The 57671-nt window shown below is 55.8% G+C and carries 51 protein-coding genes and 1 rRNA gene (1 of these 52 running past the window's edge); 26 read left to right on the top strand and 26 right to left on the bottom strand.

Features of this window, described 5'->3' with window-relative positions:
- From G536_RS29460 to trpS, 7 genes are all read left to right on the top strand, one after another.
- A protein-coding gene (locus G536_RS29460) for a glycosyltransferase (protein WP_022825951.1) crosses the window boundary here: on the top strand, positions 1-959 show its 3' portion. 880 nt of this gene lie to the left of the window's left edge; the window shows 959 of its 1839 coding nt (coding positions 881-1839); the start codon falls outside the window, past its left edge; the stop codon is at positions 957-959.
- A 120-nt stretch (positions 960-1079) separates the two neighbouring features.
- Positions 1080-1907 carry a DUF4198 domain-containing protein gene (locus G536_RS0122940; RefSeq protein WP_022825950.1) on the top strand — a complete coding sequence of 276 codons (828 nt, stop codon included), beginning with the start codon at positions 1080-1082 and terminating at the stop codon, positions 1905-1907.
- Between the two features lie 100 nt (positions 1908-2007).
- Positions 2008-2382, top strand: a complete 375-nt coding sequence (locus G536_RS0122935; RefSeq protein WP_022825949.1) for an STAS domain-containing protein — start codon at positions 2008-2010, stop codon at positions 2380-2382.
- A gap of 173 nt (positions 2383-2555) precedes the next feature.
- Positions 2556-3467 carry a ribonuclease Z gene (locus tag G536_RS0122925; protein WP_022825947.1) on the top strand — a complete coding sequence of 304 codons (912 nt, stop codon included), beginning with the start codon at positions 2556-2558 and terminating at the stop codon, positions 3465-3467.
- A gap of 61 nt (positions 3468-3528) precedes the next feature.
- Complete coding sequence (locus tag G536_RS0122920; RefSeq protein ID WP_022825946.1) at positions 3529-4272, top strand: queuosine precursor transporter; 744 nt, start codon at positions 3529-3531, stop codon at positions 4270-4272.
- 18 nt (positions 4273-4290) lie between these two features.
- On the top strand, positions 4291-5016 hold the full coding sequence (locus G536_RS0122915) for a hypothetical protein (RefSeq protein ID WP_022825945.1): 726 nt from the start codon (positions 4291-4293) through the stop codon (positions 5014-5016).
- Between the two features lie 6 nt (positions 5017-5022).
- On the top strand, positions 5023-6000 hold the full coding sequence (gene trpS / locus G536_RS0122910; RefSeq protein ID WP_022825944.1) for a tryptophan--tRNA ligase: 978 nt from the start codon (positions 5023-5025) through the stop codon (positions 5998-6000).
- 142 nt (positions 6001-6142) lie between these two features.
- On the opposite strand, the gene G536_RS0122905 is transcribed toward trpS, so the two are convergent.
- The 3 genes from G536_RS0122905 to G536_RS0122890 all read right to left on the bottom strand — a co-directional run bounded on the left by G536_RS0122905 (position 6143) and on the right by G536_RS0122890 (position 9192).
- The gene (locus G536_RS0122905) at positions 6143-6961 is read right to left on the bottom strand and encodes a hypothetical protein (protein WP_022825943.1); all 819 of its coding nucleotides are present in this window, start codon (positions 6959-6961) and stop codon (positions 6143-6145) included.
- A gap of 122 nt (positions 6962-7083) precedes the next feature.
- Positions 7084-8214 (bottom strand): CaiB/BaiF CoA transferase family protein, encoded by a 1131-nt coding sequence (locus tag G536_RS29455; RefSeq protein WP_022825942.1) that lies wholly within the window; start codon positions 8212-8214, stop codon positions 7084-7086.
- A 246-nt stretch (positions 8215-8460) separates the two neighbouring features.
- Positions 8461-9192, bottom strand: a complete 732-nt coding sequence (locus G536_RS0122890; protein ID WP_022825940.1) for a class I SAM-dependent methyltransferase — start codon at positions 9190-9192, stop codon at positions 8461-8463.
- A gap of 160 nt (positions 9193-9352) precedes the next feature.
- Between G536_RS0122890 and G536_RS0122885 the strand changes: the two genes are divergently transcribed.
- The 7 genes from G536_RS0122885 to G536_RS0122855 all read left to right on the top strand — a co-directional run bounded on the left by G536_RS0122885 (position 9353) and on the right by G536_RS0122855 (position 17268).
- Positions 9353-10366, top strand: a complete 1014-nt coding sequence (locus tag G536_RS0122885) for a Gfo/Idh/MocA family protein (protein WP_022825939.1) — start codon at positions 9353-9355, stop codon at positions 10364-10366.
- Between the two features lie 256 nt (positions 10367-10622).
- The gene (locus G536_RS0122880; RefSeq protein WP_084708840.1) at positions 10623-12236 is read left to right on the top strand and encodes a DEAD/DEAH box helicase; all 1614 of its coding nucleotides are present in this window, start codon (positions 10623-10625) and stop codon (positions 12234-12236) included.
- Between the two features lie 270 nt (positions 12237-12506).
- The gene (locus G536_RS0122875) at positions 12507-13121 is read left to right on the top strand and encodes an RNA polymerase sigma factor (RefSeq protein WP_022825937.1); all 615 of its coding nucleotides are present in this window, start codon (positions 12507-12509) and stop codon (positions 13119-13121) included.
- Positions 13118-13564, top strand: a complete 447-nt coding sequence (locus G536_RS0122870; protein ID WP_022825936.1) for a hypothetical protein — start codon at positions 13118-13120, stop codon at positions 13562-13564. The genes G536_RS0122875 and G536_RS0122870 overlap by 4 nt, the downstream gene beginning before the upstream one ends.
- A 60-nt stretch (positions 13565-13624) precedes the next feature.
- Positions 13625-14056 carry a hypothetical protein gene (locus tag G536_RS0122865; RefSeq protein WP_157530879.1) on the top strand — a complete coding sequence of 144 codons (432 nt, stop codon included), beginning with the start codon at positions 13625-13627 and terminating at the stop codon, positions 14054-14056.
- Between the two features lie 80 nt (positions 14057-14136).
- Positions 14137-14571, top strand: coding sequence for a hypothetical protein (locus G536_RS0122860; protein WP_157530877.1), 435 nt, complete (start codon positions 14137-14139; stop codon positions 14569-14571).
- Between the two features lie 300 nt (positions 14572-14871).
- Positions 14872-17268: a TonB-dependent receptor gene (locus G536_RS0122855; protein WP_022825933.1), complete on the top strand. Its 2397-nt coding sequence runs from the start codon at positions 14872-14874 to the stop codon at positions 17266-17268.
- Between the two features lie 125 nt (positions 17269-17393).
- Here the strand turns inward: G536_RS0122855 and G536_RS0122850 are convergent, their stop codons facing one another.
- From G536_RS0122850 to G536_RS0122820, 7 genes are all read right to left on the bottom strand, one after another.
- Positions 17394-18317 carry an NAD(P)/FAD-dependent oxidoreductase gene (locus G536_RS0122850; RefSeq protein WP_022825932.1) on the bottom strand — a complete coding sequence of 308 codons (924 nt, stop codon included), beginning with the start codon at positions 18315-18317 and terminating at the stop codon, positions 17394-17396.
- A gap of 233 nt (positions 18318-18550) precedes the next feature.
- On the bottom strand, positions 18551-19273 hold the full coding sequence (locus tag G536_RS0122845) for a DUF4349 domain-containing protein (protein ID WP_022825931.1): 723 nt from the start codon (positions 19271-19273) through the stop codon (positions 18551-18553).
- A 44-nt stretch (positions 19274-19317) separates the two neighbouring features.
- Positions 19318-19878, bottom strand: a complete 561-nt coding sequence (locus tag G536_RS0122840) for an RNA 2'-phosphotransferase (protein ID WP_022825930.1) — start codon at positions 19876-19878, stop codon at positions 19318-19320.
- A 40-nt stretch (positions 19879-19918) separates the two neighbouring features.
- Entirely contained in the window at positions 19919-21790 is a 1872-nt protein-coding gene (locus G536_RS0122835; protein WP_245575880.1) for a DUF2075 domain-containing protein, read from the bottom strand.
- A 133-nt stretch (positions 21791-21923) separates the two neighbouring features.
- The gene (locus G536_RS0122830) at positions 21924-22850 is read right to left on the bottom strand and encodes a 1,4-dihydroxy-2-naphthoate polyprenyltransferase (protein WP_022825928.1); all 927 of its coding nucleotides are present in this window, start codon (positions 22848-22850) and stop codon (positions 21924-21926) included.
- Between the two features lie 83 nt (positions 22851-22933).
- Positions 22934-23428, bottom strand: a complete 495-nt coding sequence (locus tag G536_RS0122825; RefSeq protein ID WP_245575879.1) for a glutathione peroxidase — start codon at positions 23426-23428, stop codon at positions 22934-22936.
- 252 nt (positions 23429-23680) lie between these two features.
- Entirely contained in the window at positions 23681-24262 is a 582-nt protein-coding gene (locus G536_RS0122820) for an LOG family protein (RefSeq protein ID WP_026880506.1), read from the bottom strand.
- Positions 24263-24561: 299 nt separating this feature from the next.
- On the opposite strand from G536_RS0122820, the gene G536_RS0122815 reads away from it, so the two are divergent.
- The 4 genes from G536_RS0122815 to G536_RS0122800 all read left to right on the top strand — a co-directional run bounded on the left by G536_RS0122815 (position 24562) and on the right by G536_RS0122800 (position 31519).
- Positions 24562-25158 carry an RNA polymerase sigma-70 factor gene (locus tag G536_RS0122815; protein ID WP_157530875.1) on the top strand — a complete coding sequence of 199 codons (597 nt, stop codon included), beginning with the start codon at positions 24562-24564 and terminating at the stop codon, positions 25156-25158.
- A gap of 143 nt (positions 25159-25301) precedes the next feature.
- On the top strand, positions 25302-26348 hold the full coding sequence (locus G536_RS31120) for a FecR family protein (RefSeq protein ID WP_022825924.1): 1047 nt from the start codon (positions 25302-25304) through the stop codon (positions 26346-26348).
- A 79-nt stretch (positions 26349-26427) separates the two neighbouring features.
- Positions 26428-29880 carry a TonB-dependent receptor gene (locus G536_RS29445; RefSeq protein ID WP_022825923.1) on the top strand — a complete coding sequence of 1151 codons (3453 nt, stop codon included), beginning with the start codon at positions 26428-26430 and terminating at the stop codon, positions 29878-29880.
- A gap of 25 nt (positions 29881-29905) precedes the next feature.
- Positions 29906-31519, top strand: coding sequence for a RagB/SusD family nutrient uptake outer membrane protein (locus tag G536_RS0122800; protein WP_022825922.1), 1614 nt, complete (start codon positions 29906-29908; stop codon positions 31517-31519).
- 149 nt (positions 31520-31668) lie between these two features.
- On the opposite strand, the gene argS is transcribed toward G536_RS0122800, so the two are convergent.
- From argS to G536_RS0122785, 3 genes are all read right to left on the bottom strand, one after another.
- Positions 31669-33462, bottom strand: a complete 1794-nt coding sequence (argS, locus tag G536_RS0122795) for an arginine--tRNA ligase (RefSeq protein ID WP_022825921.1) — start codon at positions 33460-33462, stop codon at positions 31669-31671.
- 271 nt (positions 33463-33733) lie between these two features.
- On the bottom strand, positions 33734-34189 hold the full coding sequence (locus G536_RS29440; RefSeq protein WP_022825920.1) for a YbaY family lipoprotein: 456 nt from the start codon (positions 34187-34189) through the stop codon (positions 33734-33736).
- A 225-nt stretch (positions 34190-34414) separates the two neighbouring features.
- Positions 34415-35389 (bottom strand): arginase, encoded by a 975-nt coding sequence (locus G536_RS0122785; RefSeq protein ID WP_022825919.1) that lies wholly within the window; start codon positions 35387-35389, stop codon positions 34415-34417.
- A gap of 365 nt (positions 35390-35754) precedes the next feature.
- Between G536_RS0122785 and G536_RS0122780 the strand changes: the two genes are divergently transcribed.
- Together G536_RS0122780 and G536_RS32350 are read left to right on the top strand one after the other, a co-directional pair.
- Complete coding sequence (locus G536_RS0122780; RefSeq protein ID WP_022825918.1) at positions 35755-37149, top strand: type III PLP-dependent enzyme domain-containing protein; 1395 nt, start codon at positions 35755-35757, stop codon at positions 37147-37149.
- A 465-nt stretch (positions 37150-37614) separates the two neighbouring features.
- Complete coding sequence (locus G536_RS32350) at positions 37615-37767, top strand: hypothetical protein (RefSeq protein ID WP_157530873.1); 153 nt, start codon at positions 37615-37617, stop codon at positions 37765-37767.
- Positions 37768-37822: 55 nt separating this feature from the next.
- On the opposite strand, the gene G536_RS29435 is transcribed toward G536_RS32350, so the two are convergent.
- Positions 37823-38392, bottom strand: coding sequence for a D-glycero-alpha-D-manno-heptose-1,7-bisphosphate 7-phosphatase (locus tag G536_RS29435; protein ID WP_022825917.1), 570 nt, complete (start codon positions 38390-38392; stop codon positions 37823-37825).
- A gap of 167 nt (positions 38393-38559) precedes the next feature.
- On the opposite strand from G536_RS29435, the gene hemG reads away from it, so the two are divergent.
- Positions 38560-39891: a protoporphyrinogen oxidase gene (hemG, locus tag G536_RS0122770; RefSeq protein WP_022825916.1), complete on the top strand. Its 1332-nt coding sequence runs from the start codon at positions 38560-38562 to the stop codon at positions 39889-39891.
- Positions 39892-39897: 6 nt separating this feature from the next.
- On the opposite strand, the gene G536_RS0122765 is transcribed toward hemG, so the two are convergent.
- The 4 genes from G536_RS0122765 to G536_RS0122750 are packed head-to-tail and all read right to left on the bottom strand — an operon-like array spanning position 39898 to position 43013.
- Positions 39898-40755, bottom strand: coding sequence for a DUF4097 family beta strand repeat-containing protein (locus G536_RS0122765; protein WP_051167078.1), 858 nt, complete (start codon positions 40753-40755; stop codon positions 39898-39900).
- Positions 40752-41621, bottom strand: coding sequence for a DUF4097 family beta strand repeat-containing protein (locus G536_RS0122760; protein ID WP_022825914.1), 870 nt, complete (start codon positions 41619-41621; stop codon positions 40752-40754). Before G536_RS0122760 ends, G536_RS0122765 begins: the two co-directional genes overlap by 4 nt.
- The gene (locus G536_RS29430) at positions 41569-42483 is read right to left on the bottom strand and encodes a HEAT repeat domain-containing protein (protein WP_022825913.1); all 915 of its coding nucleotides are present in this window, start codon (positions 42481-42483) and stop codon (positions 41569-41571) included. Before G536_RS29430 ends, G536_RS0122760 begins: the two co-directional genes overlap by 53 nt.
- 5 nt (positions 42484-42488) lie before the next feature.
- Positions 42489-43013 carry an RNA polymerase sigma factor gene (locus tag G536_RS0122750; protein WP_033370728.1) on the bottom strand — a complete coding sequence of 175 codons (525 nt, stop codon included), beginning with the start codon at positions 43011-43013 and terminating at the stop codon, positions 42489-42491.
- Positions 43014-43441: 428 nt separating this feature from the next.
- On the opposite strand from G536_RS0122750, the gene G536_RS0122745 reads away from it, so the two are divergent.
- From G536_RS0122745 to G536_RS0122735, 3 genes are all read left to right on the top strand, one after another.
- Positions 43442-44230 (top strand): polyprenol monophosphomannose synthase, encoded by a 789-nt coding sequence (locus G536_RS0122745; RefSeq protein ID WP_022825911.1) that lies wholly within the window; start codon positions 43442-43444, stop codon positions 44228-44230.
- Between the two features lie 62 nt (positions 44231-44292).
- Positions 44293-45222 carry a TerC family protein gene (locus tag G536_RS0122740; RefSeq protein ID WP_022825910.1) on the top strand — a complete coding sequence of 310 codons (930 nt, stop codon included), beginning with the start codon at positions 44293-44295 and terminating at the stop codon, positions 45220-45222.
- Between the two features lie 136 nt (positions 45223-45358).
- Entirely contained in the window at positions 45359-46009 is a 651-nt protein-coding gene (locus tag G536_RS0122735; RefSeq protein ID WP_026880503.1) for an HAD family hydrolase, read from the top strand.
- A gap of 88 nt (positions 46010-46097) precedes the next feature.
- Here G536_RS0122735 and G536_RS29425 read toward each other — a convergent pair whose 3' ends face one another.
- Positions 46098-48254, bottom strand: a complete 2157-nt coding sequence (locus tag G536_RS29425) for a transglycosylase domain-containing protein (RefSeq protein ID WP_022825908.1) — start codon at positions 48252-48254, stop codon at positions 46098-46100.
- Between the two features lie 159 nt (positions 48255-48413).
- Here G536_RS29425 and purB point away from each other — a divergent pair, with 159 nt between their 5' ends.
- Together purB and G536_RS0122720 are read left to right on the top strand one after the other, a co-directional pair.
- Positions 48414-49778, top strand: coding sequence for an adenylosuccinate lyase (purB, locus tag G536_RS0122725; RefSeq protein WP_022825907.1), 1365 nt, complete (start codon positions 48414-48416; stop codon positions 49776-49778).
- A 525-nt stretch (positions 49779-50303) separates the two neighbouring features.
- Entirely contained in the window at positions 50304-51401 is a 1098-nt protein-coding gene (locus tag G536_RS0122720; protein WP_022825906.1) for a glycosyltransferase family 9 protein, read from the top strand.
- Positions 51402-51505: 104 nt separating this feature from the next.
- On the opposite strand, the gene G536_RS29420 is transcribed toward G536_RS0122720, so the two are convergent.
- From G536_RS29420 to rrf, 7 genes are all read right to left on the bottom strand, one after another.
- The gene (locus tag G536_RS29420) at positions 51506-51763 is read right to left on the bottom strand and encodes a DUF7079 family protein (RefSeq protein WP_022825905.1); all 258 of its coding nucleotides are present in this window, start codon (positions 51761-51763) and stop codon (positions 51506-51508) included.
- Positions 51764-51768: 5 nt separating this feature from the next.
- Positions 51769-52893, bottom strand: coding sequence for a glycosyltransferase (locus tag G536_RS0122710; protein ID WP_022825904.1), 1125 nt, complete (start codon positions 52891-52893; stop codon positions 51769-51771).
- Between the two features lie 69 nt (positions 52894-52962).
- A complete protein-coding gene (locus G536_RS0122705) occupies positions 52963-53943 on the bottom strand; it encodes a glycosyltransferase family 2 protein (protein WP_022825903.1) in 981 nt (326 codons plus the stop codon).
- Complete coding sequence (locus G536_RS0122700; protein ID WP_071837805.1) at positions 53936-54460, bottom strand: DUF4199 domain-containing protein; 525 nt, start codon at positions 54458-54460, stop codon at positions 53936-53938. The genes G536_RS0122705 and G536_RS0122700 overlap by 8 nt, the downstream gene beginning before the upstream one ends.
- A gap of 55 nt (positions 54461-54515) precedes the next feature.
- Positions 54516-55055, bottom strand: a complete 540-nt coding sequence (locus G536_RS0122695) for a DUF4199 domain-containing protein (protein WP_084708804.1) — start codon at positions 55053-55055, stop codon at positions 54516-54518.
- Positions 55056-55097: 42 nt separating this feature from the next.
- Positions 55098-57158 (bottom strand): BatA domain-containing protein, encoded by a 2061-nt coding sequence (locus G536_RS0122690; protein WP_022825900.1) that lies wholly within the window; start codon positions 57156-57158, stop codon positions 55098-55100.
- Between the two features lie 291 nt (positions 57159-57449).
- Positions 57450-57561, bottom strand: a 5S ribosomal RNA gene (rrf, locus tag G536_RS0122685).
- Between the last annotated feature and the right edge of the window lie 110 nt (positions 57562-57671).

Here is a 57671-nt window from a genome sequence, read left to right as displayed (position 1 = left end):
AGAGCAAGATCCACGAGTTTGTGATGGCGCACTTCTTCCAGAGCTACTCCTTTGACCTGGACAAGACGCTGTACCTATTCACGAGCGGCCGTTACGAGTACCACAACAAAGGCTTCGACCTGACCCTAGAAGCCTTGGCTCGGCTCAACTACCGCTTGCAGCAAAGCGGACTGGAAGGCAACGTGGTCATGTTCTTCATCACCAAGCGCCCATTCACCAGCATCAACCCGCTGATTCTGCAAAACCGCGCTATTCTGGATGAGGTGCAGGAAACCTGCGAGGCCATTGAGCGGCAAGTGGGTGAGAAGCTCTTCTACGCCGCTGCTGCCTCCACCGACCACCGCCTGCCCGACCTCAGTGCCATGGTAGACGATTACTGGAAGCTGCGCTACCGCCGTACGCTGCAAAGCTGGAAAACCAACAGCCTGCCCTCCGTCATCACCCACAACCTAGTCGACGACCAGAAAGATGACATCCTGAACTTTGTGCGCAAAGCCGGCCTCATCAACCACCAGCACGACCGGGTGAAAATCGTCTACCATCCTGATTTCGTGTCGCCAACTTCGCCCTTGTTTGGCATGGAGTACGGGCAGTTTGTGCGGGGCTGCCACCTGGGTGTGTTCCCAAGCTACTACGAGCCCTGGGGCTACACCCCACTGGAGTGCGTGGCCCGCGGCGTACCGGCTATCACCAGCGACCTTTCCGGCTTCGGCGACTACGTGATGCAAAACGTAGACGCCCACGAAGACAAAGGCATTTACGTGGTGCAGCGCCAGGAAAAGAGCTTCGACGAATCGGCCGAGGAGCTGACCGAAATGATGTGGAACTTCGTGCTACTCACGCGCCGCGAGCGAATCATGCAGCGCAACAACGTGGAAAGCAACGCCGAAATCTTCGACTGGAAAAACCTTCGCATCTACTACGACCGGGCTTACACGCTGGCTCTAGAGCGGCAGTAATCATCCTTCCACAGCCACTATCAAGTGGAGACGTGCCGTGTTGCGCCTCCGCTTGATAGTGGTTTCGTTTATAAAGCAACTCAAAGCGTTGCGTTTCTGAATTTATTACCACTGCTCGTTTTGCCCAAGAAGTACCTTCCTGCTTTGCTGCTTACGGCCGTTGCTTTTACCGTAACGGCGCACGAATTCTGGCTGTTGCCACCGCAGTTCTTTGTTACGCCCGGCACCACGGTTAACCTTCGGCTTTTCGTGGGTGAAAACTTCACGGGTGAGCGGTGGGCCGGTAAAAGCAACCGTATTACCCGTTTTGTGCACTATGCCCCGACGGGTGCTCACGACCTGCGCGCCACCGCTACCGCCGCCGACACACTGCACCCAACTGTAACGTTCAGCCAGCCGGGCACTCACATGGTAGCGTTGGCCACCAACAATGCGACTATCACACTAGAGGCCGAGAAATTCAACACCTACCTCAAGGAAGAAGGCCTCGATTACATTCTGCTGCAACGCCAGCAAAGCCAGGCCCTCGGTAAGCCAGGCCGCGAAGCGTACAGCCGCTGCGCCAAAACGCTGGTGCAGGTAGGCCCTTACACCTCCGCCGACACGTCTCGCGCTTGGAGCCGGCCCGTGGGCTTACCTCTAGACCTGGTACCCGAGCAAAATCCGTATGCGCTACGCCCCGGCAACTCCCTTACGGTGCGGGTGCTGGCTGATGGGCAGCCCAAAGCCGGGCAACTCGTACAGGTGTGGCAGCGTAGTCCTAATCAACCTGTAAAAATTACCAAGCTTTACAGCAACCAAAACGGCCGTGTGCTGTTTCGTTTAAATACCGCCGGGCAGTACATGCTCAGTACTGTGCGCATGGTGCCCGCCCGCCTGCCCGATGCAGATTGGCAAAGCACCTGGAGCACTCTTACGTTCGGTTTCAAGGGCAATTCCAGCCGTTGAAGCGGCCTTCTAAAGTCACTGATGTTGGGACCCAAACACAGGGCCAACGAACATTTTTTTGTTACCTTCGCAACTCCCTAAACCCCGAACCACCGACGGCATGAAGTACTCGATTGATAAAAAGGAAACCTACACCATAATCACGATTGACGAGAAGAAGCTCGATACCACCGTAGCGCCCGATCTGAAATCGGAATTTGTAAAGCTGAATGCCGAAGGAATCAATAATCTGATTCTGGACCTGACCAACGTAAAATACACCGATTCGTCGGGGCTTAGCTCTATCCTGATTGCCAACCGCTTGTGCAACTCTACGGGTGGTTTGTTGGTACTGACCGGTTTGCAGGACCACGTAATGAAGCTTATCACCATCAGCAAACTGGAGTCGGTGTTGCACATTCTGCCCACCGTGGAAGAAGGCATTGACCGGATTTTCCTGCACGCCATCGAGCGGGACCTGACCAGCAAAGAATAGCTTTCGTAGTAGCTGTTAGCTGTTGGCTGTTAGCTGTTAGTCTTCATGCTGACAGCTACCAGCCAGCAGCTTTTTCTTTTTGCGTTGTTTGAGGGCATGCTGGCTTCGGTGCCCTTTTTTATATCATCAACAAAAGGCCAGCAGCCAGCAGCTGTCAGCTAATAGCTTGTAGTTTGGAGTTCGAGCTGAAAATTCTGGGTAGCGCGTCGGCCACGCCATTTCTCGACCGGCACCACACGGCGCAAGTCCTGACTGTGGGCAACGCGCAGTACCTGATTGACTGCGGGGAAGGCACCCAGCGCCGCCTCATGGAACACAAGCTGCGGCACCAGCGCATCGGTACTATTTTCATCTCCCACCTGCACGGCGACCATTATTTCGGGCTGTTTGGGTTGCTGGGCACCATGCACCTCAACGGCCGTACCGAGCCGCTGAATATTTTCGGGCCAGCTGGCCTCGATGAGGTGCTGACTATGCAATTTCGGCATTCGTTTACGCAGCTGTGCTTCGAGCTGAACTTCACGGCCGTTGATACCACGCAGCACGTGCAGGTGTATGAAGATCGGCACGTAACGGTGCACACGCTGCCCATGCGCCACCGGATTCCGTGCTGCGGTTACCTGTTTCGGGAGCAACCCCGGCGCCGGCCGCTGGTAAAGGAAAAGCTGCCCGCCAACCTCACGCCTGCCCAGCTTACTGGCCTTACTCTCGGCGAAGACGTACTCGACGAACAAGGCAACATACTGGTCCGCAACCTCGACGTGACCACCGAGCCCCGCCCGCCACGCAGCTACGCTTACTGCTCCGACACACTCTACACTGAAAGCCTCGCCGACTTGGTGCGCGGCGTAGACTTGCTGTACCACGAAGCCACTTTCCTGGAGGAAATGCGCGACCGTGCCGCTACCACGCATCATTCCACGGCCCGCCAGGCGGGGCTGCTTGCCCGCCGTGCCCAGGTGCAGCGCCTGCTCATCGGCCATTTCTCCAGCCGCTACCGCGACTTACAGCCCCTGCTTACCGAAGCCCAAACCATGTTCGAGTGGACCGATTTGGCGGTGGAAGGCCTGACGGTGAGCGTGTGAAACAACCTTTTCTAACCGTCGGGCTGCGCCGCGCTCTGTGACGCTTATACTCATTTAATTGATGAGCATGTCTCATAAGAAACAGCAGCTTTACCTAGTACTCAGCGGCATTTTTATCGTGAATGCGCTGCTCGCGGAAATTATTGGCGTCAAGATATTCTCGGTGGATGCCTTGATGGGACTGCCTGGCAACCTGACGGCCGGGGTGCTGATATGGCCGGTGGTGTTTGTGACTACCGACATCATCAACGAATACTTTGGCAGAGCCGGCGTGTTGCGCATCAGCTACCTCACGGTGGTTCTGATTCTGTTTGCCTTCCTGGTAATTTACGCTACCACCAAGCTGCCGCCGGCGGCCTTTTGGCTGGACGTCAACAAGACTGATGCGCAGGGCCGGCCCTTTAATATCGACTTCGCCTACCAAAGCATCTTCCGGCAGGGGCTGGGCATTATTGCTGGTTCCATTACGGCGTTTGGTATTGGGCAGGTGCTGGATGCCACGGTGTTTCAGGCGCTCCGGCGCGCCACTAAGGGCCGCTACGTGTGGCTGCGCGCCACCGGCTCCACGCTGGTGTCACAACTCGTCGATTCGTTTGTAGTGCTGTACGTAGCGTTCTACCTGTTCGGCAACTGGACAATGGACCAAGTGCTAAGCGTAGCTAACACCAATTACTGGTATAAATTCGCTGCTGCTATTCTGCTGACGCCAGTTCTCTACCTAGCTCATTTCCTTATCGACCGATACTTAGGCGAGGAAATAACCACAGAGCTACAACAAGAAGCTAGTGCTGATGTGAGTGTATAACTAACCCTCCCCTATTTTATGCGTCTGGTTTATACTTTATTTATAACAGCAACCATTGGCTTACTTAGCCAGAAAAGCGCTTTTGCACAGTATATAAAAGGCAGCTGCCTGTTGCAAGACGGGCGGCAGCTGAATGGTATGTTTCAACTGCGCCTAGCTACTGCGCAGTCACCGACTATTCTAGTCTACCACACCATGAAGCAGGCAGATCAGGAGTTCGAGCCTAGCCAGGTGAAGCATTGCACCATTGGCCGTCGGTCGTATACCGTAGGAGGCAATTTTGTTGCCCCAGATGACAAAGGCGGTATTCCAATAGACAACGATTTTGTAGAAGTAGTTGATACCACTGGCCGGGTGCAGCTATTTCGGTATGAATATGAGGGCTACGTAGGTGGTAATCCAGGAGACTATATCATTCCGGTTGCTCTAGCTGCAGCCTCTATGGCAGCCGGCTCCCCCATGACGTTTGTAGGCGGAGGCAGACAGTACCAGCGCACCTACATACTACTTCTGCGAGCTGGAACTGGACAGCCTCTTGTTCCTTATACTCCCGGCCCCCGGCCCGGATTATTTACTTCAGAACAAGAAAAACTTATCATGCCATCCGTAGGAGCTACCACGGCCTTTTTCTCTGAAGATACTGAATTGCAGAGGCGCATTGAAACCGGCAAAATCACGCAGGTTACGCTTCCAGCCGTAGTGCGAGCTTATAATGCTGGCGCTAAACTTAAAACCAAGAACTAACTTTTCATGTCCCGCATCCTGACCGGCATTCAAAGCACTGGCCGTCCCCATTTGGGCAACCTGCTCGGCGCCATCTTACCTGCCATTGAGCTATCGAAAAGCAGCACCAACCAGTCGCTGCTTTTTATTGCCGATTTGCACTCTCTGACCACCGTGCGCGACGCCGAAGTGCTACGCCAGAACACCTACGCTGTGGCGGCCGCGTGGCTGGCTTGCGGCTTCGATACCGAGAAGAACCTGTTCTACCGGCAATCCGATGTGCCGCAGGTGACGGAGTTGGCCTGGTACCTCTCGTGCTTTGCGCCGTATCCGATGCTGGCCAATGCCCACTCGTTCAAGGATAAATCCGACAAGCTGTCGGACGTGAATGCCGGGCTATTCACGTATCCGGTGCTGATGGCAGCCGATATTCTGCTCTATGATGCTGATTTCGTGCCGGTGGGTAAAGACCAGATTCAGCATCTGGAAATCACCCGCGACATTGCCAGCACCTTCAACAATCGCTACGGCGAAACCTTCGTGCTGCCCCAAGTGAAGGTGGACGAGCAAATCCAGACCATTCCGGGTCTCGATGGGCAGAAGATGAGCAAGAGCTACGGCAACATAATCGACATCTTTCTGGACGACAAAGCGCTGCTCAAAAACATCAAGCTGATCGTATCAGACAGCACGCCGCTGGAGGAGCCAAAGAACCCCGATACTGACACCACCTTCAAGCTGTACTCGTTGCTGGCCACGCCCGCCGAAACCGCCGACATGCGCACCCGATACTTAGCTGGCGGCTACGGCTATGGCCACGCCAAGCAGGCTTTGTTCGAGCTAATCAAGCAGCGTTTCGCCACTGAGCGGGAGCAGTTTACCTTCTATATGAACAACCTACCCGAAGTGGACGCCCGCCTCGCCGAAGGTGCCCGCAGAGCCCAAGCATACGGCACGGAGGTACTAAACAAAGTGCGCGAGAAGGTCGGGTATTTGAGAAGGTAGTCTCTTACTATAACTCCAAACGTCATGCAGAGGCGCCGCCGAAGCATCTCGCGTGTTGAACTAGGATTACTAACCTAGCATCAGCAGGCGAGATGCTTCGACGGCGCCTCTGCATGACGTTCTTGTTGTTTTGGGTTATTAATCAGTGGACAACCTGCTCGTGAGAGAAGCTGAAGCCTACTTTGCTGGGGCGGCTGACTTGCTGGTTTTCCAGCTTCTGCTTCACCGATATTTTCTGGATATCGTCGAGCGGTGGGGCAATGAGGTCGTTGTTGACGGCGGCAATCATGGCGCTTTCTACGAACAGCTTCATGCCATCAGCCGTCACCTTGTTGTCCGACATGTCGTTGTCGGGTAGCTCCAACTGCTGCACGCCTTCTAGGAAGTAATGGTTGTCGATGTTGATGAGCAGGCGGCCTACTAGGTAGCCAGGGTCGTTGAAGCGCTGATACTTGATGCTATCGGCCATGAAGTTGTAGGCCATAATATGCCCGAAAAACCGCCGCCGGAAATCATCCTCCACGTATTTGGTGGGCATCGGGCCATAGTCGTCGGGGAAGGTGACGATGTTGGAGTGCATAACGAACACCAATAGGTCGCCGGAAAACCGGATGTGAAACTCCATGTCGTTGACGGGCCGGTATTCGATGATAACCGTGGAATCAACGGGCGTGATTTTGCGGCTCAGCTCCACTACTAGCTCCTGCGTCACCTTGCGCAACAAGTCGAACGTGGACATGGTGTTGCGGTAGATGGCCTGTTTGGCCGAGGACTTCTGCTTGAGGCCATCGAAAATCTGGTCGAGGCGGTCGGCAGGGGCATCGGCGGGCGCACCGGCAGCATTGGGCGCAGCATTATCAGTGTTGGTCGAGCCAGAAGTACCCGTGGGTTGCGGGGCCCCAGGCGTACCGTCGTCGGTTTGAGTGGTGACGGGAGTGGGAGCAGTTTTCTTTTTAGCCATGCAGAAGAAGGTTGACGCACCAGGCGCTAGCTGGCACACAGTGAATACAAGCAATTCAGCTTGGGAAAGTGCTTTTACTTACGCAAAGTAGCAACTCAACAGTTGCCGTTGCATACGCATAGCTACGGCCTTTCCAGCGCAGGTGGCGCGGAAAGTTGCTCGACTGTTGGCCATTGGTTGCTGCGGAAAGCTACCGTCCGCAAGCCGGCATGCGGAAACTCGGTGGTAGCAGGCAGCAACATTTCCTGCGCCGATTCGTGACGGAAAGCCTCCCCTACCGTGCGCACGGCCCCGGCAGGTACAGCGCGCAGCTCTAACTCTTGCAACAGCATAACGCCACTAACTTCAGCTATTCTGGTGCGCAACAGCTGCTCCAATTCGGTACGGTTAGTCACACGAGCGGTATTGGTAGCAAAGCGCGCTTCTGCTGCCCACTCCGGCCGGACCAATACAGCGCACAGCTGCTGAAACTGTCGGTCGGCGCCCACAGCTAGGAGCAGCTGCACGCCATCGGCGGCCTGGTACACGGTGCCGTACGGCACAATGCTGGGGTGGCCGGAGCCCAGCGGCTGCGGGTCGTGGCCGGTAACCAGAAACGTAGCCGCTTGGTTGGCCAACGAAGCCAGGGCACTATCCAGCAACGACACCTGCACCAAAGCTCCCAGCCCGGTTTTCTCGCGCCGGTACAGAGCGGTTAGCAAGCCTTCTTTGAGTTGATGCGCGGCCAGCAAGTCGATTAGCGCTACTGGCATTTTCTGTGGTTCTGCGGTTGAGTTCGTGGCATTGAGATGCATGAAACCGGCCTCAGCTTGCAGCACGGCATCGTAGCCGGCGCGGGGGGCAGCGGGGCCGTAGCCGGTGAGGTGACCGTAGAGCAGCCGCGGGTTGAGGGCCGATAGGGTAGCGTAATCCACACCCAGCTTTTCGGCGTCGCCGGGCTTGTAGCTGGTTAGCACAATGTCGGCACGGGTGGCGAGACGGTGCACTTCGGCGCGGCCCGAGGCGGTGGTCAGGTCCAATACTACAGACTGCTTGCCCCAATTGGCGCAGCTGAAATACGCCGAAACGGTGGTATCGGGCGCTTCAGCCGAAGTGCGCCAGGAACGGGTGACGTCGCCGGCTGGGGCTTCCACTTTCAGCACCTCTGCCCCTAGCTCGGCAAAGAACTGCCCTACCTGCGGCCCCGCCAGCACCGAGGCCAACTCCAGCACGAACAGGCCGTGGAAGGGTAAACTACCGCTGGCTTTTTGCATTGCTGTTGGTTTCCTTTTCGGTTTTCACGTGCTCATAAATTTCCAGGGCATACCGGATGCACGTTTCCAATACTTCTTTAAAATCAGTGCCCGTACAACCCGCCAAGCGACCATATTCATCCCGAAGCTCCACCTGATACACCCCATTGGAAACCTCATTCACCCCTGCTTTCCACCCTAGTGGTACTTCTATTCCACAATACGTTCTCATCCCAAGCGAATTGACACCTGATTGTTGGCAATATGTCACAACGTGCCCAACCGCACAAACACTGGAAACGTTACCTCCCGCTCCTGGGCGCCCCAAAGCTGCGTTAGCTCGTCGGCAACTAGCAGCACCGGGTCTTGGCCGTGCTGCTTTTCGTACTTCACCACGCTCGACCACGTGCGCAGGTAGTTCAGAAACCACTCCGCCGACCACTGCCGCCGCACCTCGAACCGGGCGTACTGCACCGCCCCAAACGGAAACGAAATCCGGGCGTACTCGTCATCAATATGCCAGCGGTTTTCATCCCAGTAGGGCCGCATGGTTTCGGCGTAGAACTGCCGGATGAGGGGGTCGAGGGTTTCGTGCACTTGCACCAAGCCGTAGCCCCACTCGGCCACCGTAGCACCGGGCCGGGAAACGCGGCGCACTTCTTGGTTAAAAGCGTCAGCTTCAAACCAATGTACGGCTTGCCCTACGGTTATCAGGTCCACGGAAGCGGCCGGAAAAGGCGTGTGCTCGGCCGGCGAAACTTGGTAAGTGATGTTGGGCCGTTGCGGAGCCTGGGCCAGTTGAGCTTCACTGATATCGGTGGCATCAACGTGCTGGAAATGCTTGGCCAGCGCCACGGCCACTTGCCCGTTGCCGGTGGCACAGTCCCAGGCTCGTTGCCGCTGCGGCGTGTGGGTTAGCAGAAATTCGTACAGCTCCGTTGGGTAGTCGATGCGGTAACGGGCGTATTGGGCGGCTTGGGCGGAAAAACGGTCGAGCATGAGGCGGGGGCTACTTGATAGTGGCTGCTTGTTGGAAGCAAGTGCCGGCAGCAGCTACTACAAACGAGAGACTACCGATATTGGACCATCTCAAAGACCAGATTGATTGACAGCGGTTAGTATTCAGCAGTCAATCATCACCAACCAGCCCTCACTCCCCATGACTCCTATCCAAACTGGCTTACTCGCTTACGGCATGTCGGGGCGCATATTTCACGCGCCGTTTCTGGAGGCCCACCCGGCTTTCACCCTCCGCGCCGTAGTGGAACGCAGCCGCAAGCAGATGCAACAAACGTATCCGCACACCATCAGCTACGACAGCGTAGCGGATTTGCTGCGCGACCCCACCATTGAGCTGGTGGTAGTCAATACCCCCAACGGTACGCACTTCGAGTTGGCCTGCGAGGCGCTACGGGCGGGCAAGCACGTGCTGATAGAGAAGCCCGTGGGCACTTCGGCCGCCGACATTGACGCTTTGTTTGCGCTAAGCCGCGAGATGAACCGGCAGGTGTTCGGCTACCAGAACCGGCGCTGGGACAGTGACTTTATGGCCGTGCGGCAAGTGGTGGAAAGCGGCCAGCTCGGTGAGTTGATTGAGGCCCATTTCCGCTACGACCGGTACAAAACAGCCATCCACACCAAGGTATTCAAGGAGGAACCCACCACGCCCGGCAGCGGCCTGCACTTCGACCTAGGCCCGCACCTGCTCGACCAGGCTATTAGCCTATTTGGCCCGCCCGCCGAGTTTCGCAAAACGATGGGCAGCTTCCGCCCCAACTCCCGCGTCACCGACTACTTCCAGTTGCACCTCTCCTACCCCAGCGGCCTGAACGTGTACCTGACCAGCAGCCTGCTGGTAGCCGACCCCGGCCCTGCTTTCGTGGTGCACGGCACCCGCGGCAGCCTGCGCAAAGCACGCACCGACGTGCAGGAAGCCCAGCTCGACCAAGGCCTCACGCCCCTCGATGCCACGTACGGCGTGGAACCCGCCGATGCCGTTGGCACCCTGACGCTGGTGAGCGAAACCGGCGAGAAAACTGCGCAGCCTATTGAAACGCTGCGCGGCAACTACATGGGTTTATTTGAGGCCGTGCACCAGTCCATCCGCCACGGGCAGCCCTACCCAATCCGCGAAGAAGACCTTCACACGCAGCTGGAAATCCTGGCGTCGTAAGCTGAGCGCTGCCGCCGTTGTTTCTCTTATCTTTGGGTTGACTGGTAGTGGATGATTGTTGACTATTTGTTGTTGATTGGTAAGTAAGAGCCTACCTACTGGCATCAATCAACAAGCAGCCATCAATCCCTAACAATCACTCAGCCGTTCAGCTGACCGGAAAAGCAAGGTCAGCCATTTATTCATCTTAACTCGCTACCCCTTGACTTTTCACGAGTTCAACCTCCACGACGACCTACTGGCCGGCGTGGACGCCATGAATTACCAGAATGCCACGCCCATTCAGGAGCAGGCCATTCCCAAAATTATCGAAGGCAAAGACCTGATTGCCTGCGCCCAAACCGGCACCGGCAAAACCGCCGCCTACCTGCTGCCGCTCCTCGACAAGATTTCGCACGACAAGCACGGCACCACGTCCACGCTCATTCTGGTGCCTACCCGCGAGCTGGCCACCCAGATTGACGAACAAGTAACCGGTTTCGGCTACTTCGTGGAAGCCAGCAGCATTGCCATCTACGGCGGCGGCAAATCCGAGAACTGGGAGCAGCAGAAACGCGCCCTCACCAGTGGCGCCGACATCATTATTGCCACCCCCGGCCGCCTGATTGCGCACCTGCAAATGGGCTACGTGAAGTTCGACACCCTTAAGTATCTGGTGCTCGATGAGGCCGACAAAATGATGGACATGGGCTTCTCCGACGACATCCTGAACATCGTGCGCCAGCTGCCCAAGCAGCGCCAGACGCTGCTGTTCTCGGCTACCATGCCCAGCAAAATCCGGGACTTCTCCAAGCAGATTCTCAACGAGCCCGAGGAAATCCGCCTGGCCGTATCCAAGCCCGCTGCCGGCATCGACCAGCAGTTCTACATGGCTTTCGACCGCCAGAAAATCTACCTGCTCGAGCACATCATCAAAACGCAGGATGTGCAGAGCATGGTGCTTTTCACCAGCCAGAAAGCGGCCGTAGCCGGCATCGTGCGCGCCATCAGCAAGCTGGGGCACGAGGCGCAAGGCATTTCGTCGGACCGGACGCAGGAGGAGCGTGAGCAAATCATGCGTGACTTCAAAAACAAGAAGTTCCCGATTCTGGTGGCTACCGACGTGCTCAGCCGCGGCATTGATATCGACTCGTTGAGCCACGTAGTGAACTACGATATTCCGCGCGCCGCTGAAGACTACGTTCACCGCATTGGCCGTACGGCCCGCGCCGCCACCAAAGGCACGGCCATCACCTTCATTGCCGACCAAGATCAGGATCGGGTGGTGAAGATTGAGAAGCTGATTGAGCGAGAAGTGGAAAAGCAGAACATCACCGAAGGCCTCGGCCTGGGCCCGGCTCCTGAGTTTGACCCCAAGCGTTTCTCCGGCCTGCACGGCAAAATCGGTGGGCGCCCCGAACGAGGCGGCCGCTCCGGCGGCGTTAGCCGCGACCGGGGCCCGCGCCCCGAAGGTGGTGACCGTGGCCCTCGCAATGGCAGTAGTGGCGGCCGCGACGGTAACCGCCCCGCCCGCGCTGGCGCCCCCGACCCGAAAGACCCCAAGCACCAGGAGCGCATAGCCAAAGCGCAAGCCGCCTTGGCCGCCCTCGATGCTGGCGGGGCGCCTGCCGTACCGTATGAGCGCCCCCCCCGTGCCCCGCGCCCCGAAGGCGAAACCCGCGAAGCCCGTCCGCCACGTGAGCCGCGTGCTCCCCGCCCTGAAGGCGAGCGGAAAGACAGCACAGACCAACCTAGAGAGCCCCGCGCCGAAGGTGAGGAAGGCCAGCGCCGCCGTAAGCGGGGCGGCCGTAACCGCGGAGGCCGCGGCCCTCGCCCAGAAGGTGCCGCTCCGGCTGCGGAAGGCCAAGCCGCCGCACCATCGGCGGAATAGTCAATCAAGTTTCAACATTAAGAAGGGCGACTCCTATGGGAGCCGCCCTTTCTTTTTACATCGTAATTGTCGGTTCAAATCACTTTGTAAAGTCTTCCATTCCTGAGAAACCCGTGCGAATAGCTTATAAACGACCAATTTACCTTTACCACTACTGCCTACCTCTGCCAACGGTGCCACTTTACATACTTAGGCTTGAAAAGGCAAAGGGGTTAGCGCCAGTGGAATTTTCTGTGCAACATCTTTTCAGCTGACCGGTCTCATTTGAAGATGAGCAACTTGCCCACCTCCCCTAGCACTGACCAGCAACTTGTGGCGCGGGTGCTAGGGGGAAACACTGCGGCTTTCGGTGAAATCGTGCAGCGCACGGAAGGGCTGGTCACGCAGATGGTGTTCAAGATGATTCGGCACCCCGCCGACCGCCCTGACATTGCGCAGGAGGTGTATCTGAAGGTGTTTAAGAATTTGGCTGGGTTTAAGTTCCAAGCCAAACTCTCCACCTGGGTCGGCCAAATCACCTACAACACTTGTCTGCACTATCTAGAAAAGAAGCAACTCGTGCTGCTAGACCCTGCGGAACCCGCGCCCGATGCCGCAGCAGAAGAAGGACGCCGGGGCCCGCCTCCACTAGTAGCCAGCCAGGAGTCAGACCCTGAAACGGTACTGTTCGACCAGGAATTAGCCGGTATTCTGAGCACGGCCATCGAGCAGTTGCCTCCTCTCTACCGCACGTTAATTTCTTTATACCACCAGCAGGAATTGAGCTACGAGGAAATCACGCAGATAACTTCCCTGCCCGATGGCACCGTGAAAAACTACCTGTTCCGGGCGCGCAAACAACTCAAACAGCACCTTCTGGCCCGCTACCAACGCAACGACTTATGACCAGCACCAGCTTCCATCTTTCCGAACGTGCCCTGCAAGAAGCCGCCGAATCTTCTCGGCTACTACCAGTTGAGCAAGCAGACCATCTGCACAGCTGCGGCTTGTGCCAAGGCCGGGTGGCTACTTATCAGCAGCTGTTTACGGTAACGGCCCAGCTACCACCACCAGCCTTTGCATTCGACCTCACGGCCGCTGTCTTGGCGCAGTTGCCCACCACCAAGCCTGCTTTTCCATGGGTAGTTGGCTGGGTAACGGCGCTGGTGCTGGGTGTGGTCGTCGCGTTTCTGGTCTTGTTTGGCGGCCTGCTGGCGCAGGCTTTTCAGGGTTTGTTCACCGTACTGGGCGCCGGGCTGGGTGTAGTAGCGGGCGTATTGGTGGCCGCGCAGTGCCTGGAATTAGTGGCCCAACACCGCCGGCAAATGCGCTTGCTGGATTTTTCGTGATTTTCTGCAACCTGAATAAGGCTGGCCGGTCTAATCCGGTGTAGCCCCACTGCCTGACTTATGAAGAGTTTTCTGCTACTCCTACTTTTCTGCCTGACCACCTGGGGCGCTTCGGCTCAGGGCTCTCCCTCGCTAGAACTTGATACTAATGCGCTGGATCTGGCACGACATGTCTTGCTGCCTGCATTGGCACTCTTCCTACTCGGCTATTTTATCATAGCGGCCATTAAAACGGTGTTGAACTACCTGCTAAAACGGCAAATTATTGCGGCGGGTATCTCGGCAAGCCTTGTTGAGCGCCTGTTGCCCGGCCCCCAGGACGAGCAGAATATGGTGGTGAAGTGGATAGCGCTGCTTTTGAGCAGTGCCATAGGACTCTGGGTGTGCACTCAGTATCTGCCCTTGGGCCTGCATTCTGTAATCATCCTGCTTTTCAGCACCGCCTTGGGTTTCCTGGCCTACTATCTCATCCTACGCCGCCAAACCAAATAGCTCCGCGCTTGCCATTGCACCTACCTCGCCTTACCTACTGCCGGCCGTTAGGTGCTTACTTCACTTATTTTTCCTCTCAGATGAAATCTTTGACACTGTGTAGCCGTGCCGTATTGGTAATGGCTCTGAGCACCCGCGCTGTACCGGGGCCCGCGCAAAACGTTGGTGCGGTAAGACTTACCCAGATGGCGCCCGCCAGCTTACGCTTGCACGTTGCCCACTCTGCTGCGCAGGCAGGCCGCGTACAGGTAGTACGGCTAAGCACCGGGCAAACGCTCTTCACAGAAACCTACCGCGCCCCCGCTTATGGTCATCGGTTTGATTTCAGCAAGGTTCCCAGCGGCCGTTATCTGATGTTGCTGCAATCAGCAGACGACTCCCACCGCTGTATTGTGCGGGTGCGTACGCGGGCTCAGGCTTCGGCTATTCGCGTCAGTAAGCTTACCTCGCACGCCTTGCCAACGGCGGTTGCCATCGGCAGCTTTCAGCAAACACCTGGCATGGCCGGCTTATAGCGCCTGCTGTTTCACCCGTCTAGGCCGGCCATTCAACACAGTCGAGCGGTAACGGCACTGCAAAAAGCGCCAGCGAAAGACACCCACATTTCTAGCTCCCTACTATAAATCCTCATGAATCAGTTGGTCTTCTCGTGCCTATGTACTATGCATAGCAAGGTAATATGCATTGCAAACAATTCTGTCATACAGACACTTAGGAAAAATTTTAAAGAAAAGACACTTTGGTTTCGACACCAAGTATTCGAATGCAGATCAGTTGCACGACTGGTACCGCGACAGTTTTGCTGGCTTGGGGTATTGGCAGTTGGCCTACTGCCCGGAACGCTGTCGGCCCAAAGCCTAGGCGAAGTATCTGGCACGCTGCTCGACCAGAACACCCGCCAAGCCTTGCCCTTCGCCAATGTGGTGCTGTGCCGGCTGCCCGACTCGACCGTGGTAGCTAACACCCGAACCACTGAAAACGGTGCCTTCACGCTGACGAAAGTACCCCTAGGCTGTTATATACTCCGGGCCGAGGCGTTGGGCTATCGACCCGCCAGCCGGTTCATTGCGCTGGATGCTACTACCCCGGTGATTCGGCTAGGGCAGTGGCTGGCAACCCCAACGGTGGTACAACTAGGCAGCGTGGTAGTACAGGGCGAAAAAGTGGCTTTGGTGGACGACCTAGACAAGAAGATCATCAATGTGAGCAAAGACCTGAACAGCGTGGGCGGCACGGCAGCTGATGTGTTGCAAAAAGTACCTTCTGTGGCTATAGACGAGAACGGGCAAGTTAGCTTACGGGGCAATGCGGGCGTGACGCTTTACCTCGACGGTAAGCCGGCGCCCAGCAGCCTGCGCCTCGACCAGTTGCCCGCTAGCCGCCTAGAAACCATTGAGGTTATCACCAACCCCGGCGCCCGGTACTCGGCCCAGGGTGCGGGCGGCATCATCAATTTGGTACAGAAAAAGCAAAGCCAAACGGGTTGGAACGGGGATGCGCTAGTCACGGTGGGCACCCGCGACAAGTACAGTGCCTCGCTTAGCCTCAACCGCAAAGCAGGTAAGTTCAACTTCTACGGCAACGTAAATGGGCTGAACAACGAGTTTCGCGGCAGCTCGGCTTTGCAGCAGGTAGCCACTGCCGAGGGCCGTACTACCAGCACCGACCAGGACGGCCGCACGGCTCGTCACCAAGTCAACAAAGCCCTCCGTTTGGGCGTGGATTACGCCTTACGCCCCCAGCAAAGCCTGACCCTAACCGCCGAGTTCTACAAAAACGACTTGCAACAGACCAGCAACTTCACCACTCTCCTCACGCGCGGTATTGATCCGACCATCACGCTGCAAAACCAAAACTTGGAAACCGACGACCTCTATACCGTCCGCGTGTCCAGCAACTACCACCACACGTGGGCGGCCCACCCCGGCCGTGAGCTAACGGCCAGCGCCACGTACACGCTGGATGGTGGCACCGTAACCACCGAACAGCGCGTGCTCGACGGACCAACCGACTACGCGCGGCAAGCACGCCGGCAGTTCCTCGACGTAACCATTCATATGCCCTCCGCGCAGCTGGATTACGTGCACCCGCTAGGCGACAAGCGCCGTTGGGGCGTAGGCCTGAAGACGGATATGATGGTGACCCCCGGCACGGCCGATTATGCACTGCAGCCCGTAGCCGGCGGGGATTTTGTGCCGCAAGAGGCCGGCTCGTACCGCTACCACTACCAGCAGGTACTTCCGCAAGCCTACGGCACATACCAGCAGAAAGCGGGTCTGTGGGACTATCAGGCGGGTTTACGGGCCGAGTTTACTGGCTTGCAAGCGCAGGTACAACCCACTGGCTCGGCTAGCCAGCGCATTTTCAATCTGTTTCCTTCCGCCACGGTAGCGCGCACCCTGCCCCAGGACCAGCGCCTTCAGCTCAGCTATTCGCGCCGCCTGAACCGGCCCTATTTCATGCAAATAATTGCCTTGCCCATCTATTCTGATGCGCGCAATTACGCAGTGGGCAACCCCGACCTGCGCCCTGAGTACATGCACGTAGCGGAACTGGGGCACCAAGTGAACTGGAAGTCCACTACGCTTAACACCACGCTCTTCGGGCGCTTCGCCAATCAGGCCATCCAAAGCCTGCGCACCGTTGATACGGTGGCAACCCGCCGCAGCGGCCAGCCCGATTTTATCACGCGTACCAGCTACGCCAACTTCGGGCGCACCGCCAGCTATGGGTTGGAACTCTCCCTGACGCAATCTGTGGCAACGTGGTGGAAAGTCATTGTCAACGGCTCGTTCTACCGCAATCAAGTGGCCAGCTACACCGGCGATGGTACCCGCGCCAACTTCACTGGCACGGCATACTTGCTCAACACCTTTAGCCCGACCAAAACACTGGCCGTGCAGCTCAGCGGCAACTACCGCGCTCCGCTGGTGGTGCCACAGGGCCGCATATTGGCCGTGCACAGCATAGATGTGGCTTTGCGCCAGCGCCTCTTCCACGACCGAGCCGCCCTCACCGTACGCGTCAGTGACATCTTCAACACGCGCCGCCAGTATACCCAGCTGAAGGCCGAAGAACTTACCGCCAATTTCCAAACCAAGTACGAAACGCGTGTGGGCTACCTCGGTTTCACCTGGTTTCTGGGTACTAACAAGCCCGCCAGCAACATCGAAAACCAGCCAAAAGGTGACGCTGGTGGGTTCGGCGGCTAATTGCTGGGCAAATGTTTGCCGAGAGCAGACATTCCATTCAGATGGTACCAAGCGGCTTTACCACGCAATGCTTCCCGGCACAGAAACTACGCCGGGAAGTATTGCGTCTGGCTCATGCACCAAGCTTAATTTCCGACAGGCATTCTACTGTACACGCCTTCCTTCATCAATTCGCGGTTGATAAAGGCCGCGGCCATGCTACCGTTAGCAACCGCCACTGAAACCTGCCGCATTGGGGTGCTGTTGTCGCCGGCCACGAACAAGCCGGGCACGTTGGTTTCGCCGAAAGTAGTAGCCTGAATAAGCCCGGTTTCGGTGTGAGTGCAGCCTAGCTGCGCGGCTATGTCGGTGTGCTGCTGAAACGGCACCCGCGCAAAGATGGCCGACAGCACATGGGACGCACCATCGGTGGTGCGCACGGCTTCAAGTCGGCCGTTTTGGTGTTCTAGCTCAGCTATAGGGGTTTCTACCAATTGAATGTTACGGGCTTCAAGGGCAGCTAATTGCTCGGTGGTGAGGCCGGCAGGACCGTTGGTAAACAACACCAAATCCTGGCTCCAGTAGTGAATCAAATTGGCGAGTTCCTCGGCCATGGTACCGCTGGCCAGCAACCCCAGTTTCTGGCCGTGCACCTCGTAGCCGTGGCAGTACGGGCAATGCAGCACCGAGATACCCCAGCACGCAGCAAAACCTGGAATGGCCGGCATTTCATCTTTTACGCCGGTTGCCAGCAGCAGCTTGCGCCCGTGCAGCACTTCACCCCGCTCTGTTGTCACCTGAAAGCCGCCTTCCACAGCCTGCGCTGCTACCACTTTATCGGATTGCAGCGCCACGGATGGGTAGCGCAACACCTGCTCGCGGGCAATGGCGCTGATGGTAGCTGGGGTCTCGCCGTCGCGGGTGAGGAAGTTGTGCGAGTGGGGAGTTTGACGGTTACAAGGCTGGTTGTGGTCGAGGATAAGCACCCGCCGCAACGCACGACCCAGCATCATGGCAGCGCTCAAGCCAGCATTGCTCCCTCCTACTATTAGTACATCGATTTCTTCCACGGCTTTTTAGATTTACAAATGCAACAATGATGCAAATGTAAATTATAAAATCGAAATCAGCCTAGGCCGTGTGACCAGCGAATGACTTACAACAAGCCATCAACAGGACCGCCACTCCGAGCGCAGTCAATCAATCTAGTGTGCTGACGCTGGGCTACTGTTGCAACGTCAGCACGCAAGATTTCTCGGCAAGTTCGAAATGACCATATTTATTAGGAGGCAGTGCGCACTCTCTAGTTGGCCTTGCCCCATACAAACAGCCAGCGCACCGCCTTATACAGACCCACCGACACATAACCCAGCGGCCCCAACTGCACTTTGGGACGCAGCGTTACGCTCAGGGTAGCGTAGTTGGTGAGGTGCTGAAGGCGCTGGAGATGTCCGGTCAGCTTATCCGTTTCGGTGTTGAGGCGTTGTAGCTCTTTTTCCACGGCCACGGCTTCGGTTACGTTGGCGGCACGGGCCAGCAGCTCTAAGTAGCGTTGGCGGGCCTTTTGGGCATTTTCCAGCCGAATTTGGTAGTCGGTGTACTCGTCGGTTACGTCTTGCCCGCTTAAGGTTTGGCTTTCCACTTTGCCCACCCTAGGCAACGCAGCCAGTACCAGCGTCAAGCGCTCGGCTGGCACGCGCAGCTGCATCCGTTCCTCACTGGTTTGCACCAGATAGCCCTGTTCGCGCGCCACCAGCCGTTGCACCTGCGCCTGCGCTGAATCGGTGCGCGGTACCCGTAGCTGCACGGTAGCATTGTACACTAGGCGGCGGGCAACAGTGGGCGAGGCTGGAACTGGGGCTGCGGTGCCAGTGCTATTTTCTTTCAACTGCGCTTGACCAGCTTCTGCTACCACCGGCGAACTAGCTGGTACCGTCTGATAAGGTGCAGTGGTCTTGGTTCCGGCGCAACTGGCCAGCAAACCCAACAGCAAGAACAGCGGCAGCAATTTGGCGTTGCAAGTCATTGGAAATAGCAGCAATAGTGGAGCACGGCGCCAAGCCACAACGCCTACCGAGCGTCGGGTAGTATCTGCAAGTAGCGGGCGGGCACTTCATCGGTCAGCCACACGCCATTATCAGCCTGGTAGAAAAGGTAGCCGTCTTGCTGCATCTGGCGGGTAGCCACTTCAAACACCACCGGCCGCCCATGCCGGCTCCCCACTGTGCGGGCCGTTGGCACATCGGCGCTCAGGTGCACCTGCTGGCGGCTCATTTTCTTCAGGCCATCCTGCGCAATTTGGGCTTGGTGTTGCGCGGCCGTGCCGTGGTAAAGCAATTCGGGCGGCGTCAGAGGCTCATAGCCCAGCGCCACTTCCACCGAATGCCCTTGGCTGGCCCTGATTTTCTGTTGGTCGTCGCTGAAGCGGAAACGTTGCTTGGGGCTGGTTTCCACGATGTGCACTAGAGTTTCCAGCGTCAGCGGCACGTTGTGTGCTTGCGCCTGTGCAAGCAGTTCCGGCACGTTGGCCCAGCCTTGAGCGTCCAGCGTCAGGCCTAAGTGCGCTGGGTCGTGGCGCAGTACTAGACTTAGGAGCTTACTGAGTTTGGTGGTTTCTTTTTCGGATAGCATAGCGGCTTATTTATACTTTAAAATAGGTATGATCTTAAACTTACAGGATTTCTATAATACCAATATCAAGCAAGAAACGATAGGTACTGTCGTACCATACAGGCAGACGAGTAGGATCGGCAGCATTACCTTCAGGAACAAATAGAATCATTCCCTGGCGGGCACGGGTTAAGAGTACGCGGTAGGCATTAAGCAAGTAACGACGACTTTCGGGACTGTTGCAATTCTGCCATTTCGTGCCCTTGAACTTGCGAAACTCCCACTGGTCTTGATGTAGCCACAGGTCGGCATCCCAAGCCACCCCAACCCAATCGAGTTCTAGTCCCTGAATATCAAATTCAGTAGCAACATCCTCGAGGTAGTACGATGAACGCACATCTTCCCGCCCGTTCAGAAACCATACCGAGGCATCTACTTTGTGTTTGATATTCAACCCTAGCGGTTTCAAACGGTGCGCCCCTGAAGAAGCTACCAGCCCATAGCGCTCCGAACCGCGCGCTTGCTGTTGCAGCCAGGATTTAGCGGTAGCAAGCTGGCGCGTTAGGCGCAACGGATACACGTCGCGCAGGCAGGTTTCATAGAGATGCTGCGCCTCCGCTTTGTCAGCATCTAACACAGCCTGCACAAAAGCAGCCAATTTTTCAGCTCGGAAAAAGCGTACCGATACAGCCAGATGCAACGCATCCAGCGGCTTGGCATTTAGCGCTTGTAGGGCCGTTAGGGAAGCGCTATCGGGCAGATAATTTTTATCGGTTTGGATGCGGCGCGAATAGTAGATATGCCAAGCCTGAAACTGCTCCTGAAATGCGCGCAGCCACTCACTGAGCCCTGCTTCACCCGTGTTAATTTCCTGGCCGCCACCAATCAAGCATACGATAGTACACCAGTCGGTATGGCGGTCCATGACTGATACTAGAAACTCCGGCTCCGACATAGCAAAATCGGCTTGTCCGCGCTTCTGCTGCATAAATTTTGTGGCCTGCTGTGCAGTCCAGGCTCGTTGGGCCTCATCGAAAACAGTTACTTTTTCTATTGGTGGCGCAGACGTACGCAACGCTTCGTCGCGGAAGTGATGGATGTTCTGGATGAATGAGCGTACTTCTGATAGGGCCTGTTTCTTGTCTAGTCGACGGCCCCACTGGCGCGCCTCTTGTACACTGTCGCGCGCCAAGGCTTCTCGCAACACATCTACTAGTGGCCCGTTGCCGGAGAGAAATACCGCATGTTCCTGCGCATCTACCTTGGTCCGTTCGGTTGCAATATTGAGCCCAGCCAAGGTTTTGCCCGCACCGGGCACACCTGTTACAAAGCAAATCGATTTCTGGCTGCGCTGCTTGCTTTGCTCGATAATGGCAGCAATACAGGCACCTGTTACTACTAAATTCTCAGCGCCGGCGTCAGAGCGAGAAATATCGGCTACCTGATGGCCCTTATATAAAGCTTGCGCTGCCTCAATGATTGTAGGCGTGGGATGATAACCAGCTTGTAACCACGTCTTAACGTCCAACTGGCTTCCAGTAGCAGCTTCACTTTGCCGCAGCAGCTCTGCTATTTGGTACTCATTGCCAAACTGAGCATCATAAACCAGGTCAGAGCTTACATATACTGCATTATGATGCGCTGGAGCTTGTGTAGCAATTAGCACCGGGCAGATACGAGCGTGATGACTGCCGGCGTGAAAGTTTTTTAAATCAAGTGCGTAATCCAGAACCTGGTCTTTACCAGCTTGGTCGTAGGTAGTGCTACCTACTTTGAATTCTAGTACAAATACCGTCTCACGCAGCAGTAGTATGGCGTCTGCTCGCTTGCCCATACGCGGAATGGCAAACTCTAGCAGCAGGTAACCGCCAGAAAAATTCTGCAACTCGCGCTTCAAGATAATAATCTGCCGCAGCCAAGCGTCTTTCTGCAACTCTTCTAATGCGTGCGTGTGTGCTAATGCTAGTTGGCCAATAATAAAATGTTCATCGTGACACAGAAATTCAGTTATAGAGGCTTGGTAATAGGCACGTTGCATTCTGTATAACTTACAGCAGCAGAATAATTTACAGTATCTGCCCTATCCCAAACAAGACGGTAAATACCAGCGTACTCAGCGCCATTTGCTTGAGCAGCGGGTCGAGTTGCATGGAATCTTGGCGCTGCCACACGGCGCGGGCATTGAAAAGCAGCAGGGGTGCGGCCAGCACAAATAGCCACTGCCACGGCGAATGGTACGACAGGGCTACGTACACCACCGCGCAGCCGAAACCCAGCAGCAACAGCAGCCAGTGGTAGCGCCGGGCATGTACTGGCCCCAGCCGCACCGGAATCGTGATTTTGCCGGCTAGTTTGTCGGAACGAATGTCCCGGATGTTGTTGACGTTGAGTACCGCCGTAGCAAAGCAGCCCAGTGCCGCCGCGGGTAGTAACACGCCCAACGGCAGGGTGCGGGTTTGCAGGAAATACGTGCCGCACACGCCCACCAGCCCGAAAAATACAAACACCGACAAGTCGCCAAGGCCGGCGTAGCCGTAGGGTTTGGAACCCGCCGTGTAGTTTACCGCCGCCCAGATGGCCGACAAACCGAGCACGAAGAAAGTCACGAAAATCCAGGCCCCAGCCGTACCCAGAGCCACCCACAACAGCAGCAGCCCGCTACCCAACGATAATCCTCCAAACAGCCCCATGCCGCGCTTCATTTGGGCGGGCGTGATGGCCCCACTTTGCACGGCCCGCTGAGGTCCTTCGCGGTGCACGCTGTCGGCGCCATTTTGGGAGTCGCCGTAGTCATTGGCGAGGTTGCTCAGGATTTGGAGCAGAATAGTAGTAAGCGCCGCTAAGCCCACCACTGCGCCCCGAAATTGCCCGTGCGAAGCCGCCAGAAAACCACCCGCTATAATGCTGGCCAACGCCAGCGGCAGGGTGCGCGGCCGAAATGCGGAAACCCACGCTTTAGCGGGGCTGATGGCAGGAGAAGGAGTAACAGTCATAATATCACAAAAATAAGCACGTCCTGCTTGATCTGGCTTTCGCGCAGTCGAAACAGGACGTGCTTTATTACAGTCAAGAAGTATTACTTCAGGATAGCCGCCACCAGCTCTTCGCTCATGGGCTTCACTTTAGATGGGTAGAAGGCTACTACGTGGCCCTGCTCGTCAACGAGGTACTTGCAGAAATTCCAGTTGGGAGCGTCACCCACAGCCCCGTTCTTGGTTTTATCGGCCAAGAACTTGTAGAGCGGCGTGGCTTCGTCGCCTTTCACGGCCACCGTGGAAAACAGTGGGAATGTCACGCCGTAGTTTTTCTCGCAGAACGAAGCCACTTCCTCGTCGGAACTCAGCTCCTGCTTGAAACTGTCGGAGGGGAAGCCCAGCACGGTTACTTTGCCGGCGTACTTCTTCGACAGCTCTTCCAGCTCTTTGTACTGGGGCGTGTAGCCGCACTTGGAAGCCGTATTCACGATGAGCAGCTTCTTGCCTTTGTACTGGCTCAGCTTCACATCTTTGCCATCAATAGATTTCACCGTGAAATCGAACACGGTGGCAGGAGCAGCAGTAGTTTCAGACATGGTAGCAGAGCTGAAAGGGTTGGAAATGGTAGCCGACGAAAGGCAGCAGGCAGCCAGTACACCGAGCAGGAAAACACTTTTCATATCACAGATTGTGTGAAGTAGGTACGGGTAATGCTGAAGCAGGCAACGGGCAGCGTTCCTGCTGTTCAGCTATAGAGCAAAGTACGCCGGTTTGCCGACAGTAAACAGCGTGGCGTCAGTAGAGTTTCGCAGGGTCAGCGGCCCCTCTCTAACAATTAGGACAAGCCGTTAGGTGGTGCTCGGCGTCAGCCATTTTTCCAGCGTGACGGGTACGTAGGCCAGCATCTTATCCAGAATGCCATTGGCCGTTGGGTCGCTCAGGAGCTGGTGGCGGTTTTCGCGGCGCAACAGGCTCTCGTCGGCCATGTGGTCGAGGGCGCGTAGCAGGTGGTCGTAGTAACCATCTACGTTGAGCACACCAACGGCCTTACGGTGCAAGCCAAGCTGGCCCCAGGTCAGCACTTCAAATAGCTCTTCCAGCGTACCGTAGCCGCCGGGCATGGCCACAAAGCCTTCCGCCAAGTCAGCCATCAGCAGCTTCCGATCGTGCATGCTTTTCACGATGTGCAGCTCCGTCAGGCCGCGGTGCTCCACTTCTTTGGCGGCCAGAAAATCGGGGATGACGCCAATGACTTTACCGCCGTGCTGCAAGGCACTATCGGCCACGGTGCCCATGAGGCCGACCCGGCCGCCGCCGTACACCAGGGTCATGTTACGCTCGGCCAATACACGGCCCATTTCGTGGGCCTGCTGGGTGTACATTGAATTGGTTCCGGAACTGGAACCGCAATAAACTGCTACGCTTTTCATAGGATATGGCGCCAACTCCAGCTGGCCAGCCAAAGATACTAGCTGTTTCAGGAATGGGGTGAGCAGCAACCGTAACCGCAGTATTAAGCCTTGTTGTTGCGGCGGGCAACTGTTTACGATGTACCCAGCAAACGGCTTACAAAATCAAGCTGGCCTGCGGTTTAAGGAGCAGCCCTGAATACCAATCAAGCTGAACAGCTAGTAGTACGGCTTCATTTCAAGGGTGTAGCATTTTATAACTAACCTAACGTAAAATTGTATATTGGTTGTAGCTACCGCCTTTTTCAGCTTTCTGTTCTGTGAATTCTTTGCCTTCGATGTACGCCGCTTGGCCGGATGCCGCGCTAGTTGATGCTTTGCAGGCAGACGGGGAAAAGGCATTTGCTGAAATTTATAAGCGCTACTGCTACCGGCTGTTCACGGTTGCTTACCGTAAGCTTCAGAGCCAACAAGTAGCCGAAGAACTGGTGCAAGACTTATTTGCCGACCTCTGGAGCCGACGAAGCACCCACCAGATTCAGCAGTTGGAGAACTATTTATTTTCGGCCATCCGGTACCGGATTATCAATTACATCAAGAGCCAGAAAGTGAAGTCGGGGTATGAACTGTACTGCCGCGTGAGCGCCAGTGAGGCCGATACCGACACCGAAAAACTACTGGCCCATAATGATTTAAGCGAGGCCTTATTGGCAAGCCTGCGCAAGCTGCCCGAAAAGTCAAGGGAGATATTTCAGCTTAGCCGGTTGGAGCACTACACCGTGCCCGAAATATCGAAGCGCGTCAGCTTATCAGAAAAGAGCGTCGAGTACCATATTACTAAGTCGCTGAAGCTACTGCGAAACTATCTGCGCGATTATTTACTGTTACTTCTGCCTTTTTTGCTGTGGCTGCGGTAGCAGGCAACTAGTAGTAATTCAACCACTTATCATGTCGCCACTGGTTGGCGTCATTTTTTTTGCAAAAAACTTTCAGGTTGGTTTAGGGTATGCGGGCAGTTCGGTGACTTCATCATATAGAAGCTCACCTACGCCCGCTGATTGTGACTGAAGCTGAATTCCAGAAACTGCTCCAACGCTACCTCGACGACCAATGCACCGCGCAAGAGCGGACCTTGGTAGAGCAGTGGTATGAGCGCCTTGACGAGCCAACCGGGATTCACCTGCAAACCCAGAACCAGGAGGCCGTGGAAGATGCCATCTGGCAGCGCCTCCGCGGCGAGATGGCGCCGGAGGAAGTCGGCGGCCGGGTAATTCAGCACCCCGCTTCGTTCTGGAAAACTGCCCCCGTTAAGTGGATTGCGGCGCTCCTGGTATTGGGCGTGGCGTTGCGGCTGCTATTGCCCGCTACCAAACTACCCGACTTCCTGGCAGGCACCCAGGCGCCCACTTCCGCTTGGACCCTGCGCACCAACCAGACCCAGCAAATCCAGCACTTTGCCTTACCGGATAACAGCCAGATTACGCTGCACCCCGGCAGTAGCCTTCGGTACCAAACGGCCTTCATGGGCCCGAAGCGCGAAGTGTATCTGCAAGGCGAGGCGTTTTTCAACGTCAGCAAGAACAAGCGGCGGCCGTTTTTGGTGCTGACGAAGCAGGTGGTAACAACGGTTTTGGGCACTAGCTTCCGGGTGAAAGCCTACGCCGGCAGCCAGGAGGCCTCAGTGGCGGTACGGGAAGGCAAAGTAGCCGTGCAAGCGCGCAAAGATGCCCAACTGGATGCCACGCCCACCCACCCCGCCGCTTCGGGTGTGCTGTTGCTGCCCAATGAGCAGGTGGTGTATTCAACTACCAGCCGCCGCCTGAAAAAACAACTGGTGACCAAGCCAGCCTTGCTGCTGCCGCAATCTTTCGAGTTCGAGGAGCGTCCGGTGGCGGAAGTGCTGACCGCGCTTGAAAAGGCTTACGGGGTTGATATCGTGTACGATGCCAGTAAGCTGGCCGGCTGTACCGTCAGCATTTCCTTCACCAACGAATCGTTGTTCGAGAAGCTTGGCTTGCTGTGCAAATCCTTGGGAGCCACCTACACCCTGGCCGACGCGCAAATCAAGTTCAACAGCAAGGGCTGTGAGCTGAGCGAGGCGAGATAAGAAGCCTGCTACTGGCTGCTTGATTTAAACTAGACTGATTCCACGAGTACCATAAAATCCCACTACTTCTTATTGCCCTATGAAACACCCAGTACATTTTCCTTCCTGGCCGTCCTTGAAGGCCATCATGCTGCACACCACAGTACTAGGCGTACCAGTTGCCCTGGCCAGTACACACGCAAGCGCGGCTGCACAACCGATTGTGGTAGTTCCATCGGCGCGGGCTCAAACCGTATTGGAGCGCAAGATTACCCTTCAGGTGGAGGGCCAGACCATTAAAGAAACGCTAACCCAGATTGCCAAGCAGGCCAACGTTCGTTTCGTGTACAGCCAGCAACTCATTGGGGCAGAGCGAAAAGTGACATTGCATGCCAAAGAAGAAAGTTTATCGGCGGTGCTAGACGAAGTGCTGGCTCCGTTGAAGATCAACTATGAGGTCACAAACGGCCGGATTGTATTACGTATTCCAACTTACGCAAACGATTTCGGTAGTACCGAACTGCCGCAGGACGTAAGCGTCAGTGGCCGAATAGTGGACAGTAAAGGTGCCGGGTTGCCAGGCGTGACCATCGTAGTGAAAGGCACCACCAACGGCACCAGCACCGGCGCCGATGGCAGCTTCACGATTCAAGCACCCGAAAACAGCGTACTGGTGGTGAGCTTTGTGGGCTTCACGCGCAAGGAAGTGCCGGTAACGGGCGCTACCACCAACCTATCGGTAACGCTGGTAGAGGATACCCAGGCGCTGAACGAAGTGGTGGTTATCGGTTACGGTACCGCCCGCAAAAGCGACCTGACCGGTTCCGTAGCCTCGGTAAGCAGCGCGCAGCTAACGCAGGTGGCTACCTCCGACCCAGTGCAGTCGTTGCAAGGCCGCGTGGCAGGCGTGGAAGTAACTGCTAACAGTGGGCAGCCAGGCTCCGGCACCCGCATTCGGGTGCGGGGCGTGGGCACCATCAACAACAGCGACCCGCTGTACGTGGTGGACGGTATCCAGACCGGCGACATCGGCTTTTTGCTGCCCGCTGATATTGAATCGACGGAGATTCTGAAGGATGCTTCGGCCACGGCCATCTACGGTTCGCGCGGCGCCAACGGCGTGGTGCTTATCACCACCAAACACGGCAAGGCCGGCCAGACGCAGTTCAACCTGTCGGGTTACACCGGCTTCCAGCAGATTCGTCGGACCCTACCCCTGACCACCGCCGCCCAGTACGCCACCCTGGTAACGGAGGCCTTCGCCAACAATGGCAACCAAGTACCCGCCAGTTATGCTCCGCTGCTGCAAGATGCTATTGCTACCAACGCAAAAGGCGTTGATTATCAGGACCTGGTAACGCAGAAGGGCTTGATTACCAACTATAGCTTGTCGGCTTCGGGCGGTACCGAGCAGAACCGCTACCTGGTGAGCGGCAGCTATTTTCAGCAAAACGGCATTATCAAGAATTCGGGCTTCAAGAAGTACGTCGTTCGGGTGAACGATGACGTGGTGCTCACCAAGCGCATCAAGGCGGGCGTGGCAGCCACCTTTACCAATAGCAACCAAACGGGCGCCGGCGACGGTCAAGGCGGTTCGCCGCCCTACCTAGTGCTGCAATACGCCGTGCAAGCTAACCCCGTTTTCAACCCGTTCGGCCCCAACGGCACTTACAACGAAGACATCATCACGCGGAACGTGCTGAACGTGCCGCGCTACCTCGACGAGCAGCAGTATAATAAGACGCAGAACAACAACTTGTTCAGCAGCAGCTACCTCGATATTTCGTTGTTCGAGGGATTGACGTTCCGCTCTACGTTTGGCGTGAATTACAACAACAACCACCCCAAAACCTACCAGCCACAATATTACATCGGTCCGGTCGACAATCGGGCCCAGAGCGCGCTCATCGAGACGCGCAGCGAAAACGTTTCGTGGGTGTGGTCGAACTACGCTAACTACAACAAAACCTTCTCCGACAACAGCTCCTTCTCGGCTACCTTGGGTCAGGAGGCCCAGCGTGGCTTCGGCAACGGCATTTCCATTACGGCCTACAACGTGCCGGCCGATGCCTCCTTGCAATACGCTTCGGCCTCGCGCAGCACCGGCAACGTGGTGCGCAGTTCACAGTACGATGGCGGGTTGCTGTCGTACTTCGGCCGGGCCAACTACAACTTCCGCGACAAGTACCTAGTCACGGGTACCCTGCGCTTTGACCAGACTTCGAAGTTCTTAGGGCCAGTACGCACAGGCACGTTCCCCTCAGTGGGCGCCGCCTGGAACGTTTCCAACGAAAACTTCCTGAAGGACGTCAGCTACCTATCGGTGCTGAAGCTGCGGGCCAGCTACGGCCAGGTGGGCAACCAAAACGCTGCCCCCAACTATGGCTATGCATCCGTGGCGAACAACAACCAGATCTACATATTCAACGGAGCGCCAGCTCCCGGTTTGGCCATCACTCGGGTCAACAATCCGGACCTGAAGTGGGAAACCGCCGTTACCACCGACGTGGGCATCGATGCCGAGTTGTTCAACAGCCAGTTGACCTTCACGGCCGACTACTACGAGCGGCGCACCCAAGACATGATTGCGCTGTCTCCGGTACCCGACTACTTGGGTCAGGCTCCCGCTAGCGCCAACGTGGGCTCCCTGCGCAACCGCGGCCTGGAACTGGCCCTGAACTACCGCAACGAGATTGGTAAGCTGCAATACAACGTGGGCGTTAACTTCACCAAAATCAACAACGAAGTAACCAGCCTGGGCGGCGGCAACCCCATTGTGGCCGGCACGGTGCTCACGCAAATCGGCAACACCACCCTCACGAGCGTGGGCCGCGAAATAGCCTATTTCTACGGCTTGCAGGCCCAGGGCGTATTTCACAGTCAGGCCGAAATTGATGCCTATACCTACACAAACGCCGCTGGGGTGACGGCGCCGGTGCAGCCGGGTGCTAAGCCGGGCGACATGCGCTATGTAGACACCAACGGTGACGGCACCATTACGGGCGCTGACAACACCTATCTGGGCAGCGGAACTCCCGACTTCAGCTACGGTGCCTCGCTGAACCTGAGCTACTCGGGCTTCGATTTCAAAGTCTTGCTGTATGGCGTGCAGGGTGCCGAAGCTGTAAACGGCGCCGGTTTCCACCTGAACAAGTCCGCCGACTTTGTGGGGGTGTGGAGCAACTTCTATGCGAGCCGCATGGACCGCTGGACGCCCAGCAACCCCAACAGCAATGAGCCCCGCATCACATCAAACGATACCAACGGCAACGACCGCCTAAGCAGCCGCCATATAGAAGACGCCAGCTACCTGCGCGCCCGCAACATGGAGCTAGGCTACACGCTACCCCAAGCCTTTTTGAGCAAGGTGAAGGTGAAAGGTGCCCGGGTTTTTGCCTCGGTCGACAACGTGTTTACCATCACGGACTACACCGGCTACGACCCCGAAATTTCCACGTCGGCCTCCTACAACGACCCCCTCGCATACGGCGTCGACTACGGCAACTATCCGCAGGCGCGTACCTACCGCCTGGGCTTCAACGTGCAGTTCTAATCAGTTACTTCCCACCTTCTTTTATATGAAACTTACCCGCGCCGCTTTGCTCGGCCTGCTGCTAACTACCGTCCTGTCTCCTGGCTGCCAAAGCTTCCTCGACAAAGAGCCTCTTGGCACCACCACGCAGGACAATCTTTTCAGGGACCCTACCAATGCCGTGCAGGCCATTAATGCCGTGTACGACGTAACCGCCTGGGACCAGGGCCCTAAATGGGGCGACCCCAACGGCCAGTACGTAGCCCAGAACTTCGAATGGATGTTCGGCGACTTAATGACCGATGATTCCGATAAAGGGGGCAGTTCGCCCAGCGACTTTCCTTCCCTTATCGAGCTTAAAACCTGGAACACGCCGACTAGCAGTCCAATCATCAACTCGCTTTGGACGCATAGCTTTACGGGTATTGCGCGCGCCAACACGGTGATTAACAACGTTGACGCGGGTACCATCGACGCGGCGCTCAAAGCGCGCCTGAAGGGCGAAGCGCTGTTCCTGCGGGCGTATTTCTACTTCAACCTAGTGAAGCTGTATGGGGGCGTTCCGCTGTTCGAAAAAAGTTTGACACCGGCGGAAGCACCCAACGCAACTCGCGCTACCATCGCGCAGACTTACGCCTTTATTGAGAAGGACCTGAAGGATGCTGCAGGGCTGCTACCAGAAAAAAGTGCTTATGCTGCTCCCGACCTGGGCCGCGCTACCAAAGGCGCTGCCAACGGCTACCTGGCCCGCGTTATCATGTACCAGTTGGGCACCGTGAACGGCAACAACCACACGTGGCAGGAAGTGTATGACATCACCAACACCGTCATTACCTCCAACCAGTACAGTCTGCTGGCCAACTATGCGGCCATTCACCAGGAAGTTGGGGAGAACAGCAGCGAGTCGTTGTTCGAGATTCAGTTTGGATCGGACAACAACGGTTACGGCCCCATTTCGATAGGTACCACCAGCAACATTTTTCAGAACAACCGCAACACGTTTGGCTACGGGTTCAATAACCCTACGCAGAGCTTGGTCAATGAGTTTGAGTCCAACGACCCGCGCCGCGAAGTCACGATTATCAAGGACAACGACATTGTGCTGGGTATCCTCAACCGTATTGACCTCACCCAGAATGCTACGGGCTACTTCAACCGAAAGGCGGCTATCCTCAGACCCAATGCCCCAGAGTCAGGCCCGCAAAACATCCGTAAGATACGCTACGCCGATATTTTGCTGATGAAGGCCGAAGCCGCTGCCCAGACAGGCAAAGCTGGCGAAGCCGTAACTCTGGTCAATCAGGTGCGCGCCCGGGCCCGCGTTTCCACCCGGCCGCCGGGCACCACGCTGGGCTCCCTCACCTACGATCCTACCAACGCGCCGGCCGGCACGCTGCCAGACTTGGCCATGGGCCTGTCGGGACAAGCCTTGCTGACTGCCATCTGGCACGAGCGTCGGGTGGAGTTCGGGGAGGAGTCGTTGCGCCTCTGGGACCTGATTCGGACGGGCCGCTACATGGCTATCCTGTCACCTGAAGTTCGCGCACGGGCCATGTCGCATGTAGCTACCGAAACCTCCGTGAATCCGATGCCCTTACTGCCCATTCCCCTGAACGATGCCCAAAGCTGGAATGTGCCGCAAAACCCTGGCTATAACTAAGCCTCGGTGCTACGTTGGGGAAGTGTTTGTAGGAGCCCTTACCTAACGTAGTTTGGTTAAGCAACAAAATGCCCCGCTTTACTTATTGTAGAGCGGGGCATTTTGTTGACTGTACAGCCTATCAAGCGAACGGCAAGCTGCTTTGAAGGCTACATCCGTTCCGGCACTGGAATACCTAACAGGCCCATGCTGGCTTTGATGGCCCGCGCCGTTTGGGCCGACAAGGCCACCCGGAAGGCTTTCTTAGCCGCATCCGGCTCAATGAAAATCGGCACTTCGGTGTAGAACCGGTTGTAGGCTTTGGCTACGTCGTAGGCGTACTGCGCCACCAAAGCCGGCGACTGGGCCCGGGCGGCTTCAGCTACCACGGCGGCATACCGGCCTAGTTCCTGAATCATTTCCTGCTCGGTGCTGTGAATTTCAGTGAGGCCAGTAAGCGGGGCATTGGCCTCAACGCCTTGCTCGGCCGCTTTGCGCAGGATGCTGGAAATCCGGGCGTGGCTGTACTGGATGAACGGGCCGGTGTGGCCTTCCAAGCTCACCGACTCTTCGGGGTTGAAGAGCATCCGTTTCTTGGGGTCCACTTTCAGTAGGTAGTACTTCAGCGCCCCCAAACCCAGCATGTGGAATAACTCAGCAGCTTCCTGCTCGGATAGGCCTTCGATTTTACCTTTTTCCAATGTGGCTTGCTTAGCGGCTTCCACCACTTCACGCACTAGTTCGTCGGCATCTACCACGGTGCCTTCCCGGCTCTTCATCTTGCCTGAAGGTAGGTCCACCATGCCGTAGCTGAGGTGGTAGATGGCATCGGCGTAGGGCTTGCCTAGCTTGGCCAGTACCGCCTTGAGCACCTGCATATGGTAGTTCTGCTCGTCGGCAATAACATACACGGACAGGTCGTAGTGGAAGTCCTGGTACTTCAGCTCGGCCGTGCCCAGGTCCTGCGTGATGTACACGGAGGTACCGTCGGAGCGGAGCAGCAGTTTCTCGTCGAGGCCTTCGGCTTGCAGATCCACCCACACCGAGCCGTCGTCTTTCTTGAAGAACACGCCTTTTTGCAGGCCCTCTTCCACCCGCTCTTTGCCTAGCAGGTAAGTTTGCGACTCGTAGTAGTACTTATCGAAATCAACGCCGATGGACTTGTAGGTTTCATCGAAGCCTTCGTACACCCAGCCGTTCATCTGCTTCCAGAGGCTTACTACCGCTTCGTCGTTGGCTTCCCATTTCAGCAGCATGTCCTGCGCTTCCAGCATCATGGGGGCCTTGCGCTTGGCTACGTCGGCTGCTACGCCTTCGGCCTCCAACTGCTTTACCTGCTCCCGGTAATGCTTCTCGAACAGCACGTAGTACTTGCCGGCCAGATGGTCGCCTTTGATGCCGGCGCTCTGTGGTGTTTCGCCGTGGCCGTACTGCTGATAGGCCAGCATCGACTTGCAGATGTGGATGCCCCGGTCGTTAACCAAGTTGGCTTTGGTGACAGTGGCGCCGGTGGCTTTCAGGATTTCGGCCACTGAGTAGCCGAGGAAGTTGTTACGCAAATGGCCCAGGTGCAGCGGCTTGTTGGTATTCGGCGACGAATACTCCACCACTACGTTTTGCGGGCCGCCGGTGGTCACGGGCGCACCGGCTGGCAGCTGGCGTAGCTGCTCGAACACCTTCAGCCACTCGGCATCGGCAATTTCCAGGTTCAGGAAGCCTTTCACCACGTTGAAGCCCTTCACGGCGGGCTCATTGGCCACCAGCCACTCCCCTACCGCCTGCCCGATTTGCTCGGGGCCTTTGCCCAGGGTTTTGGTGAACGGAAACGTAACGAGGGTGAAGGAGCCGGCAAAGTCTTTGCGCGTGGGCTGCAATACCAGTTGCGCGGCGGGCACCTCAGTGCCGAATACGTTTTGAATAGCCGCGCCCAGCGCGGTTTTGAGGGTATTTTCGAGTTGTTGCACGGAAAGGCGAACTGCTTGAGAAGTCCAGCGGACTTCGGAGAAAGTTGATTTAGAAACCAGGGTAAACAGATACGGCGCAAGCCTCAGCCGATCGGGCCGAAACTCACGCTAGAATCGTCGTTGCGTACGGGTTATGAAAATCAACGGCATATTGGGTAGCTGGCCGCGCTGAGCGGTAAGCTGCCGCAAAGGTAAAAGGCTCAGCCGGATGCACCCGAAAAAATGCACCTAGCCCGTGGCAAGTCCGTGGACTGCCCACCAAACTGGGCCGCTACTGCGCCCAGCGCAGCATCATCTGCACCTGCTTGGGGTTGCCACGCGTAATAACTGGATACGACACGTCGTTGATAAACAGCAGGTTGCCATTGACGGTAATGCGGGCCTGCACCGAATAGGTACTGTTTTCCTGAATGCGGGCGGGGTCATAGCGGAGCGTGAACGGGATGGGTACCTGCTTGCCATCTGGCCGAATGGTAACCGAGTCGATAATGGTGGCAGCCACATCCTGGCGCGACACGTCTTGCAGCTGCAACCGCACCACGGCTGCTGGGGGCAGCGCAATTCGCTCCCGGTAGGCCACCGTGCCCGTCACGGAATCCCGCACGACGGGTGCCACCGCGAGCGGCGTGCTCCCCGCTTCAGGCGCAGCTTTGGTGGTAGGCGACGTAGTGCAAGCGGCTAGCCACAGGGCCGATAGAACACAGGCGGAAGTCAGATAGTATTTCATCACGACAAGGATAAGAAGCTGGTGAATCTCCCCACAGGCAGGCTTGCACGAATGTATCCTGTTTTCAGTGGTTATTAAGCCGTAGCCCGAAGCGTTCTGCGCAGCCATTCCGAGCAGCGCGCGGAAGCTGGCTGCCATTCTACGGCTCCACTCGGCTTTCTAACTCTGCTTGGAATGACAGCAGGGCCTTTGCAGTTGTGCGCAACCTCCAGCCCTGCTGCTCGGCTACCGGCTCACCACTTCTTCCATGCGTAGGCGGCGCTCAATGGCTTCGGTGGCTTTTTCCAGGATGTTGAAGGCGTTGTGGGCCATGGTGTTTTCGTGGTCGAGGGTGGGGTTGATTTCGCCCATCTCGAAGCACACCACCCGTTCATTATCCAGCAAATCCTGACATAGGTTTTCGCCTTCCGACAGGTACAGTCCATCGGCAACGGGAGTGCCGGTACCGCGGCTGAAGCTGGCATCGAGGCTATCTACATCGAAGGAAATGTACACTATGTCGCAGAAGCGCAGGTGCTCGTAGATTTCGCGGGAGAGCTGGCGGGAGCCTTTCTGCTGGATTTCGGGCAGGCGAATCCAGCGGATGCCCAGGCGTTCAATCAGGGCTTCTTCTTCAGCCTCAGTGTCGCGCACGGCCACGTACACTAAGTGCTCTGGCAAAATGCGCGGGCCGGGTACGCTCAGGTTTTTGAGGCGCTGCCAGAAGAACTCGGTTTCCTCGTCGGGCTGCTGGCGCTGGCACTCGCGGTTGTCTTCGCCTAGGGATGCGGCCAGCGGCATGCCGTGCACATTGCCGGAGGGTGTGGTGTAGGGCGAGTGAATGTCGGCGTGGGCATCAATCCAGATAACGCCTAGCGTTTTGTTGGGGTAGGCGGCCTTGATGCCAGCAATGGTGGCGTTGGCGCTGCTATGGTCGGCGGATAGCACCAGCGGGAACTCCCCGAAACGCAGCGTCTGCTCCACGGTGCTGGCTACGGCCCGCTGCACTGTATAAATGGAGTCGATGTGGCGGGCAAAAGGGAAATGGTTGGGCTCAAAGAGCACGTGGTTCAGGTCGGGTACCACCACGGAGTTGAACCGCCGGAAGTAGTCGCACCCTTTGTTGAGGCAGGCCACTTTCAGGGCATCAATGCCCATACTGGCGCCTCGGGTACCGGCTCCGAGTTCGGAACGTACTTCCAACAACTTGATACGTCGCATATTACATTGGCAGAAAAGAGGTTAGGTGGGTTACATGCTTGCCGATTGAGGGGTGGGGTCCCGCTCAGGCTTGACGCGCCCGGACCTTCCGGCGCAACCAACGAACATAGCACAACCAAAACTCCGTAAGGGAGTATCTTTGCGGGCCGCAAGTTCGGCAAAAGCCGTCGAGTTTAGAAATTAACACAACCGTAACACGACGGTTCCCTTATTTATTCGTCTGTGGTCCTGAGCTTGCGCAAAACCCACTCACGCGTCAACAACTACCATAGTTGCCCGTGTTGGTAAGAGCTAGTCTTTCGTAAGCTCAGGACCACAGACGCAACCCTTTGTAACCAGCCTTTCCCTCTCCTTCTTCTCCTTCAATGGATACTTACCACGACCTGATTACCCAAACCTTTGATTTTCCCAGCCAGGATTTTCGCGTCGAGCAAAACGAACTGCGCTTCCACGACATCGACTTGATGGCGCTGGTAGAGAAGCACGGCACGCCGCTCCGGCTGGCGTATCTACCCAAAATCAGCACCCAAATTCAGCGGGCCAAGCAGTGGTTCAAGGAAGGCATCGAGAAGATCGGCTACCAAGGCCGCTACTCCTACGCCTACTGCACCAAGGCTTCGCACTTCAGCTTTGTGGTGGAAGAAGCCCTCAAAAACGACGTGCACATCGAAACCTCGTCGTGGTTTGACATCAGCATCATCCGGGCCATGCACGCCAAAGGCAAGGTGGCCAAGGACACGTTTATCATTTGCAACGGCTTCAAGCCCGAGGAATACAAACAGGAAATTACGGCCCTCATCAACGACGGGTTTGTAAACTGCATGCCCATCCTCGACTCGCCTAACGAGGTGCAATACTACCACGACAACGTGCGGGAGAAGTGCAACGTGGGCATGCGCCTGGCGTCCGATGAAGAGCCGCGCTTCCAGTTTTACACCTCGCGTCTGGGTATCCGCTACGCCGATGCCATTCCGCTGTACGAGCAGCGTATCAAAGACGACCCGCGCTTCGAGCTGAAGATGCTCCATTATTTCATCAACACGGGCATCAAAGACACCTCGTACTACTGGTCGGAGCTGAGCCGCTTCGTGCACAAGTACTGCGAGCTGCGCAAGGTGTGTCCCACCCTCACCACCATCGACATTGGCGGCGGCCTGCCCATCCAAACCTCGATTCAGCCTGAGTACGACTACCCCTACATGATTGCTGAGGTGCTGCGTACCATCCAGCGCATTTGCGGTGAGGAAGGCGTACCGGAGCCGGACATTTTCACCGAGTTCGGCATCTTCACGGTCGGCGAATCGGGCGCTACCATCTACTCGATTCTGGACGAGAAGCTTCAGAACGACAAGGAGCTGTGGTACATGATTGACGGCTCGTTCATCACCAACCTGCCCGATACCTGGGCCCTGAACCAGCGCTTCATCCTGCTGGCCCTCAACGGCTGGAACAAGCAGTACAAGCGCTGCCAGCTCGGCGGCCTCACCTGCGATTCACAGGATTATTATAATGCTGAAAAGCACATATACCAGGTATTCCTGCCGGAGCGCAAGCCCGCCGATACCCAACCGCTGTATGTAGGCTTCTTCCATACCGGCGCGTATCAGGAGAGCCTGAGCGGCTACGGCGGCATCAAACACTGCCTGATTCCGGCGCCCAAGCTGGTCATCCTAGACCGTGACGAGGAAGGCAACCTGACCGACCGGGTGTTTGCCGAAAAACAGGACAGCGCCTCGATGATGCGTATTCTGGGTTACTAATAAATTATATTAGCGGCTTTCCAGCGGACGGCTTTGGCTGGCCCGCTGGAAAGTCCTATTTTTGAGTTTATAACCAACCCATAAATAACAACTCAGCTACTTAATGATGAAAAAGTTACTCCTTCTGGCTTCCGTAGCCGTACTAGGTTTGAGTGCGTGCAATAAAACGGTTTGCCCAGCTTACTCAAGTGTTAAAGCAACTCACCATGTTGCTTCGCCGGTCACAGCCTCTACGGCTTCTTCTTCGGCAGCGCGGCTGTAAACAGGAAACGGCTTTTTTAGCTTTGTCTTCTCTGAGGTCAGTTCTTATCTAAGGATAGGAGCTGACTTCTTTTTTGTGGGGCATTTTCTTGATTAGGACGACCAGCCAGAATAATTTTCAACCTGACACTGCGTTATCCCTCGGAATGTGTTAATTTCGAATACATTGCCTGAAACCAGAAAACCCTAAAATTGCATTTATATATGAAAAGAACTTTGCTTTTCGTTGTGCTGGCCGTGGCAGGACTCGGCTCGTGCAAAACCCATTGCCCTGCTTATAGCAGCACTAAACCCGCTACCCACGTAGCCTCACCCATTATGGCTAGCACTGCAGATAAGGCCCCAGCCCAACAGTAGCATGCTGCATATCTTTCAACTAGAAAGCCGACTTCCTTCACAAGGAGTCGGCTTTTCAGGTATTATGCCATCCGAGTAAGAGTAAGTTGGCTGTAGCGCTTACTGGGTAGTCGGCTTGTAAAATAAGTTGTACGGCGGCGGGCAAATCGGCTACGCGGGGCTGGTAGTTGTTGGTTTCCTCCTCTCCCACCAGAATGCCGCGCACCCCGGCTTTTTGGCCGGCCTGCATGTCGCGGTACCGGTCACCCACCATCCAGCACTGGGTGGGGTCAAGGTGGAAACGCGCCAAGCCTTTTTCCAGCATCAGCGAATCGGGCTTGCGCGACAACGACTCCGATACGCTGGGGTGTCCTGGCGCGTAGTAGAAAGCGTCAATCAGGTTGCCGCAGGCGGCTTGCAGCTTGGCGTGGCAAGCCTGCACATCGTGCGGCGTGTAGAGGCCCTTGGCAATGCCCGCCTGATTGGTTACTACTATCAGGTGGTAGCCGGCTTGCTTGAGTGCCGCCAGGCTTTGCGGCACGCCTTCCAGCACCACAAATTTCTCAGGCTCCCACACGTAATGGCCAATTTCTTGGTTGAGCACTCCATCCCGGTCCAGAAAAACGGCTTTGTTGAGAGCAGGCATAACGTAGGCTGGTTGTGAAGTAAGAAGTGATGCTGGCGCAAAATTGGGGTTTTTACGGGAGTTGACGGGGTGGCCGCCCGGAACCTCAAATTTCCGTGACCTTTGCGCCTGCGAGTGGTTATCTAGGCCACAGCTTCTTTTCTTCGCTTCATTACTTTCTCCTCGATATGACCATTGCTATTCTGGGTGGCGGTATTTCTGGCCTTGTGGTGGCCTGGCAACTCCAAAAAGCTGGCGTTGCCTACGACTTATTTGAAGCCGAAACCACGCCCGGCGGCTGCCTACGCTCCGTGTCGCACCCCGATGGCTACCTCGTTGAAACCGGTCCCAATTCCTTGCAACTGAGCGACGAACTGCTAGAGTTGATAACGGAGTTGGGATTAGTCGATGAAATTCAGGACGCGGCGGCCGTTAGCAAAAACCGCTATGTGCTGCGCAACGGGCGGTATCAACAGCTACCTAGCACGCCGCCCGCTTTGCTTACCAACGGCTTTTTCAGTTGGAAAGCAAAGTTCAATATCCTGCGGGAGCTACGCCGCCCGGCCGCGCCGCTCAACCCCACCGAAACGGTGGACGCCTTTTTCCGCCGCCGCTTCGGACCCGAAATCGTCGATTATGCCGTCAATCCATTCATATCAGGCATCTATGCCGGCGACCCGGCGCAGCTTCTGATTCATAAAACGTTCAGCAAGGTGGCGGCCTTGGAGCAGCAATACGGTTCGGTGCTGCGCGGACTGGCCAAAACTGGCGGTGGGGCCGGACGCCGCCGCATTATCTCGCTGCAAGGCGGCATTCAGAAGCTGACGGATACGCTGGCCGCCAAACTCACCCACCACCACGTACGCCAGCGGGTGCTGGCACTGCACCGCACTACCAAGGGTGGCTATCAGGTGCAAACTTCGGCGGGTAGCAACGGCGGCTTTTCTTACGATGCTGTAGTGCTGGCCCTACCGACGTTTGCAGCGGCGCCCTTGCTGGCCCCGCTTTTCCCGGAAGCCGCCGCTGCCTTGGCCGCCGTGCATTACCCACCTATGGCTGCTGTATATACCGCCTACCGCCGCGAGGACGTAGGTCATCCGCTTGATGGCTTCGGGGCGCTGCACCCTAAAGTGGAACAGCCATATGCAGCCGGCAGCATCTGGACCAGTTCTATCTTCCCAAACCGCGTGCCCGATGGGCAAGTACTCTTTACCACCTTCGTGGGCGGCGCGCAGTACGAAGCCAATGCCCAGCAGTCAGAAACCGCCCAGAAAGCCGCGGTGCATGAAGAGTTAAGCCGATTCTACGACATCAAAGCTGCGCAACCGCTGTGGCAGTACCGCTACCTCTGGGACAAAGCCATTCCGCAGTACGACCAGCGCATTATGGCCGCGCATACCACCACCGATGCTCTCCAGGCCCAGGGTATCTGGAGCGCCGCTAATTGGCGCGGCGGCGTAGGTGTTCCCGACTGTATCCGGCATGCCAGGCACGTAGCGGACCAGCTTACAGGAAAGTAATTCCACCTACTTGGCCTTGCGGATGTAGATGTTGCCTTGCAGGCTTTTCATCATGATTTCGGCGCCACCGCCGTTTACTTTGCCATAAGTCCAGTCGTCGATGCTCACGCGGTACATGCTGGCTTGGTTGGTGCGGTTTACTTTGGCGGGGCTCCTTTCGGCTACCAGGTCGAAGTCACTGTAGATTTCGCCGTGGTCTGATTTCAGCTTCAACGCCGCCTTCGTGCTGCTGGGCAAGGTCACATCTACTGCCCCATTCACCGTGGAAAAGGCCATGGGCGCCCCAGCCGTTACGGTTTTGAAGGTGGCCTTCACGCCGCCGTTTACGGTGTTGGCCACCGCCGAACCCGATACGTCGTTCAGTTGGATAGACCCATTCACGTTGCTGACTTCCAGCTCGCCCGACACGTTTTCAACCGTGATGTTGCCGTGCTGCACCGTACCAATCTGCAACGAAAAGCGCTGCGGCACCTTAATCACCAGGTCGATGGGGTTCTTCCAAGATGAGGTTTTGATGGAAACCTGGTTGTTAGCTTCATCAGCGGTGAGGTCGAAGCTGCTGCTGGTGTCGATACGCTTCATGCCGGCGGCGTTGGCGGGTACGAGGCGGGAAGTGGCTTGCCGGCCGGCTCGGGTCGTGGCATCAATTACCACGTCTTTGCCGCTATAGCCAATCACCGTAATCGAGCCGCCTACCAGCTTTACGTTCACCAAGCCGGGTTTGCCAGGGTTACTGAGTACCACCACCAGCTGCTCTTTAGTAGCCTGCGCCGAGGCGGTTCCGTAGATACCGGTAAGCAACATCAGGCTAATACCACCTACCACACGGCGCAAGAGAGAAAATCGAGGAAGAGAACTGTTCATTTGGGTTGCTGTTTGATGGTTACGCTGCCGTTGATGGTCTCGAAGCGGAAATCTTTCCCGCCTTTGCCCAGCCGCACGACCGTATCCTTGGTGATTTTGTATTGGGTGCCGCTACCAGCACTCTGCTTGTTCTGGCTGACTTGCATCGGCAGCAGCTCTGCGTTGGGAAAGTCGGTGTACAACTCGCCGTGCATGCTTTTGAAGTGTACATCCGCCGACAAATCCGCCGGATAGCTCACCTTAATTTGGCCATTGATGGTGTTGTAGGACGATGGGCCGGGCGGATTGGCCGCGTACGTGGCTTCCAGGTTGCCGTTGATGGTACGGGCTGTGGTGGTGCCTTTCACGTTGCGGAGCGTCACGGCCCCGTTGATGTTGTAGGCGTTCAGTGTACCCGTTACATCCTGCACCAGCACCGCCCCATTGTTGATGGTCGATACGTGCAGGTTCATCTGGTAAGGCACTTTCACTACGTAGTTAAACGAGTACCGGTACTTGATTTCCTTATGCTCGGTGTTGCGGTTATGGTTCGGCCGCGAATCGTAGGGGCCTTTCATATACACCACCACACTGTCGTTGCGCTGATAGAAATCCACTTGTGCTTCCTGCTTGCCTACTGCCAGGGTTTGCGCATCAGCAGCCCGGATGGTTTTCGTGACTTCCACCACCACTTTGCTGCCCGAGTAGCCCTGCACGCTCACCGAGCCGTCGATGTTGTACACGGCCAGCGTGTTGCGGCCAGCATCATTGGCTAGGGTGAATTCTTTGTTGATTTGCTCAGTAGCTTCTTGTTGTTGGGCCTGAGCCTGGCAGCTAGATAATAGTACCAGCAGTCCAATTTGGCTGGGCAGGATACAGCGTTTCATGGTAGGGGGGTTGAGGTGAAGACGAAGTGGCGGGCCGCCCATTCGACAAGGATTTCAGGCTTTCTTCGATTTTGTTTTTCACGGCCGAGTTCAGGTCGGGCTGAGCGAGCAGGCGGCGCAACGGCTGCACCGAGCGTTTCTCCTGCAACTGCACCATCACATCGGCCAGCGCCGACTGCACCAGCGGCGACTCTTGCTGCGGCAGGGCCTGCACCAGCCCTAGCCGCACGGCCGGGTCCTGCGCCAACTGGGCCAAGGCTTCGAGGGTAGCTAGGCGCACATTCACGTTTTCGTCGTGGTTGAGGGTGCTCAGCAAGGCTTCCACCACCCGGCTGTTAGCGGTGTTTAATTCCTTGGTGTAGCTCACGGCCCGCAGCCGCTCCGTTGCTGAGGGGTTCTCAATGAGCGTGAGCAGCATCACCTGCTGCATGTGTTCTACCTGTTTGCTCAGAGCAGCCAGTTGTTGCTGGTCGGGGTTGGCAGGGGCATTGCGGCTGTTCAGCCACCAGCCCGCGGCCAGCCCCAATCCTATCAGGCAGACACTATACGCCAGCTGCACCACGGGCCGCGGCACAGCCAATGCCTGCAACCAGCGCCACGCGCCCGCCAGTGAGTACGTGGGCGTTGCGGCTACCTCTTCTTTGTAAGACGCCAGCATGGAGTAGAACGCCGGCCGCACGTTTTCGCTCGGCTCGGGTGTGGGCACTGTACCCAGCAGCTGCCACATTTGCTGCACGGTTTCCAGTTCTTCCTGGCACGCTGGGCAATGCGCTAGGTGGGCTTTTAGGGCTGCCTGCTCAGCAGCAGGTAGCTGCTGGTTCAGATAGTCGGCTAGGTTCTCTTGGGTTTGTTCGCACTGCATATCCTTCAGTTTTCAATTCGCAGATAGGTGGTTTTCAGCTCGTTCATGGCGCGATGCACCCGCACTTTCACGGCGCCTTCGGTGGTATTCAGTACCCGGGCTATTTCGTCGTATTTCATTTCCTGAAAGCGGCTTAGCACCAGCACCTCGCGGTACTCGGGGCTGAGCCGGGCCAGGGCGCGATGCAGGGTGGCCGCTTCCTGCTCCTTTTGCAGCCCTTCGTCGGCGTGCGTGCCGCCGCTCAGTCTTTCCACGAAGTCGGCTACGTCGGTGTGGCGGGTGGCGTGGCGGTTCTTTTTGGCGTGGTCGGCTAGCACGTTGCGGGCCAAGTGATACATCCACGCCCGAAACTCGCCTTCCCCGGTGTAGGTGTGCCGGTACTTGAGCATGCGGTAGAACACGTTCTGCACTAAGTCCTCGCTGACGGCGGCATTGCCCAGCATGTGATATAAAAAGCCGTACAGCTTGCGGTGATGCCGCTCGAACAGCAAGCCCATTTGGTCCAGCTCTCCGGCCTTCACCCGGAGCATAAGCGCATTGTCTGATAGCGAGTCCAACCGAATAGAGCTGAGTTTTTGTGGTATTTGCTGGTGGACACCGCCCCTGCGCCGGAAGGTTACAGTTGCGGTGCGTTATTTTTTCAAGCTACCCAGTAATTGCGCTTATTATGCGCCCCGCAACGCTGGCAAGCAGCCCCAGCCGCTATTTAACGTTCTTGGAAACCCAGGCAACTTTTGCAACACCCGGCGCTGTTGAAATATGCTCTTGGCTATTGCACTAAGGTTGCAACCACCACTGTGGCAGCAGGCATCTTGAAAAGAACGGATGCTATGGCAGGCACCTTTTCTCCTATAGCTGTCTGTTGCTCTGAAAAACATACAAAGCTCAACCGTACTGCTCTCTGGAAAGTCTGCTTTCTGATGTGCCTCTACTCGCTTCTAACTTATATCTTTGGCCTATGAATGAGGGGCTCGTCCTGATACCAACCTACAATGAGCGAGAAAATGCGGAGTTGATTATCCGCAAGGTCTTCTCGTTGCCGATGGCATTCAACGTGCTCATCATTGATGATGGCTCGCCAGATGGCACGGCCAATATTGTACGCGCCCTGATGACGGAGTTTCCGGGCCGCTTGTTTCTGGAAGAGCGCAAAGGCAAGCTGGGGCTGGGCACAGCCTACATCCATGGGTTTAAATGGGCGCTGGCGCACGGCTATCAGTACGTCTTCGAGATGGATGCCGACTTCTCGCACAACCCCGACGACCTGGTGAAGCTCTATGACGCCTGCGCCCGGCAAGGCTACGACCTCGCTATTGGCTCGCGCTACATTCAGGGCGTGAACGTGGTAAACTGGCCCATGGACCGGGTACTGATGTCGTGGTTTGCCTCGGCCTATGTGCGCTTTATTACCAGCATGCCCATCATGGACGCCACGGCGGGCTTCAAGTGCTACACCGCCCGCGTACTGCGCACCATCCCCCTCGACCAGATTCGGTTTGTGGGCTATGCGTTCCAGATCGAGATGAAGTGGCTGGCCTACAAGTATGGTTTCCGGATAAAGGAAGTGCCCATCATCTTCACCGACCGAACCCGCGGCACTTCTAAAATGAGCAAAGGCATCTTCCAAGAAGCCTTCTTCGGCGTCATCAAAATGCGAATCAGCAGTTGGTTTCGCCGCTTCGAGCGGGTGGATTCCAGTGCTCCAGTACCAGCTACTGTAGCAACCTCTACGACGAAAACCCGGTAAATTCGTAGTATTGGGAGGCGGCCATCGGTAGGCGCCGGCTGGGTGTATCTTGTTGCTGCTCCATGGAAAATACGCCTCTGTTTTGGGTTGGGTTCAATGCCTTCGTGCTGGCCATGCTGCTGCTCGATTTGTTGGTGTTCAACCGGAAAGCGCACGTAGTAAAAATGCGCGAGGCTTTGGGTTGGAGCCTATTCTGGATTACGCTTTCCCTAGCCTTCAATTACTTGGTGTACCGCACTATGGGGCGGCAGGCGGGTCTGGAATTTCTGACCGGCTATCTGATCGAAAAGTCGCTGAGCGTTGACAATCTATTCGTCTTTCTACTGATATTCAGCTACTTCCGGGTTCCGGCGCAGTACCAGCACAAGATTCTATTCTGGGGCATCCTGGGGGCGCTGGTGTTGCGGGCCATCTTTATTCTGGTGGGGGCGGCGTTGCTGGCCAAGTTCAGCTTCTTGCTATATGTGCTCGGAGCGTTTTTGATATACACGGGCATCAAAATGGCCCTCAGCGCCGGAGAGCCCGAAATCAACCCGGATTCTAATCCGGTGGTGAAGTTTCTGAGCCGGCATCTGCCCATCACCAGTCAGCTGCACGAAGGCAAATTTTTCGTGCGCAAAGATGGGCTGCTGTTTGCCACGCCGCTGCTGGTAGTGCTGGTGATGGTGGAAACCACCGATGTAGTTTTCGCCGTCGATTCCATCCCCGCCATTCTGGCCGTCTCGCGCGACACGTTTATCGTGTACACCTCCAACGTATTTGCCTTGCTGGGGCTACGGGCCCTGTATTTTGCGCTGGAAGGATTGATGCGGCTGTTTCACTATCTGCACTACGGCCTCTCGCTCATCCTCGTCTTTATTGGGGGAAAGCTGCTGCTTTCCGAGGTAATACACCTGTCTATGGGTATATCCTTGGGGGTGGTGGGTACTATTCTGGCGCTGTCTATTGCCGCTTCGCTGCTGTTCCCAAAGCAGACCGAAACGCCGGCATAACCTTTCCTTTACTTGTTGTAAACCTGGCGGCCGTAGCTTTGCGGCAGCTTAACGCGCCGGCTTGGCTACCGCCCTGCCGGCGTCTGTCAACCACGCGGGCGTGTTTTTAGAGGTGCGCCCTCACCTATTTCTTTGCATGAAAGCATTTATTTTCGACCTCAACGGTACCATGATCCACGATATGGAATACCATACGCGGGCCTGGCAGCACGTACTCAACCACGATTTGGGCGGCAACTTTTCCTGGGAAGAAATCAAACCGCAGATGTACGGCAAAAACCAGGAGTTGCTGGTACGCATGTTCGGGGCCGACCGGTTCACGGCAGCGGAAATGGATACGCTATCAGTGGAAAAGGAGAAGCGCTACCAAGCCGAGTTTCTGCCGCATCTGGCGCTGCTACCAGGGCTGGCCGAGTTTTTAGAGCAGGCTCACCAGCGGGGTATTGCTATGGCCATTGGCTCAGCGGCCATTCCATTCAATATCGACTTCGTGCTCGATAACCTGAATATTCGGCACTATTTCCAGCAAATCGTGAGTGCCGCCGACGTAACCCTAAGCAAGCCGCACCCCGAAACCTTCCTGAAAGCCGCCGCTCAACTAGGTGCTAAGCCGAGTGAGTGCATTGTGTTCGAGGACGTGCCTAAAGGTGCCGAAGCGGCAAACAACGCCGGTATGCAAGCCGTGGTGCTCACTACCACCCACGAAGCGCACGAATTCGGTCACCTGCAAAACGTGCTGCACTTCGCGCCCGACTTCAACGACGCTTTTATGAAGTCGTTGCTGTAAGTTTTGCGTTATCACTAAGGCTAAAAACCAACTGCCCGCAAACTACCTCTGTAGCTTGCGGGCAGTTTTCGCTTAAGGTACTGGTCCGTTAAGGCTTTGGAGTTGGAGGAGTTGTTTCACCGCCTTGCTCGGCCGGAATGTTGGTGTTCACGCCCGCGTCTGGAGCAGCATTGCCACCCAGCAAGTCGATCAAATTTAGCGGCTCAAACTGCGTGGAATCGGTCGACGTAACCCGCACTGTGTCGCGCGCGGCCCGGAAGATGGAACCGTGGGCTCGGCCGGGGAAGTTCAGCGAGTAGTCCACGCTGGCGTAGTCGTTCTGCGAAATCAGACCTTTGCTAGCCATGAGTTTGGCAATCAGGCGGTGGAAATACCGGGCGCTGCTGCGCATTTCGCCGTACTGGTTGAACGAACGTTGGAAATACTTCGGCCGCGGAATGATGCTGGCCAGGTACAGGCTTTCTGATAGGTTAAGGTTGGCGGGCTGCTTGTTGAAGTAGAATTCTGAGGCCTCGCTGGCACCATACACCTTCGGGCCCCATTCGATGATGTTGAGGTACACCTCAAACATGCGCTGCTTGGAAACAATGCGGGTGTTTTCCAATAGCCACACAATCAGTGCCTCCTCTATCTTGCGGGTTACGGTTTTCTGACGGGTCAGGAACACGTTTTTCACTAGCTGCATGGAAATGGTACTGCCGCCCCGCGCAAACCGCTTCTCCTTGATGTTCTGAATAGCCGATTTCACAAAGGCCTTCTCCATGAACCCTTTATGAGTCAGGAAACGCGGGTCTTCAGCCGTCATGATAGCCGCTTTTAGGTAGTTCGATACCTCGTCGTACGATACGAACTCGGGGTTGGAAGGTCCTACCGCAAAGGCTTTAATGGAGTCGCCTTTATCGTTGTAGGCGGTGTACAGGAAATCCTGATTCAGCTTGTTCAGGTCTTCGGCACCCATCTTGGTGATGCGGAAGTTCTTCGGCGTCAGGCCCGATGAGAATTGCAGGCTGTCGAGCTGGTTCATGTCCAGGTCGAGGTGCATCTTGTACTTGAGCGTGCCTTCGCCCTGCATGCCTTCCAGGGTATTGAACATGCCTTCGGGCAGCGCCGCGAAAAACGTGTTAGCTGGCGTTTCTGCTGATACGATGTCGGCTTTCACTTGCAGGCCGGCCAGGGTCTCGCGGCGGTTGCGCAGGCCGTTAATCATCTTGCCTACCACGCGCTGGTTGAGCGGCAGCTTCCGGACGCTCATCACCGGAAAAAAGGCCATCCGATTCAGTGTCACCTTGGTACCTTCATCCAAGGCTGCAAAAGCCTGCCCCAGTCGAGCCACAAACTCGATGCCGCCGCGCGGAAAACGCACGTCCCGGTCGGAGAGCTTTGGGTGATTCACAATAAAATTGGCAGCCGAGGCCGTGCCGCGCACTGTCAGCTCGTCGTCGGCTAAGTCTTTATCGGTCAGACTAAACCGTAGCGTATCGAACTGCACCCGCGCGCCGTAGCGCCGTAGCACATAGGGTAGCGTAACTGGCCGCCGCTCCAGCCCAAACACTTCGGCGTTCAGCGCGTAGTCGCCGGGCTCGATGTGGCCCTGCACGCCTACCTTGTTCACCACCGAATCGACGGTGGCTGTTAGCTGGCCTTCAATGTCGCCGTCCTCAATAGCCAGCCGGGGCATTACAATGCGGGCCTGGTGGCGCGGACTGTCGTAAGTGACTAAGAAATTGCGGAAATCGGCCTCGCCGGGCACATTATCAAAGCTGGCTTCCAGCAATTGATTCACTAGGAGGCCGTAATTAGTCCCGTTGGTGGTATCCCGTGGGGTTGCGGCGGGGGTAGCGCGTTTCTTCTTATAGAGAAACGAGTAGTTGTCGGTACGGTTGGTTTTGCGGGCCGTGAGTTGTGCATCACTGATTTCCAGGTTGCTGAACACTGGCCGGCCAGCAAACAACGACCGGACGCTCAACGAAACCGTTAACAGGCGAGCTTGGAGCAGCGTATCGGTGGGCTGGGCGGTAGGCACGAGGCTCATGCCGTCAATCTGTACCGTGTTCAGGTCGGTGAAGCGGGCTTGGCCTAAGGTCAGCGCCACGGGGTATTTGCGTTCCACTTTGGCTTTCACCTGGGCCAGCGCATACGTGAGCAGGGCTTGGCGCTTGAGCAGAAACACCGTCAGGCCTACGGCCAGCAGCGCCGCCAGAATACCCAAGCCAATACCTATTTTTTTCTTTGTTGCTGGAGTCACGCGAACAAGCAGAGTGAAGGAAGTCGTGGCGGGGCCAGGCCAGATTCATGCCAACTAGCCACCGCCTGCTGTACAAAGGTAACGAAAAAGGCTGCCCCCGTTCAGGCTGCGCGCCTCCATTCGCTACCTTTGGGCGTTCAGGCCAACCTTCTTCTCCGCATGTCAACTGCTGCCGATTACACGCAACTCACGCCGCTAACCGCTGTTTCGCCCCTCGATGGCCGCTACCGCCGCCAGACTGTGCCCCTGGCCTCGTACTTCTCGGAGCTAGCCCTGATTCGGTACCGGGTACTGGTGGAAGTGGAATATTTTATTGCGCTTTGTGAGGTGCCGCTGCCCCAGCTGCAGGGTGTTAATGCCGAAGTCTTTCCCAAGCTGCGCGCTCTATACACAGAGTTTTCGGTGGCCTATGCCGAAGCTGTGAAAGCCCACGAGCAGGTAACCAACCATGATGTAAAAGCCGTGGAATACTTTCTACGGGACCGGTTTACGGCGCTGGGCCTGGGTTCATATCTGGAGTTCATCCACTTCGGGCTGACCTCGCAGGACATCAACAACACCGCCATTCCACTGAGTTTACAGCACGCGCTTCTGCATACGCTCCTGCCCGCCTACGCCCAGGTGCGCAACCAACTGGCCGAGCGCGCCACCGAGTGGGCCGCCGTTCCGATGCTGGCTCGCACCCATGGCCAGCCAGCTTCTCCTACCCGGTTAGGCAAGGAAATTCAGGTGTTTGTGGCCCGCCTCGATGCCCAGGTGGCCCTGTTGAGCCAGATACCATTTGCGGCTAAGTTTGGCGGCGCCACTGGCAACTTCAATGCCCACCACGTAGCCTACCCGCACCTCGACTGGCACCAGTTCGGGCAGCAGTTTGTGGAAAGCAAGCTGGGTTTGAGCCGTAGCTTCCCCACCACTCAAATCGAACACTACGACCACCTAGCCGCCCTTTGCGACAACCTGAAGCGGCTCAATACCATCCTCACCGACCTGGCCCGCGACGTGTGGCAGTACATTGCGGTGGGTTATTTTCGCCAAACCATTAAAGCGGGTGAAGTAGGCTCGTCGGCTATGCCGCACAAAGTGAATCCTATTGATTTCGAAAATGCAGAGGGCAACTTAGGCCTGGCCAATGCGGTGTTGGAACACCTGTCGGCTAAGCTACCCATCAGCCGCCTCCAGCGCGACCTGACCGATTCCACGGTACTGCGCAACTTGGGTGTACCGCTGGGCCATACACTTATTGCCCTCACGTCGCTTCAGCGCGGCCTCAACAAGCTGGCTCTCGACGAAGAAGCTCTACGCCGTGACCTGGATGCCAACTGGCCGGTAGTAGCCGAAGCCATCCAGACTATTCTGCGCCGCGAAAACTACCCCGACCCTTACAATGCGTTGAAGGCGCTGACCCGCACTGGTTCGGCGATATCAGAGGCTACTATTCGCGAGTTTGTGGAAACGCTGGAAGTGAGCGAAACGGTGAAAGCTGAACTTCGGGCAATTTCTCCGTCGAACTACGTAGGCATATAGATTCCGCTTACCTGCAAAGAAGCAGCGTCGAACAATGTTCGACGCTGCTTCTTCTGTTTTGTATCCTCCATTATTCAAACCTATTTTATATGTTTAGTTATATTAAAACTTTATAAATACCAAAAATTTTGCAAACCATTTGAAAATACTCACAATGATTGCTGATATCAGAAGAATACTACGATACATATATTGTCTATTCGTATAAATAGGTGAATCTTTGATACACTGTACTCTGCTCTCCTACTACCTATTTGCATGTCGCACGCTGATATCTTCGATACAGACGGATTTGAACACCTAAATAAACCTACCACTCCTAACGCTCCTTTCGCCCAATTACTGCCTGCCACACAGTTCACTGACTTGCCTATTTGGTCGCCAGTTCACCAAAAGCCAAAAAGTGCCGCTGTGAAATTCCCTTCAAAAACAGCAACCTGTACTTCAACTATTCCTCAGTTGCTGCCCTAACCTCCTGCAACATCGGTTAGGGTGTTTATCTTCGCGGTTCCTAACTGCGTCCCTATGTCCAACCTATCCGGTGTTACTGTCCGGCCCGACTGCCGTCATTTCCGCGGCGACTTGCCTTGCCGTCCTAATAAAGAACATGGCTACGTCTGCCAGGATTGCCCGGTGTATGATCCGGTGCAGAAACGGGTATTGCTCATCAAGCTCGGGGCCATTGGCGACGTAATTCGGACTACGCCGCTGCTGCGGCGGCTGCGCCAAGAATATCCGGGCTGCTATATTACCTGGCTGACGCATACGCCGGCTATCTTACCGCAAGCTGAAGTTGATGAAATTCTCAAATTCGATTTTGCCAGCGCTATGCAACTCATGGCGCGTCGGTTCGATATTGCCATCAACCTTGATAAAGAGAAAGAAGCCTGCGCGCTGCTGCTAAAAGTGGATACCGAACACCGTTTCGGCTATACTCTGCGCGAATACGATGGCGTGGCATGGCCCCACAACGAGCAGGCCCACCACAAGTTCCTGACTGGCGTCTTCGACCAACTCAGCCTGCAAAACCAGAAACCATACGTGCAGGAGATTTTCGAGCTGTGCGGCTTTGATTTCCGGGGCGAAGAATACGTATTCGACAATCACGAAAACAAGGGCTACAATTGGGCGACCATACCGCAGGGCAAGCCCCGGATCGGTCTGAACACCGGCTGCGGCGACAGGTGGACCACTCGGCTGTGGTCGGATGAGAAATGGGTTACGCTGATTGCGCAACTCCAAGAAGCGGGCTATGCTCCCGTACTACTCGGCGGCACGGCCGAGGCCGAGCGCAACCAGCGGCTGCATGCCGCTACCGGCGCGGCGTACCCCGGCACATTCGCACTGGAGCAGTTCATCAACCTGATGCACCAGATGGATGGCATCGTGACGCAGGTAACTATGGCCATGCACATCAGCATTGCACTGGCCAAGCCCACCATCTTGATGAACAACATCTTCAACCCTTACGAATTCGACCTGTATGGCCGCGGCCAACTGGTGCAGCCCGACCGGCCGTGCGTGTGCTTTTACCGAGGCACCTGCAAGTTGGGCATCAGTTGCATGGAGGAATTGCCCGCCGAAAAGGTATTAGCGGCGGTGCAAGCTAGTGTGCCATTTTAGCTTGCTTGGGCGTAAGCGCGCCGTAGTCGCTCCAAATCGGCTGCCAGTAGCCATTTCGTAAAACAGGCCCACAACCACCGTGAGCCAAACAGCGTGGGCGGCTTCTAGCGGGCTGTTATTGCTTGCATAAGCCATTGCTCATCGAACCCACCCCACTCCCCGGCAACGCTCAACAGATTGTACACCAACACCGGTGCCACCTCCTCCTGGTTGATACGCTGCATCTCCGCCCAGCTTAGCCGGGCCTGATACCTCACATCAGCAATGTGTTTGTAGTCGTCGTCTGTCAGCTCTGTATCCAGGTACAGCGCCGCTAAAGCAATCCAGACGGGCGTACGCGCCGTTGCGTTTTCGCGGAACATAGTTTCTATCCAGCCACTTCCTTTAGGGCCTTCACCATTTCGCTCCACGAAAATTCCTTTTTGCGGGCCCATACGCCGGCCGTGAATTCCACTTCGCGCTGGTGCTCATAGAAATCCAACAACGCATCGGCAATGGCGCGGGCAGTGGGCTTCACCACGTAGCCCACTTCTCCATCCGGAATCAGTTCAGCTAGTCCGCCCACGTCAGTTACCAGCATGGGCCGCTCAAAGTGGTAGGCAATTTGGGATACGCCGCTTTGGGTGGCATTTTTGTATGGCTGCACCACCATATCGGCCGCGCAGAAATAGTCTACTACCCGTTCGTTGGGGATGAAGTCGGTGGCACGCACGAGGCGGCTTTCCAACTGGTGCTGCGCAATCAGCGCTTCGTAGGGAGCGGCATCTTCGTAGTATTCGCCGGCTATAATCAACTTCACGGGCAGTGCGGCCAGCCGTACATCGGCAAAGGCTTCCAGCAATATATCTAGTCCCTTGTAGGCCCTAATAAACCCAAAGAAAAGCAGGTAACCGTAACTGGGGTCCAGATTCAGGGCTTGCAATGCTTCCGCCTTGGCCTTCAACGGTCCAAAATTGTCGTAGAGCGGGTGAGGCTTGTACTGGGCCGGCTGCTTGAAGTGCAGGCGTCGCAAATCGGCTAGCACCGATCGGCTCATGGTGACGAAACCGTGGCAGGCCGACAAAAAATAGCGTGTAAATGGCCGGTCACCAGGGCGCTTTTCGTGCGGTATTACGTTGTCGGTGATGGCTACTATGCGGGTGTGGCGGTTGCTGCTGATGCGCCGAGCAATGCTGCCCAGCGCGGGTCCCATGAACGGCAGCCAGAACCGAAATACCACCAAATCGGGATTTTCGCGTCGTAGCCGGTTGCCCACTCGCCACCAGGTCCAAGGGTTTACCGAGTTGATGCTGACGTCGATATTCAAGTCAGCGGGGCCCTCTTCGGTGCTGAACTGGGTCTGACCGGGAAACAGAAACCCGGGGTACTGCAACGAAAACGTAACCAGCTTCACTTCGTCGCCGGCTTCTTGGAATGCCCGCGCCAGCCGTTCGTTGTAAGTAGCCAGCCCGCCCCGCAACGGATATGCCGGCCCGATGATAACAACGCGCATAAGTAAGTTTTAGCGTTAAAAATCAGCGCACCTCTACTCGTGGCAGCGCAGCGCTGGGTTCTTTCACTTCTAATTGACCCTTTCCCGCACCAGATAATCGTTGCGGTTTGGACCATTGAGTTGAATCAGTTCGGCCAGAAATCCGGTCAGGAACAGCATGGCGCCTACCACTACTGCCACCAAAGCCAGAAAGAACAAGGGTTGGTCCGTTACGTCGCGCGCTTTCAGGTTATTGAAGGCCAGATACACCTTCTCCCCCACTAGCCACAGCGTAATCAGCATGCCTAGCACAAACGATAGGGTGCCCATCGTGCCAAAAAAGTGCATAGGCCGCCGCCGAAACCGGCTCACGAACGTGATACTCATTAAATCCAAGAAGCCGTACACGAACCGCTCCAGCCCAAATTTCGTGACACCGTATTTGCGCTCCTGGTGTTGCACCACCTTCTCGCCAATTTTACGGAACCCCGACCATTTGGCAATTACTGGAATGTAGCGGTGCATCTCGCCGTACACCTCAATGCTTTTTACCACGCGCTGGTCGTAGGATTTTAGGCCACAGTTGAAATCGTGCAGTTGAATACCCGAAATCCAGCGGGTGACACCATTGAAAAGCTTGGTTGGAATAGTTTTCGACAAAGGGTCATATCGCTTCTGCTTCCAGCCACTTACTAGGTCGTAGCCACCTTCCGTTATCATGCGATACAGTTCAGGCAGCTCTTCCGGCGAGTCCTGTAAATCGGCATCCATGGTACAAACCACCCGGCCCACCGTTTCCCGAAAGCCCACGTTCAGCGCCGCCGACTTCCCATAATTACGGTTGAAGCGGATGCCTCGCAAGTTCTTGTTAGCTTCTCCCAGTTCTTCAATCACGTCCCAGGAGTTGTCTGTCGAGCCGTCATCAATCAGCAGAACCTCGTAGGTCAGCCCCTGCTCCACCAACACTCGATGAATCCAGCGCGTCAGTTCCGGCAAGGATTCGGCTTCATTAAGCAACGGAATTACGATAGACAGCTCAACCGGAAACGAATGCGAAAGGCGCTTACTCAAACTCGGGGCGGGAATTTTTAGTGAAAGCCGAAATAACTAATGAAACAAGGAAACCCATCAACAAGCCACCCAAAATGGCAAATACCATGGAGATGGGACCAGTGGCGAACTTCTCTGTTAAGGCCATAGCCTGATCTATCTGCGCATCCGGCATACCTTTTTCCTCCATCCGGCTACGGGTCAGCTCCATCACGCGCGCCATGTAGCCAGGATCGATAAAGGTGAAGTAGATGAATGTAAATACGCCCCCAATCACGCCCGAAACGGCCGATGTAATTGCGCCGATAGCCAGCCCTTGCCCATAAGACATGAACCCTTGGTTCTGGTGCTTGAAATGCTTGTGCGCCAGTATAATACCCACTATCATAATAACTACTCCTATCCAACGCAAAGGAGTTTCCGGATCTTCAATAAAGGTTAATTGAAGAAAAGAGAATATTACAGAGGCCAGCCCCAACAACAAACCATAACGAATGCCAACTGAAGATGGAGTAACGGGAGTAGCAGGTGTTTCCATTGGGTTTATAATAAGTTAGAAGTGAGAAATTGAAGATGCAATATCTGTTTTTTCCTCATTTCCGCAGAAAAACCCCTCCCGGAATGCTCAATAGTATTCCTACTATCAGTTTCCGCATGTAGTCATCGGCTGCCAGACCTTGGGCCGAAAACGCCAAGCCGCGGTACGTTTGCTCATACTGTTGCCGGCCATTTTTCTCTTTCAGAAACATAGGGCGGCTTTGCTTCAGCAGGTGGCGCATTTCCGTCAGGTGCCGCGCAATTGGCTCTGGCCCGGTAGCCTGCGCAAAGGCATAAACTCCACCCGCTGATACCACGGCCGTAAACAGTGCAATCAGCAGCCCTGTACCTATAGATTTTAGAATACCAGGGCCTTCCGGTTTGAAGTAGCGCCGTAGCTGCCACTGCCCCAGTATTACGGCGGCAGGCGGCACGAAAATAGCCATCAACCGCTTTGGCCCGTACGGGTTACTGCCGCTTAGATACAGTCCTATTACCCAGAGCACACACAGCACTCCTGCACTTACTCCGAAGAGCACCGCTGTGCGCAAAATTAGTTTTGTTGGTGAAGCAGATTCTTCCACGGTGTCCGGCATAATGAGCCCGCAAGATACAATGACTTGCGCTACTCACTTGCTTTATGCGGCTACTGCCGGCGCCGGAGCTGCTTTTTGCTGCCGCATGAAACGTAGCAGCAGCACCTCGGCCAACAAACTGGCTAGGGCTATCCATAAGCAGTATTGCCACAGCGGGGTACCTACTCGCTCTGCCTTGTACTTAGCTGCCACCGATTCGCCATCTTTCACATCGAATACCTGCACGTTCGGCCGATTAGGACCAATTAACTGGCGTAAGTCCTCCGCCGAGTAAGCGGCCAACTCGGATTCCCGCTTATCGAAATTGAAGGCCAAAGAGGCCACCACTTTGCCGTTGAGAGAAAGAGTATAAAACCCTGGCTCTCGCATTGCAGCAGGCACGCTAAACCGCAATACTCCTGCCTGTAAGCGTTGGCTTGGGATAAACGTCGTGCTATCCTTTGAGAGTTTAAAAACCTGCTCCGCACTGCCCTTCACAGTTTCCGCTATGTTTATAGCAATTGTGCCTTGGTTGAGCCTGTACGACGGATGCTGCTCTCTACGGTAGCTTTGCATAGCCAATCTATACATCACCGGCACGAAAAGAGCATGTTGCGTAAAATCAGAATATGTGCTGTTAAATGGAGCCGCAAACACGTACACCTTGCCAGGGCCACTGGAAAACTCCCCCAGAAACCCCTCTCCATCACGCATGCGCATGATATTGGCGTCAGAGCGTGACCAGCGTATCACTGGACTAACTTTCGGCATTAGCGGCTGCCGATTCTGGCTCCCAAATACATCTTTGAAAAAGGGATTTTGCGCCGCTGGCACAGCTACATCACGCAGTACTGGTGCTGCTCCGGCTGGCTCCCATGCTACCGGACCAACGCCTAAATCAGCGAATAGTTGAGTGTACGATGCGCGCGCCACAGCTTCCGCTGGCGGTACCAGTACCAACGACCCACCCCGTCTTACCACCCGCACCAGACTCTCACGCAAGCCAGCATCCATGCGAGGCTGCTCTTGCACTAATACCAAATCGCTGCTTTCCAACGCCCGATAGTCAATACCTGAAGCTTTAGCAGAGTTATAAGCGAATAAAGGCTCATTAGCATAGAGTTGACGAGTAGCGCCACCTAATCGCTCAGTGGCCGCTATGTCCAGTATTTTGATTTGCGGAGAAGGCTGAAGCGTGAAGTAAAAGCTGTTGTCGAACATAACAGGAAAGTCATCTAACTCTATCCTGCATTTTTCTAGTTGTTCTCCCTCCAAACGCAACTGTACATTAGTCGTCGCAACACCGTTCACAGGCACGTCCGTTCTGAATGCAGTAGCCTGCCGGTCTCCCACGAATAGTTTCACTTGGCAGCTTTCCACCTTCATGCTACCTCCATTACGCAGCCGAATATGAAGCGTGATATTTGTATTCCTTCTTATAAAAGCATCATCTAACCATACACTATCTACAAAGACATTTTTTAGGCTTCGCGCTGCCACAGGCACCAAAAATACTTTCTGGGCAGTGTCAATAGTTGCAATATCTGTAGCGGAAAAACTATTCTTCTGAAAATCAGAGAGAATGAAAGCTTGTTCTGTCGTCGCACCTTTTAACTGGTTGAAAGCACTACTTACCCCATCAGCTCTTCCCGATACCTGCAGTCTGTCCAATTCTAATCGATACTCGCTTGCTCTGCGGCGCTGTGTCGCTGTATTCAGTAAAGAAAAATCAGTGGCAACTGAATAAACATTAGGTAGCGCTTGAGCCTCCTTAATACTTTGCTCGAACACACTGGTTTGCTTATTCTGGGTACTTGCCTGCATACTTGGTGTTGCGTCTACGAAGACACTAACCGATGACTGCAACTGAATGGTTTGAATTGGTGCAGGTATGTAAGGCTGCACAAACATCAACACCAGAAAAACAACAAAGCTGATGCGTGCCAATAACACCAACCAATGTTTGAGTTTACGCTGACGCGCGCTAATCAACTTTACCTCTCGAATAAAGCCAACATTAGTAAACAACACCCGCTTAGGGCGTCGAAGCTCAAATAAATGAATAGCAATTGGTACTGCAACTGCAATCAAACCTAATAAAAACCAAGGATGTATAAACGCCATGTAAGCTGAATATGTTCATAAATGTAAACACAATCCTCATCAAAAGATTACTTAAAAATCTCCCTTAGCGCATCAATTAATATTATAATCTCTTTTTAAACTGCTTTTACAATAATTTGTATCCAATGCTATTTAAGTTGCCCCAACATAAAAAACCACGGCATTAGAGTTCCAGCTAAGCGACCCTACCCAAAAGGGTCTGCCCTTAGATAGCTATAGTTCCGGGTAAGCTATAAAACAACACCGCCCCTCAACGGCGCGGGGCCGGAGGGGCGGTGTGGGGTACAGTAAGGTTGGCGGCGACCGACTCTCCCACCGATGAAGGCAGTACCATAGGCGCTCCGGGGCTTAACGACTCTGTTCGGAATGGGAAGAGGTGAACACCCGGGCTAAAGCCACCATTACTGGTGTCGCAGTTCGTGTTCCGAAACTGCGTCATGTTGTTGACACAAGGCCAAGAAAGAAAACCAGCGGTACAGCGTGCGTTGTTGGTAGAAGCGTTCGGGTCATTAG

Source organism: Hymenobacter norwichensis DSM 15439 (genome assembly GCF_000420705.1).
GTDB classification, from domain to species: domain Bacteria; phylum Bacteroidota; class Bacteroidia; order Cytophagales; family Hymenobacteraceae; genus Hymenobacter; species Hymenobacter norwichensis.
This window is presented reverse-complemented; position numbering and strand designations above follow the sequence as displayed.

What these genes read in the sequence shown, in the direction of transcription:
- G536_RS0122935 (WP_022825949.1), top strand. Translation starts at nt 2,008, where the DNA reads ATGAAGTACTCGATTGATAAAAAGGAAACCTACACCATAATCACGATT.
- G536_RS0122920 (WP_022825946.1), top strand. Translation starts at nt 3,529, where the DNA reads ATGAGCATGTCTCATAAGAAACAGCAGCTTTACCTAGTACTCAGCGGC.
- G536_RS0122915 (WP_022825945.1), top strand. Translation starts at nt 4,291, where the DNA reads ATGCGTCTGGTTTATACTTTATTTATAACAGCAACCATTGGCTTACTT.
- trpS (WP_022825944.1), top strand. Translation starts at nt 5,023, where the DNA reads ATGTCCCGCATCCTGACCGGCATTCAAAGCACTGGCCGTCCCCATTTG.
- G536_RS0122905 (WP_022825943.1), bottom strand. Translation starts at nt 6,961, where the DNA reads ATGGCTAAAAAGAAAACTGCTCCCACTCCCGTCACCACTCAAACCGAC.
- G536_RS29455 (WP_022825942.1), bottom strand. Translation starts at nt 8,214, where the DNA reads ATGCAAAAAGCCAGCGGTAGTTTACCCTTCCACGGCCTGTTCGTGCTG.
- G536_RS0122890 (WP_022825940.1), bottom strand. Translation starts at nt 9,192, where the DNA reads ATGCTCGACCGTTTTTCCGCCCAAGCCGCCCAATACGCCCGTTACCGC.
- G536_RS0122885 (WP_022825939.1), top strand. Translation starts at nt 9,353, where the DNA reads ATGACTCCTATCCAAACTGGCTTACTCGCTTACGGCATGTCGGGGCGC.
- G536_RS0122880 (WP_084708840.1), top strand. Translation starts at nt 10,623, where the DNA reads ATGAATTACCAGAATGCCACGCCCATTCAGGAGCAGGCCATTCCCAAA.
- G536_RS0122875 (WP_022825937.1), top strand. Translation starts at nt 12,507, where the DNA reads ATGAGCAACTTGCCCACCTCCCCTAGCACTGACCAGCAACTTGTGGCG.
- G536_RS0122870 (WP_022825936.1), top strand. Translation starts at nt 13,118, where the DNA reads ATGACCAGCACCAGCTTCCATCTTTCCGAACGTGCCCTGCAAGAAGCC.
- G536_RS0122865 (WP_157530879.1), top strand. Translation starts at nt 13,625, where the DNA reads ATGAAGAGTTTTCTGCTACTCCTACTTTTCTGCCTGACCACCTGGGGC.
- G536_RS0122860 (WP_157530877.1), top strand. Translation starts at nt 14,137, where the DNA reads ATGAAATCTTTGACACTGTGTAGCCGTGCCGTATTGGTAATGGCTCTG.
- G536_RS0122845 (WP_022825931.1), bottom strand. Translation starts at nt 19,273, where the DNA reads ATGACTTGCAACGCCAAATTGCTGCCGCTGTTCTTGCTGTTGGGTTTG.
- G536_RS0122840 (WP_022825930.1), bottom strand. Translation starts at nt 19,878, where the DNA reads ATGCTATCCGAAAAAGAAACCACCAAACTCAGTAAGCTCCTAAGTCTA.
- G536_RS0122830 (WP_022825928.1), bottom strand. Translation starts at nt 22,850, where the DNA reads ATGACTGTTACTCCTTCTCCTGCCATCAGCCCCGCTAAAGCGTGGGTT.
- G536_RS0122825 (WP_245575879.1), bottom strand. Translation starts at nt 23,428, where the DNA reads ATGTCTGAAACTACTGCTGCTCCTGCCACCGTGTTCGATTTCACGGTG.
- G536_RS0122820 (WP_026880506.1), bottom strand. Translation starts at nt 24,262, where the DNA reads ATGAAAAGCGTAGCAGTTTATTGCGGTTCCAGTTCCGGAACCAATTCA.
- G536_RS29445 (WP_022825923.1), top strand. Translation starts at nt 26,428, where the DNA reads ATGAAACACCCAGTACATTTTCCTTCCTGGCCGTCCTTGAAGGCCATC.
- G536_RS0122800 (WP_022825922.1), top strand. Translation starts at nt 29,906, where the DNA reads ATGAAACTTACCCGCGCCGCTTTGCTCGGCCTGCTGCTAACTACCGTC.
- G536_RS29440 (WP_022825920.1), bottom strand. Translation starts at nt 34,189, where the DNA reads ATGAAATACTATCTGACTTCCGCCTGTGTTCTATCGGCCCTGTGGCTA.
- G536_RS0122785 (WP_022825919.1), bottom strand. Translation starts at nt 35,389, where the DNA reads ATGCGACGTATCAAGTTGTTGGAAGTACGTTCCGAACTCGGAGCCGGT.
- G536_RS0122780 (WP_022825918.1), top strand. Translation starts at nt 35,755, where the DNA reads ATGGATACTTACCACGACCTGATTACCCAAACCTTTGATTTTCCCAGC.
- G536_RS32350 (WP_157530873.1), top strand. Translation starts at nt 37,615, where the DNA reads ATGAAAAGAACTTTGCTTTTCGTTGTGCTGGCCGTGGCAGGACTCGGC.
- G536_RS29435 (WP_022825917.1), bottom strand. Translation starts at nt 38,392, where the DNA reads ATGCCTGCTCTCAACAAAGCCGTTTTTCTGGACCGGGATGGAGTGCTC.
- hemG (WP_022825916.1), top strand. Translation starts at nt 38,560, where the DNA reads ATGACCATTGCTATTCTGGGTGGCGGTATTTCTGGCCTTGTGGTGGCC.
- G536_RS0122765 (WP_051167078.1), bottom strand. Translation starts at nt 40,755, where the DNA reads ATGAACAGTTCTCTTCCTCGATTTTCTCTCTTGCGCCGTGTGGTAGGT.
- G536_RS0122760 (WP_022825914.1), bottom strand. Translation starts at nt 41,621, where the DNA reads ATGAAACGCTGTATCCTGCCCAGCCAAATTGGACTGCTGGTACTATTA.
- G536_RS29430 (WP_022825913.1), bottom strand. Translation starts at nt 42,483, where the DNA reads ATGCAGTGCGAACAAACCCAAGAGAACCTAGCCGACTATCTGAACCAG.
- G536_RS0122750 (WP_033370728.1), bottom strand. Translation starts at nt 43,013, where the DNA reads ATGCTCCGGGTGAAGGCCGGAGAGCTGGACCAAATGGGCTTGCTGTTC.
- G536_RS0122745 (WP_022825911.1), top strand. Translation starts at nt 43,442, where the DNA reads ATGAATGAGGGGCTCGTCCTGATACCAACCTACAATGAGCGAGAAAAT.
- G536_RS0122740 (WP_022825910.1), top strand. Translation starts at nt 44,293, where the DNA reads ATGGAAAATACGCCTCTGTTTTGGGTTGGGTTCAATGCCTTCGTGCTG.
- G536_RS0122735 (WP_026880503.1), top strand. Translation starts at nt 45,359, where the DNA reads ATGAAAGCATTTATTTTCGACCTCAACGGTACCATGATCCACGATATG.
- purB (WP_022825907.1), top strand. Translation starts at nt 48,414, where the DNA reads ATGTCAACTGCTGCCGATTACACGCAACTCACGCCGCTAACCGCTGTT.
- G536_RS0122720 (WP_022825906.1), top strand. Translation starts at nt 50,304, where the DNA reads ATGTCCAACCTATCCGGTGTTACTGTCCGGCCCGACTGCCGTCATTTC.
- G536_RS29420 (WP_022825905.1), bottom strand. Translation starts at nt 51,763, where the DNA reads ATGTTCCGCGAAAACGCAACGGCGCGTACGCCCGTCTGGATTGCTTTA.
- G536_RS0122710 (WP_022825904.1), bottom strand. Translation starts at nt 52,893, where the DNA reads ATGCGCGTTGTTATCATCGGGCCGGCATATCCGTTGCGGGGCGGGCTG.
- G536_RS0122700 (WP_071837805.1), bottom strand. Translation starts at nt 54,460, where the DNA reads ATGGAAACACCTGCTACTCCCGTTACTCCATCTTCAGTTGGCATTCGT.
- G536_RS0122695 (WP_084708804.1), bottom strand. Translation starts at nt 55,055, where the DNA reads ATGCCGGACACCGTGGAAGAATCTGCTTCACCAACAAAACTAATTTTG.
- G536_RS0122690 (WP_022825900.1), bottom strand. Translation starts at nt 57,158, where the DNA reads ATGGCGTTTATACATCCTTGGTTTTTATTAGGTTTGATTGCAGTTGCA.